The organism is Microbulbifer pacificus (genome assembly GCF_002959965.1).
Taxonomy (GTDB): domain Bacteria; phylum Pseudomonadota; class Gammaproteobacteria; order Pseudomonadales; family Cellvibrionaceae; genus Microbulbifer; species Microbulbifer pacificus_A.
Map to the genome: position 1 here is coordinate 2,213,530 of NZ_PREV01000026.1, position 56,471 is coordinate 2,270,000.

Here is a 56,471-nt window from a genome sequence, read left to right on the forward strand (position 1 = left end):
CGGTCACCTACGATCTCGTCTCCCTGCTGAGGGACTGCTACATCCGTTGGCCGCGGGAACAGGTGGAAAACTGGGCGCTTGCCTACGCCTCCTCCGCCATGGACGCCGGCATCATCCCGGAAGTCGATCCCAAAACCTTCCTGCGCTGGTTTGACTGGATCGGATTACAGCGCCACTTCAAAGTCCTCGGTCTTTTTCCGCGCCTGTACCTGCGCGATGGCAAGCACGGCTACCTGCCGGATCTGCCCCTGGTGATCCGCTATACCCTGGAAGTCAGTGAGCGATACCCGGAAACCCGGCCCTTCGCCGACTGGTTCCGCACCGAAATCCTGCCGCTGATCGAGCAGCAGGACTGGTACCGCGATTACCGCACCGCTGGCGAACGTCACCCCGCGGAAACCGAAGTCGTCCGATAAGACCAACATGACACACAAACTTACATCGGCCCCCACCGCCATGGTACTCGCCGCCGGATTTGGCAAGCGCATGCGCCCGCTCACCGACCGCATGCCCAAACCATTGATCCCGGTGCTCGGCAAGCCCCTGATCGAATACACCCTCGAGCGTCTCTCGGCGGCCGGTGTCGAGCGGGTTGTCATCAACCTCGCGCACCTCGGCGGCCAGATCCGCGACCATCTCGGCGGCGGCGAGCGCTTTGGGCTTGAAATTCGCTACTCCGAGGAAAGCGAACCGCTGGAAACTGCAGGCGGCATCACCAAGGCTCTGCCGTTGCTGGGGGAAGGGCCATTTCTGGTGGCCAACGGCGACGTCTGGTGCGACTTCGATTTTTCCAGCTGGCTTTGCAACCCGTTGCCGCAAAACTGCCCGGGGCGCCTGCTGATGGTGCCGAACCCACCGCATAATCCTGAAGGTGACTTTGGTATAGACAATGGCCTGCTCTCCGGCACCACCAAACCGCGCTACACCTTTGCCGGCATCAGCTACCTGAAACCGGAAATACTGACAGGCTACCCCAATGCGCGCGAGCGCTATGGCCTCGGCGAAGTCTTCGCCCACAACGAAGACCTGATGCAGGCGGAAGTGTATGAGGGCGACTGGTGTGATGTGGGTACCCCGGAAAGATTGAATAATCTGGAAGAAAGGCTGCGGGCTGAATAGCCTCAATCATCCACGAAGCACAGAAATTCAAATTGAAGGTCGGGTGCTGGGTGGCGCTTTTCAGGATCGTCGCAAACAGGATGTTTGCGCCGAAGCTCCCAGGGATGGGTTTACAGCGGTCCTGAAAAGCGCCACCCAGCGCCCGACCGCCACCGGACTCCACCAAAACGAGAAGCTCCGGAATCAGGCAAAAACCAAAGCACCGAGACGAGAACATGCCGGACTACAAAATTGCACCCTCCATCCTCTCCGCCGACTTCGCCCGATTGGGGGAAGAAGTCGACAACGTCCTCGCCGCTGGCGCCGATTGGGTGCACTTCGACGTAATGGACAACCACTACGTCCCCAACCTCACCATCGGCCCCATGGTCTGCAAGGCGCTCCGCAACCACGGCGTCACCGCCCCCATCGACGTCCACCTGATGGTCGAACCCGTCGACGACATGATCCGTATGTTCGCCGACGCCGGCGCCACCTACATCACCTTCCACCCGGAAGCCAGCCGACACGTCGACCGCTCCCTGCAGCTGATCCAGTCACTCGGCTGCAAAGCAGGCCTCGTATTCAATCCCGCCTCCAGCCTCGACGCGGCGAAATACGTACTGGATAAACTCGATATGATCCTGCTCATGTCCGTAAACCCCGGCTTCGGCGGCCAGAAATTCATCCCCGCCACCCTCGGCAAGCTCACCGAAGCGCGCAAACTCATAGACGACTCCGGCCTCGACATCCGCCTCGAAATCGATGGTGGCGTGACCAAGGACAATATCCGCGAAATCGCCAAGGCGGGTGCGGACAGCTTCGTCGCTGGTTCCGCGATCTTCAATGCCGCTGACTACGCCGAAGTGGTCAAGGCCATGCGGGCGGAACTGGCGCAGGTCTGAGGTTCTTGAGAAGTGGCGCCCCGGCGCCACTCTCCCTCATTCGGTCATTCGGTCACAAAGGACCGCAAAGGGCCACAACGGAGCAACAAAATCTGGTGCTTGCCGCCCCTACCAGAGATTTGTACACTTGCTCGCCGGAATACAGGGAAGCAACGCGAGGCTGCGACCCCAACGCTGCGAGAAAGTGACATTGAACTGCACTGCCCCCCACATCAACAGCTGGCGATGGCGCCACTGATCCGCTGAAGCCTGAAGACCAGGAGCTGGTCCGACGGGCGCCTTTCCCGCGGGTAGGATTCCACCAAAGATGCGCAATCCTGGCCCCGTACTACAAATCGAAGCATTGCATACACCGGAGTCACCATGACCCCCAGCGAATACGCCCAACTTGCGTCTGAAGGATTTAACCGCATACCTCTTGTCCGTCGTGTACTGGCCGACATCGAAACCCCGTTGACCACCTACATGAAGCTCGCCGCGCGCGATGGCGGTCGCTACAGCTACCTGTTCGAATCCGTGCAGGGCGGGGAAAAATGGGGGCGTTATTCCATCATCGGCCTGCCTGCGCGCACCGTGTTGCGCGCATCCGGGCACGAGGTCAGCATCGAGCGTGACGGCAAAGTCATAGAGCAGTTGCAGGTAAAAGACCCGCTGGCTTTTGTGGAGACGTTCAAAGAGCGCTATAAGGTCCCGGAAATTGAAGGTCTGCCACGCTTTAATGGCGGCCTCGTCGGCTACTTTGGCTACGATTGTGTCCGTTATGTGGAGCCAAAGCTCGCTGACAGCTGCCCACCGGACACTCTCGGTACCCCCGACATTCTGCTGATGGTCAGCGACGAACTGGTGGTATTCGATAATCTCGCCGGCGCGGTGATTTTTATCGTGCACGCCGATCCCGCTCAGGCGGGCGCGATGGAGCAGGCTCAGCGCCGTCTCGACGAACTGGTAGGACAACTGTCTCAGCCGCTCACCCGTGTCGACCCACTGGGGATCGATGGCGATCACACTGCGGAACAGGAATTTACCTCGCATTTCGGCGAAGAAAAATTCAAGCAGGGCGTACATCGGGTGAAGGAATATATCCTCGCCGGCGATGTGATGCAGGTGGTGCCGTCGCAGCGGTTGTCGGCGCCGTTCAACGTCCCGCCGCTGAATCTCTACCGTGCCCTGCGCAGTCTCAACCCCTCTCCCTATATGTATTTCCTTGATCTCGGTGACCACCAGGTAGTGGGCTCAAGTCCGGAGATTCTGGTACACCTGGAAGACGGTGACATGACCGTACGCCCGATTGCCGGCACCCGCCGTCGCGGCGCGACTGAAGAGCAGGATCGGGCGCTGGAGCGGGATCTGCTGGCGGACCCGAAGGAGATCGCCGAACATCTGATGTTGATTGACCTCGGGCGCAACGATGTGGGGCGTGTGGCCGAGACCGGCAGTGTGCGGGTCACGGAAAAAATGGTGGTGGAGCGCTACTCCCATGTGATGCACATCGTGTCCAACGTCACCGGCAGGATCAAGCCAGGACTCACCGGCATCGATGCTCTGCGCGCGGCACACCCAGCGGGAACGCTGTCCGGTGCGCCGAAGATCCGCGCCATGGAAATCATCGACGAACTGGAGCCGGAGAAACGCGGGGTCTACGGCGGCGCCGTGGGTTATCTCGCCTGGAACGGCAATATGGATACCGCGATTGCCATTCGCACCGCGGTGATCAAGGACGAAAAAATTTATGTGCAGGCCGGTGCCGGTCTGGTGGCGGATTCCGATCCGCAATCCGAGTGGGATGAGACCATGAACAAGGCGCGGGCACTGTTCCGCGCGGTGGCCATCGCCACCGGGCAATAATTTTTACTGTGTAACCATTGGATGCTGTTAAACCGATGAGCGAAATCTCAGTACAACAAAAGCGCAGTTTTACAGAGCAGTGCCGCCAGTTGGTGGATCTGCCGCTGTTCAATCAGATCATCATCGCTCTGATTGCGATCAATGCCGTGGTGGTGGGACTGGAAACATCCACCTGGGTGGTGGAGCGTTTCAGTGGCGTGCTGCACGGTATCAACCAGCTGATCCTTCTGGCCTTCATGGTGGAGGCGGCGATCAAGATTGCGGCCCACGGCAATCGCCCGTGGCGCTACTTCGCCAATGGCTGGAACTGTTTTGATTTCACCATCATCGTGCTGAGCCTGATTCCCGCCGCGGGGCCGATGGCGACCCTGGCGCGACTGGTCAGGGTGCTGCGGGTATTACGCCTGGTATCGGCGTTTCCGGAGCTGCGCCTGCTGGTGGATACCCTGCTGCGCAGTCTGCCCAGCATGTTCCATATCAGTCTGCTGATGGGAATCATCTTTTACATTTACGCGGTGGCCGGTTATTTCCTGTTTCATGAAATCGACCCCACCCACTGGCGCAGTCTGCCCATTGCGCTGCTGAGCCTGTTCCGTATCGTTACCTTCGAGGACTGGACGGACATCATGTACACCGCGATGGAGACCATGCCCTACGCCTGGGTGTACTTCATCAGCTTTGTGGTGATGGGCGCATTTGTGATGATCAACCTGTTCATTGGTGTGGTACTGAACAATCTGGAAGAGGCGAAGCTGCGGCGGCTGGATGAATTGCAGATGCCGCCGAGCCAGACCGAAATTCTGCGCGAGCTGCGCGCCACTCAGGAGTCCCTCGCGCGCTTGCAGAAGCGTCTGGGTGACCTCGGGGGCGGCACGTCGCAAGAAAAGGGAACTGAATCATGATCCTGATGATCGACAACTACGACTCCTTCACCTTCAACGTGGTGCAGTATCTGGCGGAGCTGGGTGCGGAGGTGGTGGTGAAGCGCAACGATGAGATCCGCGTTGCGGATATCGAAAAATTGCGTCCGGAAAAAATCGTGATTTCTCCCGGGCCCTGTACCCCCAATGAGGCGGGTATTTCCATGGATACCATCCGCACCTATGCCGGGAAGCTTCCAATTCTGGGTATCTGTCTCGGCCATCAGAGTATCGGTCAGGTGTTCGGTGGCCGCGTGGTGCGCGCGCGCCAGGTGATGCACGGCAAGACGTCGCCGATCGTGCACAACAATATCGGCGTGTTTCACGGGCTGTCCAATCCATTCGAGGCCACCCGCTATCATTCACTGGTGGTAGAGAAGGGCAGCCTGCCGGATTGTCTGGAGATCACCGCCTGGACGGAAACCGAAGACGGTGAGGTCGATGAGATCATGGGGCTGCGCCACCGCGAGCTGGCGGTGGAGGGCGTGCAGTTCCATCCGGAGTCGATCCTGACCCAGCATGGGCACGATATGTTGCGGAATTTTTTGGAGTCTTGAGGTTTTTTGGCGGCGCTTCGTAGGTGGATCGGTGGCGGCACTGTTGCCAGGATTCGTTTGCGAGACACGCCGTGAACCCATCCATGGGGGCTCTTCTAAAACATCCCTGTTTTAGAAGGTCTCGCAAACGGATCCCGGCATCAGCGCCTTCGTATCTGGCGCCGGAGAAATTGCGAACCCCGAGTACGAATACTTAGGGAAGGGGAGCAAAAAAATGAACATCCAACAGGTCATCGCCAAACTGGTGGACGGCGAACATCTGACCCGCGAGGAAATGCGGGATGCCATGGGCCAGATCATGCGCGGAGAGGCCGAGGACGCACAGATTGGTGCGTTTCTGGTTGCCCTGCGTATGGCCGGTGAGTCGGTGGAAGAAATCACCGGTGCCGTGGAAGTGATGCGTGAGCTCGCCACCAAGGTGGAGATCGATCACCACCACGCGGTAGATATCGTCGGTACCGGCGGCGATGGTGCCAATCTGTTCAATGTCTCCAGTGCGTCCAGTTTTGTCGCCGCTGCCGCCGGCGCGCGGGTGGCGAAGCACGGCAACCGCTCGGTTTCCTCGTCGTCCGGCGCTGCAGACCTGCTGGAAAAGGCCGGTATTTATCTGCCTCTTACCCCGGAACAGGTGGGCCGCTGCATCGACGGCGTGGGGGTGGGTTTCATGTTCGCGCCGAGCTACCACAGCGCCATGCGCCACGCGATCGGGCCGCGCAAGGCCTTGGGGCTGCGCACGATTTTCAATTTACTTGGACCACTCACCAACCCCGCCGGGGTCAAGCGCCAGGTGATTGGTGTCTATGATCCGCATTACACCCGTGTGCTCGCCGAAGTCTTGCAAAGCCTGGGTGCAGAGCACGCGATGGTATTGCACAGTGACGACGGCCTGGATGAGATCAGTATTGCCGCGGATACCCGCGGTTGGGAGCTGAAAAACGGGCAGCTGAAAAAATTTACCATTTCCCCGGAAGATTTCGGTATCGAGCGCCAGAACCTGGACGGCCTGTGTGTCGACGGGGCCGAGGCCTCGCTGGCGTTGATTCGCGACGCTCTGGGCAAGCGCGAAACTGCCGCCGGCGACAAGGCCGCGGATATCATCGCGATGAATGCCGGTATGGCCATCTACGTGAGCGGTGTGGCCGCGAGTCGCGCGGAAGGCGTGAGTATGGCTCAGGACGCTATCTACAGCGGGCTGGCCGGAGAGAAGATCAATGAGCTGGCCGCCTTTACCAGCGCATTCAAAGAGTGAAGTTATGGAAACGCCAACGATTCTGAAAACAATCGTCCAGCGCAAGTGGGAAGAAATTGCCGAGCGCAAGCAGCGGGTTTCGCAGGATGAAATGCAGCAGCGCGCTCTGCAGCAGCCGTCATGCCGTGGATTTGTGCGCGCGATCGAAAGCAAGATCGCCGCGGGTGAAGCGGCGGTGATTGCCGAGATCAAAAAGGCCTCTCCCAGCAAGGGCGTAATCCGTGAGGATTTCATCCCTGCCGAGATCGCCACCAGCTATGAGAAGGGCGGTGCCGCGTGCCTGTCGGTATTGACCGATGTGGATTACTTCCAGGGCTGCGATGAATACCTGCAGCAGGCGCGCAATGCGGTGCGTCTGCCGGTGATCCGCAAGGATTTCATCGTCGATCCGTATCAGGTGTATGAAGCCCGCGCCATTGGCGCCGACTGTATCCTGCTGATCGCCGCCTGCCTCGACGACACACAGCTCGCCGGTCTCAACGATCTGGCATTGGAGCTGGGCCTGGATGTGCTGGTGGAAGTGCACGATCGCGCAGAACTGGAGCGTGCGCTGAAGTTGCCGAACCGCCTGATCGGTATCAACAACCGCAACCTGCACACCTTCGAGGTACAACTCGAAACCACTTTCAAACTGCTGGAGTTGATTCCGGACGATCGCATTGTGGTGACGGAAAGTGGTATCCACACTACCGACGATGTGGCAGCAATGCGTGGTCACAATGTGGATGCGTTCCTGGTCGGGGAGGCGTTTATGCGCGAGCCGGAGCCGGGACGTCGACTGATGGAATTGTTCAACTGATCAGAGCAGGCCGGCCTTCTCAAATATAGTTACGGCCGGCTGCAGTTCTTTTTCATACTTGCGCCAGCGCTCCACTGCACTGCGATAGATGGGTTGCCGCACCTGTACGCTGCTGGCGGTGGACACCGCCGTATTGGCGCGATGAAACTCCAGGCACTCAGCTTCCCATGGCAACGCCAGAAATTTCATGATCGACTGTGCCTCCCGCTCGGGGTGCACGGTGAAATTTTCGTAGCTTACCGTATGAATCCGATCCGGAAATACGGTTTTCCAGTGTTCCATCAGGCGATGGTATTCAACGATATAGCGGGCCGTATCTCGCAGGTCGAAATTGTAGTGGTAGTAGGCAAACTGGAACGAGAATAACTGCCGGTAATTGCTCAGACAGGTGTCGAGGGGGTGGCGATTCAACTGAATGAACTTTGCTCCAGGCAGACATTGCGCAATAAGCCCCAGATAGAGAAAGTTCATCGGTAATTTGTCGATCCACCGCTGCGCCTTGGTGCCACTTGCCTGCAGCCGATCGCTGATATGTGTCAGATATTCCTCACCGATGGCTTGTCTGTCGGCCTTTTTCAGCCCCTCAAATACGCTGTCATCCAGCACAGATGGTGAACGGCTGGCGGAGGCGTGTTTTACCGCCAGTGGAAATTCCTGTAATTCTCCAAGGGAGTGTATCTGTGAATGGTTATGCAGTACCTGTTCGATCAATGTAGTACCGGAGCGTGGCATACCCAGTACAAATATGACCTCGTTACCCCGTTCATCCTGCGGTGCCGGATCCTGCGAGGAAAAGGCGCTTTTAACCTTGTTGAAGATGTTCTGGTCGCGTGCAAAGTCGTAACGAACTTTGTTTTTGTAGGTTTGTTTAGCGATTTCCAGTGTTCTGAACGCCCCCTGGAAATCCCTCTCTCGCTCTAATTCCCGGGATATGGCATGGGCGAGATAGAGCTGTTCCTCCGGTGCGTAGGCGCGAGTCTGGGATACTGTCCGCAGCTGTGGAAGCCGTCCTGTTTCCGAAAGATTCTTCTCCAGTTCGGAAAGGGCCCAGTGAGCGCGGGCAAAATCCGGACGCAGAGCAATCGCACGCTCATAGGCGGATCGCGCTGCATCCAGATTGCCGAGAAACTGCTCGGCACTGCCGAGATTAAACTGAAACTGCGGGCTTTCCGGTTGCTTTTCTACCGCTAACCGAAACGCGTTGGCGGCCTTGCCGTGATCTCCGGTTTTGCTGTAAACGACCCCGAACGTATCCAGTTGCAAGGCGGATTGCGGTCGCATCGACATTCCCTGATCGGCAGTGGTGCGTGCGTTGCTGACTTGATGAATCTGTATATGGCAGCGAGCTTTTTGCGACAGGTATTCCGTGTTGCTTGGTGCGAGTTCAAGTGCGTGATCCACAAACTCCAGGGCGCGACGGATATGGCCCATAGAGGCGCTCGCGATACTGGCAAAGAACCAGCCATCGGCACACCCGGGATTCACCTGTTGCAACTGGTCTGCGAGAACCGCAAGACGTTTCATGTCGCCGCGGTTCAGGGCTTGTACAGCGCGTTGCTGTATTTCATTACTGTCGGATGAATTTGAATATTGCATGGCAGAAAAATACAAAAGCCGGCCCGGAGAATCCAGACCGGCTTTTTGCACTATCGATTTTTTCGCGTGCCGTTAAAAGCGGTAGCTTACGCGCGCGCCGACTGTGCGTGGGTTACCGACATACTGGGCGTAGGAACGCAGGGTGAAATCACCGTACATGGTACCGGGCCCCTGGGTTTCGCTTTGCAGAACGTCGGAGCGACGGTTGGTACGGGTTCCGGTAATGTAGTACTTGTTCCACAGGTTATCGACAAAAGCCTGTACCTGCCAGTCCTCCTGTTCGAAGGTTGCGGAAAAATGGTGTATGGCATAACCGGGAATGGCTTCACCGCCACGATCTCCGGCGATGCGCTCACCGGAGTCTTCGTCGATCTCATACAGTGGGTCTTCCGGACCACCGGGCAAGTTATATACGTCACTGGAAAACGCCACGCCGTAATTCAGCAGCAGATCTCTGCCCAGTAACCGGGTGCTGTAATTCAGATTTAGTGCACCGGAGTGTTCGGCGTGGCCAGGAAGGCGCGCACCTTTTTCCACGGTATAGGACCCCACCAGGCCCTCGGCTTCTTCGGTCAACTCGGCATTGGTATAGGCGTAGCTGAAGCTCAGGTCCAGGTTGTCCTGGATGATCCACTGGCCTTGCAGCTCCGCGCCGCGGCTGAACGCATTTTTGCCGTTCACCAGGATCGGCAGGTTGCCGATGTCAGTGGTTGACGCCACCTGCAGATCGGTCCAGTCGATATAGTACAGGGCTGCGCTCAGGGATACGCGATCGCCCAGCAGTCCTTTGTAGCCAATTTCGTAGTTGTCGATCAGGTCCGGTGCAAAGAACAGTTCGTGCTCTTGCGCGCACAGCTCTTGATCGCTTTCTGCGATCTGCTCCGGGGTACATTCCGGCACGGCGTTGACACCGCCGATCCGATATCCCTGGGAGTAGGTGAAGTACACCATGCCACGCTCACTGATATCCCAGGATGAGTTCAGCTTGAACAGGTCTCCGCTGTCGTCCCCCATATTGCGGCCGAGATCCACGGATATTTCGTCGGGGCTGGCTCCTCCCCACACGGTGTCCGACAGAGGCAGACCATAGCCGCCCGTGATATCGGATTCATACTCGTAGGCGCGGTAGCCCGCAGTGACCGACCATGTGTCGGTAATCTGGTAACTGATTTCGCCGTAGAAGGCTGACTCCTTGCCGAAGTCATCGGTGAGCTCGATGTATTCCAGGCTGTCTGGACGTAACTGCTCGCCGCCAAAGTTGTCGACGGCAAACTGGTCAAACCCCGGGGTGAACTCCATGCTTACCGCGTCGAGCTGGTATTCCGTGGTGAAGTAACCGGCTACCCAGGAGACAGGGTCCTCGTTCTGGGACACCAGGCGCAGCTCGATCGTCTCGGATTCCCTTTGGGCTTCTTCGCGGGTGTAGGCGGAGAAACTGGGGAACTCTTCGTAACCGTACTCAAATCCCAGCAGCAGGTCGGTTTGGTCGCGCTGTCCTACTTCGTCGTACTCGGCCTCGCCGTAGACCAGGGTTGCCTCGGCGAAGCCGAGATCCGCACTCACTTCCAGGCTGGTGAGTTGGTTTTTGTAGTGGTTGGGTTCTTCGAAACGCGCGGCAGATTCGTAGGGGCCGGTACCGAATGCGAGCTGGTTGGCCTGCTGGCGCCCCTCTGCTTTGGTGTCCTGGTAGTAGTGCCACAAGTTGGCTTCCAGCCAGTCGGTGGCCGCCCAACGCAGGTTGATACGACCAGAGGTGATGTCCGCGCCGTTGGCGTCTTTCACCCGGCGTAAATTGGTCGCTACATCCTGGGGATCTGAAAAGTCTGGCTCGGGATTGGAGACGCCGGCCTCGCGTACCACGTAGTTGTAATCGATAAAGCCCGGATCGGAAATCTTGTCCAGGTTCATGCGCAGGGCCAGGGTGTCGCTGAAGCCCAAGTTCAATGTGGTGCCGTATTCGTGGCCGAAACTGTCACTCTCGGTATTGCTGCTGGTATTGCCGCGCAAGGTGACGCCGTACTCGCCGAACTCCGCCTTGCGGGGAATATAGCGGATGGCACCTCCCAGAGTACCCTGACCGTACAGTGTGCCTTGAGGGCCGATCAGTACCTCTACCCGCTCCAGGTCGACGGGGTTCAGATCTACGGTGACCGGCGTATCACCGAGGTAAGTGGCGACAGCGCTGCTGTCGAAACCGGGGCCCAGTCCCCCAGTGTTGAGGCCGCGCACTATGAGATCCGGTGCCGGATTGCGCGGGCCGCGATCGACCACGGTCAGTCCGGGGGTGTAGTAGGCGAGCTTGGCGATATCGTTCAGGCGCAAATCTTCGATCTTGTCGCCGTCTACCGCGGAGATATTGATGGGGGTATCCATCACGCTTTCTTCCCGGCGGGAAGCGGTAACCACGACTTCCTCAAATACCGGTTTACTTTGCGAATCTGTCTGTTGTGCGAGAGCAAACTGCGGGAGCGGCAGGGTGGCGCAGGACATGGCGAGTGCCAGGTGAGATTTTTTAAGCCGGAGATGGCGCTTGTTATCGTCTCTCATGTGTTCTTCCTAAGACTGTTATTCGTTTATATCGAGATGGCTGCAACCAACGTACCAGTGCCATAAAGAATATATTGCTAATTTTGGTCTTTAAGCAGCGTAAAATTCTCCATTTTGGCGCTATTTTGGTGCATTATGATGTTTTTTGTGCGATTTAGGGTCAATATTGGTGCAAAGACAGTGAAATATTCTGGACACCAGTCCGATAATTGTGCGCAGGGGGGGGCTCTGCCGGTCGGGGCGGGGGTGCTCCAAGCCCGCCCGAGTGGGTACTGGGCGTGGTTTGACTTGGGCGTGGCTTGACTAAGGCGCCGTGAATTATTGTCCTATGGCCTTTCCCGCTGTGAGCGCCAGGGAGGCGCAACCGTCGGGTTGGCGTAAAAGTGCTGGGGTGAATGGGCGCTGATATCGCCACTGGCGACGTCGGTGTAGGCGTAGTAGAGATTGCTGATATTGCGCACATACTGCGCAGGTTCCGCGCCGCGCACGTAACCGTAGCGTGCTTTGCTGAAGTACTTCGGTTCAGACAGCTTCAGCATGGCTTCCTCGACATTTCCGAACCAGACGTCCGGATTCAGCCCCAGCTCCTTGGCCAGTCGGCGGGCATCCAGCAAATGGCCGTAACCCGCGTTGTATGAGGCGAGGGTAAACCAGAGTTTTTCGATGGTCGGAAGTGTCGGTTCAAAGCGATCGCGCACCCAGTTCAGGTATTTGACGCCGGCCTGGATATTGCGGTTGGGATCGAACAGTGGGGGTGGATAACCCATCTCCTCCGCCGTGGCGGGCATTACCTGCATCAGTCCCTGAGCGCCGACTGGCGATACCGCCTTGGGATTGAAGTTGCTCTCCTGCCACATCTGCGCGACGACGAGACGCCAGTCAAACCCGTGTTCCAGCGAGGAGTCTTTTACGAGCTTGTCGTAGGGCGACAGATCCTCCCCAGGAATAACCCGCGCGGAAACTCTCTGGGTAAATCGCTTGTTGGGTTCGAAATAGGCGGCGACTTTTTGCTGGTACTGTTCCGTCTTGCGGTACTTGGCCAGGAATATATTGAGCTTTTTCAGAAGCTCCTGGTTCTGTGGCATCACCATCCAGCCCTGGGGTCTCGGATCGCTGACCAGCGTGCCGGGCAGAAGATCCGGTTGCAGTGATGCCGCCATCAGAACATCGTCGGAATCCACGATGGTGGCATCCAGCTCGCCTTGCGCGATCTTCGAGAGGATTTCCGCGATGGCCATTTCCGGAGGTGCTATTTCGACGGTTACATCGATACCACTGCGTTGTAGGGCTCGGCCCGTGGCAATGAACGGCGAGAATGCGCGCAGTGTCAGGGTGCGTCCCGCCAAATCCTGAATTTGTTGAATTTTGGGCTTGTGCCGATTGCTTACCGTCTGCTCCGGGGTTTCCCTATAGGAATTGGTGAAGGTAATACCCATGTCCCGACGTTCCTGGGTAATGTTTTTCAGTGCGCCGGCAAAATCCCCTCGCCCCGCTTTCAGCCAGTCGATCAATGTTTCGTTGTAGGGAACCACAATCACCTGCAGTTGCAGCCCGTGTTTATCGGCGAAGGATTTTGCCAGGTCGTAATCAAATCCCATCAGCACACCTTTCCATAGGTAGTAGACCGAAGGACGGTTGTACGTCAGAAAGCGGATAACACCGGATTGCTTGATTTGGTTCCAGTCGACGATGCGGTCTTCCGGGGGCTTTGCGAGGTTTTTGGTCAGAAAATTATTGAGCGTGGTGAGTAACTGCTTTGAATCCTTACGTACCGCCCAGGCAATGTTTTCGCTGTCGGAGACATCGGCGCCGGTGCGCACGTCATTGCGGTAGCTCTGCATGTTATTGGCGATGTAGTCATCCAGAATGGCGACGCGGTTGGGTTTTTCGTTGAGCAGATCCACCAGTGCTTCACGGTTTTCGTAAACCACCGCCTCCAGCGTGGAAAGATTGGCCTGCGGATATTCGGTGAGGAGGCGTTTTGCGGTGTCCACATAAGTGGAGCCGCTTTGGGCGATCAGTTCGACATCGCGGAGTTTTGCCGGATCGCTGATATCCGGCCCATTGATACCGGTGATGAGCTTGTGCCGCGCCTGCATCAACGGCACGCTAAAGTCGACCAGTTCGCGGCGGGCGGGTGTGTCGGTAAGTGTGTAGGCCGCCACATCCGCTTTCCCCGACTTGACCAGTTCGAGTGCCTCCTGAGGAGTACGGGCCTTGATCCACAAAGGCTCAAGCTTCAGCTTTTCCGCAAATTTATTGGCGAGTTCGAGACTGCGCAGGGTGACGATGCTGTCACGGGGCAGCATGTTTTCCGCGGGGCCGGTAAGGTTGACGAAGCGAATGGTGCCGTGTTTTTTGATCTCTGTGAGATCACCGGCTTCAACGTACTCTGCATCCGTCACCGACGTGCTCTTCGCCGGGGCACTTTTCTCCGGGGTGTTAGTGCCCGCTGCGATGTTAGCCGGCGTCTCATGCTTGCCGCATGCGGCGACAAATAACAGGGTCAGTAGTGCGATAAATGACGCACAGCGATAACGCTGAGCGGGTCCGTGACGATTCCGCATAGATCACCCCTCGGACATTCACCGGGGAAGCATAATGTCGCAGTGGGGATGTCACTATTTCGCGCCGCGCGGTCACGGTGTATGAGGCACAAAAAAGGCGATCCGAAGATCGCCTCAGTCACAAAGATCTCAGCGGTCAGCGGGTGCCGTAGACCACCATGGTTTTGCCTTTTACGGAGACCAGTCCCTGTTCCTCCAGAGTCTTCAGTACCCGGCCTACCATCTCGCGGGAGCAGCCGACGATACGGCCAATTTCCTGGCGGGTAATCTTGATCTGCATGCCCTCCGGGTGGGTCATGGCATCCGGCTCGTTGCACAGGTCGAGCAGGGTACGGGCCACGCGGCCGGTCACATCGAGGAACGCCAGATCACCCACCTTGCGGGTGGTATTGCGCAGGCGGCCGGCCATCTGGGTGGCGAGCGCAAACAGGAATTCCGGGTGCTGACGGCTCAGCTCCTGGAACTTGTTGTAGGAAATTTCCGCCACCTCACATTCGGTCTTGGTGCGCACCCAGGCGCTGCGGGTGTCCTGGTCAAACAGGCCCATTTCACCGAAGAAGTCGCCATCGTTCAGGTAGGCAACGATCATCTCGCGGCCTTCGTCATCCTCGATCAGCACCGTCACGGAACCGCGCATGATGAAATACAGGGATTCGCAGCGATCGCCGGCGTAAATGATGGTGCTTTTGGCCGGGTAGCGGCGGCGGTGGCAGTGGGCGAGGAAGTCTTCGATGTTGCCAGTAGACAGGGTATCTTCGGTAGCGACCGTCACGGATCTACTCCTTTTCTAGAATTTTTTTGTGCCTGATCCCGGGTAAAGAATGATTATCCCGCTAAAACACCGGTGCCAACAGGGGCTGGGCGCGGCAAAGCTCCGCAATGTGATCTGGACCACTTTTTGCGGAGAGCTTGGGTCGGGTAGTGTTTATAACGGTTGTTGACAGCGCTTACAACCGTCGTAAGTGAAGGCTTACTTATCGGCAAAGGGGAGAGGCAGCCGCTGACTGTCACTTCATGCTGCAGAAATGGGCGACGGTTGTGATAAGCTCCCGGCCCTCATCAAATCTGAAGGAGAGAGTTCCATGGCGGGCGGCGTTATGCAGGGTCGGGTGACCTGGGTAAATGGGCTGACATTCTTGGGTGAGGCCGGCAGCGGCAATGCCGTGGTGATGGAAGGTGGTCAGAAAAACAACGGCGTACGCCCGATGGAGATGATCCTGCTGGGGGTGGGTGGGTGCGCATCTTACGATGTGGTGAGTATCCTGGAGAAGGCCCGCCAGGACGTGATCGGCTGTCATGTGGAACTCAAGGGGCATCGTCCGGATGCGGTGCCGGCACCGTTCGAAAAGATCGAGATGGAGTTTGTGGTGCGCGGCCGCAACATCAAGGAGGCCCAGGTGGCGCGGGCGGTGGAACTGTCCGCGGAGAAGTATTGCTCCGCGTCCATCATGCTGGGCAGCGCGGGGGTGGAGATTGTGCACTCCTACCGGATTGAAGAAATCTGACGCCGCGCGTGATTGCTCCAGGCACATAAAGAAAACCCCGGGCCTCGCCGAGACCCGGGGTTTTCTTATTGCAGAGCGAGGAACCTTCAGACCCGGTAACTCGCTGAGGTCATTGCCTTCGACACCAGAGTCATCAGCCCTTTCACCGGCCCGGGGAAGCGCGCACCGCCGGCATCCAGCGCCGCATGCTGATGCCTGGCCTCATCCACCAGCATCTGCTCCACGACTGCGCGGCTTTTTTCATCCTGCGCGGGCAACTTTTGCAGATGGCTTTCCAGATGCTTGCACACCTGCTCCTCGGTGGCGGCGACGAAGCCGAGGCTGACCTTGTCACTGATCTTGCCGGCAGCCGCACCGATGCCGAAAGAGAGACCATACCAGAGGGGGTTGAGCAGGCTCGGACGGCTGTCCAGCTCCTGCAGGCGTTGTTCGCACCAGGCCAGGTGGTCAATCTCCTCATTCGCCGCGTGCTCCATCTCCGCCCGCACTTGCGGGAGCTTTGCGGTTAGCGCCTGCCCCTGATACAGGGCCTGGGCGCAGACTTCACCGCTGTGATTCACCCGCATCAGTCCCGCCGCGTGGCGGCGCTCGGCGTCCGATAGCTCGCTTTCATCCACCGCTTTCGACGGCGACGGGCGCGCGTGGCAGGGGGAGCCGGGGCTCAGGGTGCGCAGGGCGCGGTCCGCCTGCAGCAACAGGCGATCGAGTCCGGTCAGTTGGCGATGGCTGCTCACTGATATGCTCCTGGGCAAGTTTTACGCTTTCTCGGCTTCTTCCCGCTCTACCGCGCGGTAACCGATGTCCTTGCGGTAGAAAGCGCCCTCCCAGTAGATCTTGCGCGCGCATTCATAGGCGTTGGCCTGGGCTTCCGCCACGGTGTCACCGAGGGCGGTGGCGCAGAGTACACGGCCGCCACTGGTAACGACGCGCTCGCCATCGAGGGCTGTACCGGCGTGGAAGACCTTGGCGTTTTTACTATCGGCCTTGTCGAGGCCGGAAATGGCGTCGCCCTTGCGATAGCTGCCGGGGTAGCCATGGGCCGCCAGTACCACGCCCAGTGCCGGGCGGGTGTCCCACTCGGCGGTGACCTGATCCAGGCGTTTTTCCACCGCGGCCATACACAGCTCAACCAGGTCGGACTTGAGGCGCATCATGATCGGCTGGGTTTCCGGGTCGCCGAAGCGGCAGTTGTACTCGATGACCTTGGGCGTGCCCTCTTCATTGATCATCAGGCCGGCGTAGAGGAAGCCGGTGTAGGGCATGCCTTCGGAAGCCAGGCCTTTGACGGTGGGTTCGATGACTTCCTTCATCACACGCTGATAGACGTCCGGAGTCACTACCGGTGCCGGGGAGTAAGCACCCATGCCACCGGTATTGGGGCCGGTGTCGCCATCGCCGACGCGTTTGTGATCCTGGCTGGTGGCCATGGGCAGGATATGTTCGCCGTCGACCATGACGATGAAACTGGCTTCTTCGCCGGTGAGGAATTCTTCGATGACCACCCGGCAGCCGGCATTGCCGAAGGCGTTGCCGGAGAGCATGTCGCGCACGGCCAGCTCGGCCTGCTCGACGCTTTCCGCGACGATGACGCCTTTACCGGCGGCGAGGCCGTCGGCTTTGACGACGATGGGGGCGCCTTGTTCGCGGATGTAGGCGATCGCCGGCTCGACTTCGGTGAAGTTTTTGTAGGCAGCGGTAGGGATGGCGTGACGCTCGAGGAATTCTTTGGTGAAGGCTTTGGAGCCTTCGAGCTGGGCGGCGGCTTTTTCGGGGCCGAAGATGTTGTGGCCACGGGCGTTGAAGAAGTCGACGATGCCGTCCACCAGCGGGGCTTCGGGGCCGACGATGGTGAGGGTGATGCCTTTTTCTTCGACGAAGTCGGACAGGGCGGAGAAGTTGTCGGTGCCGATGTTGACGTTCTGGAGTTTGGGTTCGCGGGCGGTGCCGGCGTTGCCCGGCGCGACGAAGACGGTGTCTACGGCGGGGTTTTGTGCGGCCTTCCAGGCCAGTGCGTGTTCGCGGCCACCAGAGCCGATTACCAGGATATTCATTCTTGAGTTTCCCCATGCCTGTGTTTTAGGTGGGCTAGTTTAGCATCGCGCGCAGTATTGCTGTGCGGTAACCGGGGAAGCGGGCAAATTAAGAGTGCTTCGTAAGCCGGTCCAGTGGCGATCCTGTGGCTGGTGCCCCTTCCCGAGACACGCCGTGAACCCATCCATGGGGGCTCGGCTGCGGCCATCCAGGCCGCAGACGGTCTCGGGAAGGGGCACCAGCCACAGGACCTTCCCGTATAGCGCGCGAATATTAAATCGCTATGTCAGTGACAGATCAGTGACGGAAGTGACGCATACCAGTGAAAACCATCGCCATGCCGTGCTCGTCAGCAGCGGCGATGACTTCTTCGTCGCGCATGGAGCCACCGGGCTGGATCACGGCGCTGATGCCTACCTTGGCGGCGTTGTCGATGCCGTCGCGGAAGGGGAAGAAGGCGTCAGAGGCCATAACGGCGCCTTTCACTTCGAGGCCGGCGTGTTCGGCTTTGATGGCGGCGATGCGGGCGGAGTTTACGCGGCTCATCTGGCCGGCGCCGACACCGATGGTGCGGCCGTCTTTGGCGTAGATGATGGCGTTGGATTTGACCATCTTGGCGACTTTCCAGGCGAATAGCAGTTCGTCCAGTTGCTCGTCAGAGGGCTGTACCTTGGTGACGACTTTCAGGTCTTCTTTCGCGACCATGCCGTTGTCTTTTTCCTGGATCAGCAGGCCGCCGGTGACGCGCTTGTAGTCGAAGGCGGCGGGGCGATTGCTGTCCCATTCGCCGCATTCCAGAAGGCGTACGTTCTGCTTGGCGGAGACGGCTTTGGCCGCACCTTCGGATACCTTCGGTGCGATGATGACTTCGGAGAACTGCTTGTCGACGATCAGCTGGGCGGTTTCGGCGTCCAGTTCGCGGTTGAAGGCGATGATGCCGCCAAACGCAGATTCCGGGTCGGTGGCGAAGGCGAGTTCGTAGGCGGTTTTGATGTTGCCGGCTACGGCCACACCGCAGGGGTTGGCGTGCTTGACGATGACGCAGGCGGGTTCGTCGAACAGTTTGACGGTTTCCAGCGCGGCGTCTGTGTCGGCGACGTTATTGAAGGAGAGTTCCTTGCCCTGCAGCTGGGTGGCGGTGGATACAGACGCTTCTTCAGCATCGGCTTCCACATAGAAGGCGGCTTTCTGGTGCGGGTTCTCACCGTAGCGCATGTCCTGGGCTTTTTCGAACTGGACGTTGAAGGTATTGGGGAACTCGCGGGCTTCGTTACTGGTGTTACGCGCACCGAAGTGGTTGGCGATCATACCGTCATATTGCGCGGTATGTTCAAACGCCTGCACCATCAGGTCGTAGCGGGTTTCGTACCCCAGCGCGCCGTCGTTGGCTTTCATCTCTTCGATCACGGTGTCGTAGCTGTGGGCGTTGACCACGATGGCCACGTCTTTGTGGTTCTTGGCGGCAGAACGGACCATGGTGGGGCCGCCGATGTCGATGTTCTCGATGGCGGTGGGCAGGTCGCAGTTGGGGTCGGCGACGGTGGCCTTGAAGGGGTACAGGTTGACCACGACCATATCGATCGGCTTGATGCCATGTTCGGTCATTACTGCGTCATCTTTGCCGCGGCGCCCCAGGATGCCGCCGTGCACTTTCGGGTGCAGAGTCTTCACGCGGCCATCCATCATTTCCGGAAAGCCGGTGTAGTCGGAGACTTCCACCACCGGAATGCCGGCTTCGCCGAGCTGGCGGAAGGTACCGCCGGTGGAGAGAATCTCCACACCCATCGAGGAAAGTTCACGGGCAAATTCCACAATGCCGGTTTTGTCGGAAACGCTGATCAGCGCGCGGCGAACGGCCACCTTGTCAGTCATATCGCATCGTCCATCTGAAGTAAAAAAAGAGCAGTTGCGGCACATGGATGTGCCGCCGCAGCCTAAGCCGCGCGAGCCCCCGGAATGCCAGCAGATTCACACATCTGCACCAGCATTTCGGGGGCGACGATGAAATGGATCAGGGCCGAAGGCGCCGCGTTGAAGCGGCCGGACCGAGCCATTTCATCATAGGTAGAAAGTAGCGAGGGGGGATGGGTCTGACCCATCCCCCCTCGTCGAATTTTTACCGCTTTGGGCGTCACTGTCCGCAGCGGCTGGCCGCCTTACAGCAGACCGTAGCGCTTGAGCTTCTTGCGCAGGGTTCCCCGGTTGAGGCCCAGCAGCTGTGCGGCGCGGGTCTGGTTGTGGCGGGTGTGCTTCATCACCACTTCCAGCATCGGTGCTTCAATCTCGGACAGCACCATATCGTAAACTTCGGTCACCATCTGACCGTCCAGGTGACGGAAGTAATTTTCCATCGCCTGTTCAACCGCGTCGCGTAGTGCCTGCGGTTGCTGCAATTGAACCTGGCCCCCAGCGGATACCACATCGCTGGTATCCGGAATCAGTGCTTCGTTATTCATGCCGCTTTTGCCCCTCTAGTTATTCGGCGTTCAAACCACTCACGAACGCTGGCATGTTGTGCTTCTGCGCAATCGAGTTGGTTAAAGGTCTTGCGAAAGTCCTCGCTGTCCGCGAGTGTTTTCAAGTACCAGCCCACATGTTTGCGGGCGATACGTACCCCCATAACCGCACCGTAGAAACGGTGTAGCTCACTCAGGTGAGTGATTAATATATCCCTGACTTCATCCAGTGAGGGCTCCGGCAGCCGCTCCCCCGTTGCGAGGTAGTGGGCGATCTCCCGAAATATCCATGGACGTCCCTGAGCCGCCCGGCCAATCATGACCGCAGCAGCACCGGTGTAGTCCAACACCTTGCGGGCCTTCTCCGCGCCGGTGATGTCGCCGTTGGCAAAGACGGGAATCTTTACCGCCGACACAACCTCGGCAATGGTATCGAATTCGGCCTGGCCGTGGTAGCCACAGGCGCGGGTGCGACCGTGAACTGCCAGGGCGGAGATACCGAGATCTTCGGCCATTTTGGCCACCGTCACGCCGTTGCGGGAATCCGGGCACCAGCCAGTGCGAATTTTCAGCGTCACTGGGACTGAGACGGATGAAACCACCGCTTCCAGAATATCGGCGACCAGTTTTTCGTCGCGCAGTAGGGCAGACCCCGCTGCTTTCTTACACACCTTCTTCGCCGGGCAGCCCATGTTGATGTCGATGATCTGTGCGCCGCGCCGGACATTTTCCCGCGCCGCATTCGCCATCATCTCCGGGTCGCCACCGGCGATCTGTACCGAAATCGGGCCGCTCTCACCCGCGTGGTCCAGACGTGTCCGCGATTTGCGGCTGTCCCACAGGCTGGTGTCGGAGGTGACCATTTCGGAAACCACCAGGCCGGCGCCGAGCTCGCGGCACAGGTTGCGGAAGGGGCGATCGGTAACGCCGGCCATGGGCGCCAGGATGACTGGCACACCGATGTTATAAGGGCCTATGGCGAAGCTGCTTGGCAATTCCGTGGGCAACTCGCCCTCCCGCGGGTCTGGTCTCGGTCGGTGTTAAAGAGCGGCCTATGATAGCGGCTGGCAGGCCACTGGAAAAGCGAAAAAGCGCTCAAATTGTTCGATGGCTGGCCGTTTAGGGCGAACTTTGTGCAACATTTTGTCGCAATCAACGCCAGTGACTAATTACTGAGGCGCAATGCGCAGCTCGTAGTTCACCGCTTCGCTGCCTGGGTCGACAATCTCCAGCGCAATATGCACCGGGTTGCCGGTGGGCATGAGCCTGCGCCCGGACAGTTCTCCTTTGAGATACTCCTCCGGGGCGAAGCGGCGGCTGGCCACCGGCGCATTTTTAAGGTCGGTGAAGCGCAGCTGCAGGCTGGGGAAGGGCTGGTCAAAGGGGGCCCGGTTCAGCAACACCGCTTCCACGGCCAGGGCGTTGGCAATCTGCGGGTGGCTGCGCACTACCAGGTTAGACGTGTGTATCGCGGCAATGTCCACCTGCGGTGGCAGTGTGCAGTCGAGCGCAGGGCAGACAGCGGCATATAGCTGACGCCAAGGGTCACGTTTGCTTAGGGTGTCGAAGCGGAAATAGGCGGTCTGAGCCACCAGCCCCAGAGCCAGCAGCAGCGCGCCCAGTGCCCACAGCCAGTTTGGAACACGGCGGTGGCGTCTGGGTTGCCAGGTGACGTCAATCGGGGCCGGGCCGATGGCAGAGATCAGCTGATCTCTTGGCAGTAGTGGTGCCTGGTCCACCTGGCGCGAGTCCAGTCTGTCGTTTGCTTCTGGCCTGGGGCTTCTGCGGGCGCCGCTGCCGGCGAGACGCCGCATGTCTTCGTCGGTGAATTCGTCGACGGAAGCGTCGGGCCATTTGGCGGATTCTGCCGGTGCGTCCGTGTGCTCCTGCAGCCGATCTCCGGCGGCCAGGTCTTCCTCGCGCTTTCCGGATTCTTCCCGGTGGCGGCGTCCGCCAGCTTGGCGGCTGCCGATGCCGGCGGACTCCTCGCGGGCAATCTCCGCCGCCCACGGGTCGTCGATGCCACTCAATTCATCGAGTTCAGATTCCAGTTCCCGGCGCAGGTCGAGCTCATGTTGCGCATCGTCGCGATGGAGTTCCTGCCACTGCTGTTCACCGAAGGCGTCGTCGATAAGAGGTGTGTGACGGGGCTGGTCGCGCTCCTCGGTGCTTTTCTGCTGGCCTTTGCCTGTTCGGGACTTCGGGAGCTCGTCATCACTGTGGTCTTCGCCATCCAGTTCGATGTCGTCATGGATCAGGAAATCGTCGTCTTCCAGAAGCTCGTCGATGGCTTTGCGGCTCGCGGGCTGCGGGTCATCCTCGTTGAACACGATGTTTTCGTCCGCGCGGAACACCTGCAGGCAGGAGCCGCAGCGCACCGCGCCGCGGGCGGCACGTAATTGCTGCTCGGTAACGTGAAACGAGGTGCTGCAGTGGGGGCAGCGTGTGACCAGTTGCGACATGGTATTCGACGTTTATTGCTTTGGCGGGGGAGTTTATCAGTCCCGCGCCCCGGGGCGTAGTGCGCTTACCTGATCCGCGTTCCGCTCAGGCGCACCCACTCCTCCTTCTCAGCATCCGCATCAAAGTCGATCCACTGGCTGTAGGCGGACTTCACCCGCTCCGCCTGGCTGGCGAGAATGCCGGAGAGGCAGATACGGCCGCCCGCTTTCGTGCGCTCAATCAGCTGTGGCGCCAGCTCGACCAGGGGGCCGGCAAGGATGTTGGCGAGCATGATGTCGGCGCTGGCCTCACTGGCGGGAGGGGTTTTCTCGGGCAGATAGACCGGGAAGCGCTCGGGGTCGATGCCATTGCGCATGGCATTGTCGCGGCTGGCGATCAGTGCCTGTGGGTCGATATCGGTGCCGAGCGCGCTGTCGGCGCCAAGTAGCAGGGTTGCGATACCGAGGATGCCCGAGCCGCAGCCATAGTCGATGGCAGTCTTGCCTTGCACCGGTTCGCCGGCGAGCCACTGCAGGCACAGGAAGGTGGTGGGATGAGTACCGGTGCCGAAGGCGAGGCCCGGGTCGAGCATGATGTTGACGGCTTGCGGCGCCGGCGGTTCGCACCAGCTGGGACAGATCCACAGGTTGTCGCCGCACTGGATGGGCTTGTAGTGGCTCATCCACTCCCGCTCCCAGTCCTTGTCTTCGAGCTGCTCCCAGCGGGCACCGGTGAACAGTTCGCACAGGTACGAGGAGACCTTGGCCTCGGTGACGCCAGTATCGACTTCGGCATCGAACAGGCCTGTGACCAGGGTCTGGTCCCACAGCGGTGTCTCGCCGAGCCCCGGTTCGAGGATGGGCTGGTCGGCGTTGTCTTCCAGGGTTACCGAGACGGCGCCGGCGAACAGCAGGGCATTCTCGATTTTTTCCGCCTGATCGCGGGTGGTGTTTACACGTAATTGGAGCCAGGGCATTTCTTCGGTTCCGGCATTGTTTGGATGGTGGTTCTTGGTGAGTCCGTGGCGGTTCTGCTGCCGGTAAGGCGTTGCGAGACACGCCGTGAACCCATCCCTGGGGGCTCTTCTAAAACATCCCTGTTTTAGAAGGTCTCGCAACGCCTTACCGGCAGCGAAGCCTTCGAGTCACAGTTCAGTACATTCTGGGAATGAAAATCAGCTAACAGGGTAGGAGGCGTGAAGAGAAAGGAAAAGTGCCGGGTATCCGCTTTTGAAAGCGTCGGCAACAGGGATGTTGCCGACGCAGCGTACAGGGATGTATTCACAGCGGTTTCAAAAGCGGATACCCGGTGCTTTGCCGCCACCGGGCCCGCTCCAACCGGAATACCTCCGGGCGGTAACTTGAAACGCAGGGGTTATTCCATGCCGAGCTTTTTCTCAAGGTAGTGGATATTCACCCCACCGCGCGCAAACGCCTCATCCCGCACCAGCTCTTCCTGCAATGGAATGTTGGTCTTGATTCCAGTGATGATCATCTCGCTCAGCGCCACGCGCATACGGGCCAGCGCGGTTTCGCGGTCCTCGGCGTAGGTGATGATCTTGGCGATCATGGAATCGTAGTTCGGCGGCACCGTGTAACCGGAATAGAGGTGAGAATCCACCCGTACACCCAGGCCGCCCGGCGCGTGGAAGGATTCCACTTTACCCGGACTCGGGAAGAACGTCTTCGGGTCCTCGGCATTGATTCGGCACTCGAAGGCGTGGCCGCGGATCACGATGTCCTCCTGCTTGAACGACAGCTTCTCGCCCGCGCAGACGCGAATCTGCTCTTTGATGAGGTCAACGCCAGTCACCATCTCGGACACCGGGTGCTCCACCTGGATACGGGTGTTCATTTCGATGAAATAGAAACGCTCATCCTCGTACAGGAACTCAAACGTGCCTGCGCCGCGGTAGCCGATGTCGATACAGGCCTGCACACAGGCTTCCTGTACATCTTTGCGCACCTTGTCCGGAATACCGGGTGCCGGCGCCTCTTCCAGAACTTTCTGGTGGCGGCGTTGCAGGGAGCAGTCGCGGTCGCCGAAGTGCACCGCATTGCCCTGGCCGTCGGACATCACCTGGATTTCCACGTGGCGGGGGTTCTGCAGGAACTTCTCCATATAGACCGTGCTGTCGCCGAAGGCTGCAGCGGCCTCGGATTTGGTCACCGAAATGGAGTTCAGCAGTGAGCCCTCGCTGTGCACCACACGCATACCGCGACCACCGCCGCCGGCTGCGGCCTTGATGATCACCGGGAAGCCGATCTTGCGCGCGATTTCCAGGCACTTCTCACCGTTTTCGGGCAGGGGGCCGTCGGAGCCCGGCACAGTGGGAACACCGGCTTTCTTCATTGCCGCAATCGCCGATACCTTGTCGCCCATCAGGCGAATGGTGTCGGCGTCCGGGCCAATAAAGGTGAAGCCACTCTTCTGCACCTGCTCGGCAAAGTTGGCATTTTCCGCCAGGAAGCCGTAGCCCGGGTGCACCGCCATCGCATCGGTGATCTCCATCGCCGCGATAATAGCGGGGATGTTCAGGTAGCTCTGGGGCGACGGATTGGGGCCGATGCACACGGCCTCGTCCGCCAGGCGAACGTGCTTGAGGTCGCGGTCGATCTGCGAGTGCACCGCCACCGTGGCAATGCCCATCTCTTTGCACGCGCGCAACACGCGCAGCGCGATCTCGCCGCGGTTGGCAATCAGGATTTTTTCAAACATGCGTACTCACCCCGCTCAGGAAATGATCACGAGCGGCTGGTCGTACTCTACCGGTTGGCCGTCTTCCACCAGGATGGCTTCGATGGTGCCGGCCTTGTCGGCCTCGATCTGGTTCATCATCTTCATCGCTTCCACGATGCAGATTACGTCGCCGGCCTTCACCTGCTGGCCGACTTTTACAAAGGGGTCGGCGCCGGGGCTGGAGGCCGCGTAGAAGGTGCCGACCATCGGCGATTTCACCGGGTGGCCGGTCAGCGCGGGCACGGATTCGGCCTTGGCCTCCACCGGGGCGGCGGCCGGAGCCGGCGCGGCTGCCGGGGCGGCGGGCGCGGCCATCGGCATTTGCATCATTTGCGGCATCTGGAAAGAGGCGCCGCTCACGCCGCGGCTGATGCGCACGGACTCCTCGCCCTCTTTAATTTCCAGTTCGCCGATATCGGACTCTTCGAGCAGCTCGATCAGTTTCTTGATTTTGCGGATATCCATAACTTGTCACTCTCGATCTTGTGTAGCCATGCTCACGGGCGCGCAGCCCGCGAATGAAAAATTCGGTTAAATTCGTTTCAGCGCCGCTTGCAGAGCCAAAGTGTAGCTATCTGCACCGAACCCGCAGATAACGCCCTGTGCGAGATCCGACAGATAGGAATGGTGGCGGAAGGCTTCGCGGGCGTGCGGATTGGAGAGGTGGACCTCGATAAACGGAATGGCAACGCCCGCCAGGGCATCGCGCAGGGCGACACTGGTGTGGGTAAAGGCGGCGGGGTTGATGACGATGAAGTCCACTTTCTCGGCATAAGCGCGATGAATGCGCTCCACCAGCTCCGCTTCGCTGTTGCTCTGCAGGCAGTCGAACGTGCAGCCGGCATCGGCGCACTGGGCGCGGGCCGCCTCGTTGATCTCGTCCAGGGTGGTGGAGCCATAAATCTGGGGCTCGCGGGTGCCCAGCAGGTTCAGATTGGGGCCGTGTAACAGCAGCAGTGTGGCCATTCTGTGCCTCGCTCTTTGTCTCGCCTCGCTATTGGAGAGGGCGCGCGATTTGGTGACTAAAATCTGCAAAAAGTCATACAACTTGCCGCTAAACGGCGGTAAGCAGCGGATTTGCCGAAATTGGGCGCGAGTTTGCCGCAAAAGTGACCCTCTGTCCATGCCCCAGTTCGGGAAATAGAGACGTTGCGCGCAGTTCGGCGAAATTCACGTCCGTTTTGCCGCAAAGTTGTAGTGAGAGTGGCCTGTTCGCCGGTGCGATTGGCCACATAGGCGGATTCAGTGGACGCCGGGTGATGGTGTGGAGTTGACGACTGCTTCGCGACCGGAGGCTGTGCGCATGGCCATAAGCAGGCCGTCGCGGGAGAGAATTTGCGGCAAAATCTGTGGCTCGCCGCCACCGGCGGGGAACAGCAGGTACAGCGGTACACTGGAGCGACCGTAGCGCGTAAGCAGCTCGGTGATCTGCGGATCCTGATTGGTCCAGTCACCTTTGAGAGCGACAATGCCGAGATCGCCCACCGCCGTACGCACTGCGTCGCTGGACAACACCACCTTCTCATTGGCGAGGCAGGTGATACACCAGGCTGCGGTCATGTTAACCAGTACCGGTTGCCCCTGATCACGGGCCGCGTCCAGAGCGGCCGGTGAGTAGGGCTGCCAGTAGTCGCTGGCGCCGCTCGACGGCAGTTGCTGTTCATTTTCCAGTTGTGGCAGCACCCAGGCGGCGCCGATCACTGCCGTGATGGCGCAGCTTGCACGCAGCCAGCGTATTTTACCCGCGCTGTCTGCCGGTCTCGGCCAGAGCCAGAGGGCAAAGGCCAGTGCCACCGCGCCCATCAGCACCAGCGCCACGCCGTCGCTGCCGGCCTGGCGGCCCAGTACCCACAGCAGCCACACTGCGGTGAGGTACATGGGGAAGGCGAGGAACTGCTTCAGGGTTTCCATCCACGCGCCCGGCCGTGGCAGTCTCTGTGCCAGCGCGGGAATGTAGGTGAGCAGCAGAAAGGGAGCGGCCATGCCGGCACCGAGCGCGGCGAAGACAGACAGCGCAACAATGGCCGGTTGGGTCACGGCGAACCCCAGCGCCGAGCCCATCAGCGGTGCGGTACAGGGACTCGCGACCACCGTTGCCAGTGCCCCGGTGGAAAAGGAGCCACCAAGGCCGCCGCTTCGTCCGCTGTCGGCGCCGAGCCCCATCAGGCGCCCGCCAAACTCGGTAACGCCCGACAGGCTGAGGCCCATGGCGAAAAACAGATATACCAGTGCTGCCACGACGACCGGTGATTGCAGCTGGAAGCCCCAGCCCACCGCTTCCCCGGCACTGCGCAAGCCGAGCATGATGGCCGCGATCAACACGAAGGTCGCGATAACTCCCGCCGTATACGCCCAGCCATGCAGTCGCTGATGAGCGCCCGCGTGGGTAATGGCCAGTGCCTTGATGGACAGCACCGGGAACACGCAGGGCATCAGGTTCAGCAGCAGGCCGCCACCGAACGCCAGGGCCAGCGCGAGCAGCAGACCGGTGGATGTGCCGGCGGTGGTCAGCGGTCCGCCACCGGCGGCGCTGGCGGTGGTGCCGGGACCAGCGCTCGCGCCGTCATTTGGGGTTGCGGTTTTGCTGGCGAAATCCAGTGTAAAGTTGCGAACCTGCGGCGGATAGCACAGGCCGGCGTCGGCGCAGCCCTGGTAGTGCACCTGAAGCTGCGCTTGTCCACCGGCCGCGAGACTTGCTGCCTCCGCCAGTGGAATTTCCAGCTGCCAGCGGTAGACCTCGGTTTCTTTTTCGAAATAGTCATCCCAGATGACCTCTCCCTGTTCCAGATCCAGCGGCAGCGTGGATTTTTCGCCATCGACAATCAGCAGAACCTTGAGTTTGTCGCGGTACAGGTAGTATTCAGGTGCAATCTGGAACAGTGCGCTGGTACCGGCGTCAGTGAACAGGAAGTCCAGCTGGTACGCCTGGTCTACGGGCAGGAAGTCTTGCTGGCCGGAATTCGCGCTGGCAAAGGGCGAGGATGATGGCGAGGACAGGCCATTGTTCGCACTGGCGGGAGGGGCGGCGAGCGACACTCCCACGAGCAGCAGTGCGCAGAGCAGGATCAGCCGCGGACTGGCGGGCAGCGCGGGAAGAAATTTTTTTCGCAAGCCGGAAGTGTTCGCAGTCATTGGCAACAAAATTCTTTATAGTCAGGCAAGTTTGGACTGGTTTTGCGGCCCCTCGTTCCCTGGCGCCTCCAGCGGGTCGTCGCAACGGCGGGAATACTGGCTCGGCCACCCGCTGGCGTCGACGGCAGCGAAGGCGCAGTATAGCGGTGCCACCGGTACAAAAAAACAACAGTCGGCCGCAGCCGACCCGCAGCGTGAAGGTAGACCTCCGAAAAGTGAATCCGATCGCAAATTTCTCAAGTAATTACATCCCTGCCGCAGGGACCGACGGCGGATGCCGGTGTGTCACGAGGGCGCGGTGTGCTGCGTGGGTATCCGCGGCCCTGTCGCTGGCGCTGATCGCCGGCTGTGCCACGCCACCACCAAAGCCCGCCCCCGCGGCGCCGGTCCCCGAACCTGTGCGCCCGGCGGGGCCGAGTCCGGAGGAAGTTCGCCAGCGCACCGTGCGTCATTTCCTGCAGCGCGCCGAGCAGGCTCAGCGCGAGGGTTTCATCACCATGCCGGCGGGCGCCAGTGCCTACGATTTCTATCTGCAGGTGCAGCAACTGGACCCCGGTAATACTCAGGCCGTGGCGGGCATCCAGACTCTGGTGATGCAGCTGGTGGAGCAGGCCCGGGATGCGTTGCGGCAGCGCTCCTTCGGGCGCGCCAGCAGTCTGCTCAATACCGCGGATCAAATTGCACCCGGCAACCCGCTCTCGCAGGAGGTGCGCGGCCAGTTACAGCGGGAGCAGCGCCGTGCGGAGCAGGACATCGCTCTCGAAGGGCCGGGCGCGCAGACCATGGCGTTGCCGGCGGAACCATTGGCGGCGCGCTCCGACGCCATGATACAGATGCTGAAAAGTGTGGCTGAACGCATCCGTGACCACGAGCTGCGGGTCATTATTGTTGCTCGCAGCGATGCCGAAGGGCGATGGATATACAGCCAGCTGCGCGAAGCGGTACCCGGTTACCGGGTGCGCGGTGACATAAAGCTCGGCAATCCTCCGCGCTTACTGTTACAAAAGAGCCAGTGAGTTCCCGCAGCTTGATGAGTGAAAGCCGACCGGAAAATCGAGTGAAAAGGCGAGCGGCAAGACGAATAAATGAGGGGATGATGAACAGAAACTCCGTGAAACGAAAATGTGCGGCCGCGAAGAGAGTTTGGCCGTGGCTGCTCGGCGCTCTGTTCTGTGTCTTGGGCAGCGCGGGTATCGCTGCTGATCGGGGCGGGGATATTGAAATTAGCGGCTATGCTCGCGAAATGCCCCCCGGGGCGCCAATGGGCGCGGCCTATCTGACCCTGCGTGAACTTTCCGGGCGCGAGCGGGTGCTCGAGCGGGTGGAGTTGCCCGAGTATCCCAAGGGAGGGGTCGAACTGCATACCTCGGAAGAAGTGGCGGGGGTGAGTCGCATGCGTGCGTTAAAAAAAATGACGTTGCCGGGTCGTGGCACCATTGAAATGCGCCCCGGTGCCGCCCATTTGATGATCCGCGGGGTTGCACTGACGGCTGGGCAGCCCCTGTTTCTGCGCCTGGTATTTGCCGACGGTTCCACCCGCGAGGTCACACTGCCGGTGCGCGGACTTGCGGAGGGCGGTGATGCGCCCGCAGCCGTTCAAGAGGAAAACCACCATCACGAACACCATCACGGCTGATCGTGACGGATACAAAACATCGAAAACATGAACCATTTATGGAGTAGGGGAGAGTCTTTATGAAAAAGCTGGCCGCAGTACTGGTTACAGGTTTTGCCACTATGCTCGGCGCCTGTGCCCACAGTCCGGTACAGGTGGTGGTGAAACCGCAGGTGCAGGTCGCTCCGGACAATATCGGCTCCGGTTACACCGTATACGCCCGCGGCGTAAATCAGTTGAGCGGTGGAGGGCTTGGTTCCCTGGGTGGCATTTATGCCGATTCTTCCAATGTGACCCTGGGTAACGATATTGAGCAGGCGATGGCGACCGCGTTGTACCAGGGCCTGGAGGCATGGTCTTTCCGCGGTGTGCAGAGCGGCGGTGATGTACAGGTGGTGGCCAACCTGACCAATCTCAGCTACGACAGCCCCAACAAGCTTTACACGACCAAGGTGGATTCCGGAGCCACGATCCAGTTGCAGGTATCGGTGAAAGGTGCGACCTTTTACGGTAACTACAGTACCAGTGGCAAGGACCGCAACCTCATCAAGCCGAGCCGCGATGAGGTGGAGGCCAATCTCAATCAGCTGTTGAGTACTACGCTGCAGCGCGCCTTCGAGGATGAAAAGCTGAAGTCCTTCCTGCGTCAGCACCTGTAAGTCATTATTATTTTCGGTATCAAGAGCCTGCGCCTCCTAATGTGCAATCAAGGGTGCAATACAGTTACGCGGTCCCGATGCAGGGCCGCTTTGGTAAAAACCGGGCGCCGCTGCCGGTTGAATTGGGATTCCATTGACTGAGTTCACACCGAAAAATGCCACCTACCATGGTCTGCTGAAGGAGGTGGATGCGTTGTACGGCGGCTCGCTGAGTCCGGCGGCTGCGGAGCTGGCGCTGGGGGAGGTGGCCGACGGTGTGGTGGTCACTGACCGCCATGGTCGTATCCGCTACAGCAACCCCCTGGTCAGCGAACTGTGCGGCAATCTGGTGGGATTATTGCCGGGGCAACTGCTTGCCGGCAGTCTGCCGCTTGTCGATGACGGCGGAGCACCGCTGGATTTGAATCTGAGCAATGGGGAGGCGGCAGGTAATATCCCCAGTCGCCGGGAACTGCGTGGCAATATCCACCGGGAAGACGGCGAGTTGCTGGAGGTCAACGTTGTTATCCACAGCCTGCGCGAGGGCGTAAACCTCGAGGGCTATGTGCTGGTGCTGCGACCTACTTCGGAAGCTCGTCGCATTTCATCCCGGCTCAGCTGGCAGAGCAGTCACGATGCCCTGACTCACCTCCCCAATCGCCAGACCTTCGAGCACACCCTGCAGCAACTGCTGGGAACCGATGCCGGCTCCCGGCAGCACCATATCCTCCTGTATCTTGATGTTTACCAGTTCAAAGTGGTCAATGACACCCTGGGTTACAACGCTGGGGACGCGCTGTTGATTGCGTTGGCGAAAATTCTCACCCGCTGCCTGGGTAAGGGTGACCTGCTCGGTCGCGTAGGTAGTGACGAATTTGCGCTGCTGTTGAGAGACTGCACCCTGGAGGAGGCGAAGCGTATTGTCACCCGTTTGCGCGAAGCGGTGAACGGCTTTGTGTTCCAGTGGGAGGACAGCGAGACTCGTCCGGCATTGTCGATTGGTGCGGTGAGTGTCGATGCCCATGCGCCGCCCGCCAGCCAGCTGTTGGCGTCGGCCAATGATGCCTGTAGTGCGGCGCGGGATCAGGGACGCAACCGGGTGAAGTTTTTCGGGGATTCGCGCAAGGCGTTGGAGAAGCGCCGCGAGAGTACCTGGCTTGCGGAGATTCACGCGGCGATCCGCGAGGATCGGCTGTTGCTGTATCGCCAGCCGGTGGTAGCGCTGCAGGAAAAGAACCGGGTGCATCACTATGAAGTGCTGGTGCGTATGCAGGGGCGCGATGGCGATGTGATTTCGCCGGGCCTGTTCCTGCCGGCGGCGGAGCGTTACGGGATCATCGATGATGTGGATCGCTGGGTGATTCGCAATATTTTCCGCTATATGGCGCTGGAGCAGAGCAGTGGCGCGGCGGGTTTCCATTATGCGATCAATATTTCGGGGATCAGCCTCGGGGACGAGTATTTTGCGGACTTCGTTCTGCAGGAGCTGACGGAGGCGGGAGTGGCGCCGTCGCGAGTGCAGTTTGAGATTACGGAGACGAGTGCGATCAATAATCTGGATCGGGCGCTGGTGTTCATTCACAAGTTGCGCGCGGCGGGCTGCAGTTTCGCGCTGGATGATTTTGGTCGTGGCGCATCCTCTCTGGCCTATCTGCGTCAGTTGCCGGTGGATTACCTGAAGATCGACGGGTCCTTTGTGCGCAACATGCTGGAAGATGAGATCGACAGTGCGATGGTGAGTACGGTGGATCACCTGGCAAAGCGCATGGGGATCAGCACCATTGCGGAGTTTGCCGAGACCCCGGAGCTGCTGGAGAAGCTGCGCTTGATGGGCGTGGATTATGCTCAGGGGTTTGGTATTGCGGCGGCGGCCTGTCTGCCTGAGATCAGTGGGCCTCGCCCTTCATCAACCGTGAACTGAATCTGTTGGTGGTTTTTTTGCTGGCCCGGTGGCGGTAGAGCACTGGGCATCGATTTTCGAAACCGCTGTGAATACATCCCTGTACGCTGCGTCGGCAACATCCCTGTTGCCGACGCTTTCGAAAACCGATCCCCAGCCCCCTACCTTCGCGTCAAAGTTTTTTACTTCGTCGCCTAATTTGCGTCGGATTTATATATTTACCGCCGACGCCAGCAGCTCCCGGTGCTGCTCCGGGCGCAACCTCGGCCCGTACTGGCTCACCACCTGCGCAGCAGCGCGACAGGCGAGTTCGCCGGCTTCCGTGAATCCCATTCCCCGATTGATTCCGTACAGGAACGCACCCGCGAACATGTCGCCGGCGCCGTTGGTGTCGATGGCGTTGACCTTGGGCGCGGCGACACGGTATTCCTGTTCGCCGTCCCACAGCAGCGCGCCGTCGGCGCCGAGGGTGATGGCGAAAGCGCGGCTGTGGTTGCGCAGGGTCTGGGCGGCCTGGTCGAGGGAGTCGGTCTGGCAGAATTTGAGGGCTTCGTCGCGGTTGCAGAACAGCAGGTCGACGCACTCGCCGATCATTTCTTTGAGGCCGTCGTGGAACAGTTGCACCATCATGGGGTCGGATAGGCTCAAGGCGGTTTTTACGCCGTTGGCTTCGGCCTGCTGGCGCAGTTCAATGGCAGCGGCGCGGCCGGTGGGGGAGGATACGAGGTAGCCTTCGAGGTAGATCCAGCGGGACTGGGCGAGGGCGTCGGTGTCGATCTCCGCTATTGAGAGTTCCGCACTGATACCCAGATAGGTGTTCATGCTGCGCTCGGCGTCGGGAGTGATGAGGACCAGGCATTTTCCGGTGGTACCGACGTCGGCGTTATGCAGGGCTTTGGGATAGTCGACACCGGCGGCGGCGAGGTTGTCGCGATAGAAGTCGCCGTTATCGTCGGCGGCGACTTTGCAGGAATAAAAGGTGCTGAGACCGAAGTAGCTGGCGGCAATGACGGTGTTGGCGCCGGAACCGCCGCAGGCGTGGCTGGCGGTGACCATATGGTTTTTGAGGTCGTTCACCAGCTGTTGTTGGCGCGCGTCGTCCACCAGTGTCATGACTCCCTTGTCGACACCGAGAGACGCGAGGTCGCTGTCGGTGACTTCAATTTCCGTATCGAGAAGGGCGGCGCCGATGCCGTAGAGGTCGTACTGGTGCATAGGGGTTCCATGGCGTTACTGGTCTGTTGCTGTGTCCGGCCCGCTCTGCGGACGCTCGCCGCATTATGGCGGCGGATGGGGGCAGTGCAAGTGCAGCGAGGCCCATGGTTTGTGACCGGCCGGATTTGACTTGTGCCCGGTCGACCTTATAAATGCCGGCTATAACAGCCTTGGCTGCGTCCGGTCTGCGTGGCACCCACCTATAGTGAATTTAACGTTAAGAGTTTATCTGAAGCGATATGGCATCAAACAAGCGCCGTTCTAACGGGAAACGCCAAAATCATTCTTCCGGCTGGCTGCGTCGCTGGATCAAGCGGCTGGCGCTGCTGGCTCTGCTCGGGGTACTGGTGCTGGCCGGGTATATGGTGTGGCTGGACGTACAGTTGCGCGAGCGACTCGACAGCCGCCAGTACCAGTTGCCGGCGCGGGTGTTCGCGCGCCCGTTGATCCTGCGGGAAGGCATGGTGATGCGTCCGGACGAACTGGAGTCTGAATTTGCGGCGCTCAAGTATAAAAAAGTGTCGTCGGTGACGGAGCCTGGCCAGTGGCAGCGCGACGGTATGGAATACCTGGTGTGGCGCCGCGACTTCATTCATGCGGACGGGCGCGAGCCCGCGGCCAGGGTGCAGTTCCGCCTGCGCAACGACGAGCTGTCCGGTTTGCGCGATGAGAGCGGCGCAGGGATCAAGGAGTTCCGCCTGGATGCCGCGCCCATCGGGACCCTGCTCGGTGGCGGCGATGACCGCAACCCGGTGCGGATCGAGGAGATTCCGCCACTGCTCGGCGCCACGCTCATTGCGGTGGAAGACCAGGATTTCGTACACCACTTCGGGGTCTCGCCCCGCGGTATTGCGCGCGCCATGGTGGCGAACGTCAAGGCCGGCGGTGTGGTGCAGGGTGGATCGACTATCACCCAGCAGCTGGTAAAAAACATATTCTTCGATCACAAACCGAGTCTGTGGCGCAAGTTCAACGAAGCGCTGATGGCGGTCCTGATGGAGATCCACTACGACAAGGCCTACATCCTGCAGGAGTACATCAATGAGGTGTGGCTGGGGCAGCAGGGCAGCCGTGCGATTTACGGCTTTGGTCTCGCCTCTGAATTCTATTTCCAGAAACCCCTGAGCCAGTTGGAACCGCACCAGATTGCGCTGCTGGTGGGGCTCGCAAAGGGCGCCTCCTATTACAACCCCTGGCGCAATCCGAAACGCGCGTTGGAGCGCCGCAATACCGTGCTGGATGTGATGCTCGAGCAGGAGCTGATCACCCAGGAGCAGCACGATCGTCTGATCAAAAAGCCGCTGGAGGTAGCCTCCGCCGGCGATACCGCGCAGAACCCGTATCCCGCGTTTACCGAGCGTCTGCTTGAAGAACTGCGTCCCTACTACTCCGTGGAGGAACTGCGCACCGCGGGGCTGAGGGTATACACCAGCCTGTCACCGTCGATTCAGGATCTGGCGGAAAAGGCGGTGAGCCAGGGCGTGGCTCAGTTGGAAAAAGACCGCGGTATCCAGAAGGATTCCCTGCAGGCCGCCACCGTGATCCTGGAAAACCACACCGGCAATGTACTGGCGATGGTGGGGGATCGCCGCCCCCATTACCCGGGCTTCAACCGCGCTCTGGAAGCGCGCCGCCAGATCGGTTCGCTGGTGAAACCGGCGGTGTACCTCACCGCACTGGAGCGGGCGCATCAGTACAATCTTGGCACCCTGATCGATGATGCACCGATCCGCGAGGTGCAGGAGGACGGCCAGGTGTGGATGCCGTCGAACTTCGGCAACCGCAGCCACGGGCTGGTGCCGCTGTATGTGGCGCTGTCTCGCTCCTACAACCTCGCCACCGCACGCCTGGGGCTCGACCTCGGTATAGAAAATGTGCGGCAGACCATGCGCAGACTTGGTGTGCAGGCCAACCTGCCGCGAGTGCCGTCCCTGTTTCTCGGTACGGCGGAGCTGACGCCGTTCGAGGTGGCGGGGATGTACCAGACGCTTGCCAATGGCGGTGAGCATGTGGAGCCGCGCACTCTGCTGGCGGTGTCCGACGCCGACGGCAAACAGGTGCAGCGCTTCCGCTCCAAGTCCAATCGCGGGGTGGAGGAGGTGCCGGTGTACCTGTTGCGCTACGGCCTTGAGCAGGTGATGCGCGAGGGCACCGCCAAGAGCGCCTATCGGCGACTGCCCAACAGCGTGCCGTTTGCCGGCAAGACTGGTACCACCAACGACTACCGCGACAGCTGGTTTGCCGGTTTCAGTCCCGGAGTAACCGCCGTTGTATGGCTTGGACGCGACGACAACCAGCGTACCAGCCTCACCGGCGCCACCGGTGCCCTTGCGGTGTGGACCGACATCATGCGCAAACTGCCCCATCGTCACGGACGCATTCAGGCCCCGCGCGGGGTGGAGTGGAAGCCGCTGAATGACAAGGGGGAGTACATGGATCCGAAGCACTGTCAGGGTGGGCGCGAGCTGCCGATCTCCAACGAGAGCCGGCTGCAGACCGATCCCCGTTGCCAGAGCCGCGGCTGGTTCCGCAACTGGTTCGATCGCGAAGACAAGGAAGTGGCACCGCGGGAGGACATGACGCCGGGCTGGGGTATTGACCCGGAACAACAGCGACGGGAAGAGCAGCAGCGCCAGCTGCGTGAGCAGCTGGAGCAGGAGCAGTGGCAGGACGAGCAGAGCATTCCACAGGAGCCGCCACCGGAATACCGCGAAGAGCCGCAGCCAATTCCCCAGACCGAGACGGAGCGACTGCGTCGTCTGGAAGAGTCTGGTCGCCTTCAGGAAGAGCGGTACCTCGAAGAGGAGCGCCGCGCTGAAGAGGAGCGCCGCGCTGAAGAGGAGCGGCGTCTGCAGGAAGAGCGCCTGCGCAGGGAGGAAGAGCGACGCCGCGAAGACGACCGCCGCCGCGGAGCGCCGGTAGAGGAAGCTCAGCCCTGGCCTCCGCAGCCGAGTGACCAGTGGCCGTAAACATCGACTTTTTTTGCGCCTTATCGGGTTCCGATGACGGCAACGCCGCCAAAGTGGGACGCCGGCGGCAACGGGATTGATCATTATCGACGGCACAACCAACGATGATGAGATGTTTCCATGCACGAGTATCCAAGGCGCCGGTCAGCGGCGCGCTGGCTGGCGATTCTGACCATGTTCGCCGCGCCATTTGCGGCGGTGGCCGACACCTCCACAACCCCTCCCTCCGGTTACCTGAAGGCCAGTGGCAAAGACATTGTCGACGGCAGCGGGCGCCCGGTAATCCTGCGTGGCATGGGACTCGGCGGCTGGATGCTGCAGGAGGGCTATATGCTCGGCCTCGGCAATCTCGGCCAACAGCATGTGATCCGTCGCGAAATCGAGGCTCTGATCGGCGCTGAAAGAGCCGAGGCGTTCTACACCGCCTGGCGCGCCAACCACGTGCGCGAAGACGATATCCGCGCGCTGGCGGAGTGGGGTTACAACTCCGTGCGTCTGCCCATGCACTTCAACCTGTTTACCTTGCCCGTGGACGAGGAGCCCGTGCCCGGTGAGCACACCTGGCTGGAAACCGGCTTCGCGCTCACCGACCAATTGCTCGCCTGGTGCAAAAAATATGGCCTCTACCTGATCCTCGATCTCCACGCCGCCCCAGGCGGTCAGGGCAATGACTTCGCCATTTCCGATCGCGACCCCGCCAGCCCTTCCCTGTGGGATAGCGACGCCAACCGCGTCAAGACCATTGCGCTTTGGAAGAAAGTGGCCGCGCGTTACAAAGACGAACCGATGATTGGCGGCTACGACCTGATCAATGAGCCCAACTGGGGTTTTGCCGACAGGGACGACAAGCACGGCTGTGCAGAGACCGACAACCGCCCGCTGCGCCAGCTGCAGATGGACATCACCGCCGCCATCCGCGAGGTGGACCGCCGTCATATGGTGATCGTCGAGGGCAACTGCTGGGGCAATAATTACGCCGGTGTGCTGCCGCCCTGGGACGACAACCTGGTGCTCAGCTTCCACAAATACTGGAACAACAACGACCGCGACAGCATTGCCGGCGTGCTCGAATTACGCGAGCGCTATGACGTGCCGGTGTGGCTGGGGGAATCCGGTGAGAACTCCAACGCCTGGTTTGCCGACGCCATCGAACTGGTGGAGGGCGCGGGCATCGGCTGGAATTTCTGGCCGTTGAAAAAACTGGGCTTCAACAACCCGCTGGAAGTGCGCCCAAACCCCGGGTTCCAGGCACTGGTACGCTACTGGAAAGGTGAGGGGCCGAGACCGTCTCCGCAGGCTGCGCACCAGGCGCTGATGCAGCTGGCCCGGCACGATATCCGCTTCGAAAACGCCGTGGTCCACCGCGATGTAGTGGATGCAATGCTGCGCCAGCCCCACGATGCGGTGGCCCGCCCGTTTACTGCGCACTCACTTACCGCGGCGGGTCTCGCGATCGGTGCGGTGGATTACGACCTCGGGCGTCCGGGCACGGCCTATGGCGATGACGATATTGCCAATTATCACGTCAGCACCGGCGGTGAGCGCACACCGTGGAACCGCGGCCGTCACTATCGCAACGACGGGGTGGATATCGCCACCGGCGCTGACGGCACACCCCTGGTGGAGCTGGATCAGGGGGAGTGGCTGCAATACACCGTCGCGGTGCGCGAGCCGGGCACATACCAATTGCAGCTGCATGTCGAGGAAGGCGCGGGTGCCCCATCGCTGACCCTTTCCCTGAACGGCGGTGCACCGATAGAGCTGCTGCCTGACGACGGTCCGGTGCGATACGCGGCGCCTGTCGATCTGGAGCCCGGCAATCAGGTGCTGAAGGTGCGAGCACAGCGCGGTACCGCGAGGCTGGCAGGGCTGCGTCTGTCGGCGCTGCCGCGGTAGTGCCTGCGCAGCGATCGCGGTAAAAGCGCGCGGTGTAATCCCGTGTAATGGCAGCGGGCTAAATTTCGCGACAAAAGCGCGTTAGTATGAACGCCCGTCTGCCACTCAAATTACCCTGGGGCGCTTGTCTTGATTGCATCGCTACTGACACCGACCACCATTCTGCTGGTGGTGACGACCGCAGTCAGCCTGGTTGCCCTGTATCTCTCGCCGCGCCTTCTGGAAGAATGTGCCTTCCGCCCCTACCGTGTATGGCGCGGTGAGAACCGCGACTCCATTTACCTGGCCGGCTTTGTCCACGCGAACTTGCTGCACCTTGCGGTGAACATGTGGTGCCTGTGGCTGTTCGGCAAAGAACTGGCCGCCCGCATCGGTGGTACGCTGTTCGTTCTGCTCTACGCGCTGGCGCTGGTGTTGAGCCACATTCCCACCCTGTTCAAGGAGCATGAGAATCCGAACTACGCCAGTGTCGGCGCTTCCGGTGCCATTTCCGCGGTGGTGTTTGCCTATATCGTCTACTACCCGCAGTCGGAACTGTACCTGCTGTTTCTGCCGATTCCGCTACCGGCCTGGCTGTTCGGGGTCCTGTACCTGATTTACAGCGTGTACGCGAGCCGCGATAAACACTCCCGCATCAACCACGACGCCCATTTCTGGGGGGCGGTGACCGGGCTTGTGTTCGTGCTGTTTACCGATCCGGCGGCCTGGGCGCGGCTGTTGTGATGCGATGATGTGACGGGCTGAATTTTCCAACCACGACATAACAACACTTAGGGGGAATCTATGATCTTTTCACGCTTTGCCGGTATCGCCGGCCTGATACTGGCGCTGTCGCCACTGGGCGGCACCGCACAGGCACTCGAGGAAGTGGCTGAGCCGGCACTTACCGAAGAGCAGCAGCAATATATGGCCTGGGCCCAGCAGACCTGGGATGGAATGGAGCAGCACACCGGCACGGTAGAACTCCCGGGAGGGGTTGCCAGCCTCGAGGTGCCGGAATCGTTTTACTACCTCAATCCCGAGGACAGCAAAGTGGTCCTGGAGGACGTCTGGGGCAACCCGGAGAGCGAACTGACCCTGGGCATGTTGTTTCCCGCGGGCACCACGCCGTTTGATGGCGATTCCTGGGGCGTCACCATTGAATACAGCGAAGAGGGCTATATTCGCGATGACGATGCGGCGGAAATCGATTACGACGACCTGCTGCGGGATATGAAAGCGTCCACCCGTGAGGAGAGTGAGTACCGGGTGGAAAATGGCTACGAGTCCATCAGTTTGGTCGGATGGGCGGAGCAGCCCTATTACGACGCCGAACAGAAAAAGCTCTATTGGGCCAAGGAGCTGGCGTTCGGCGACCTGGAAACCAATACCCTGAACTACAACATCCGTGTACTGGGCCGCAAAGGTGTACTGGTGCTGAATTTCATCGCCGGTATGCCGGAACTGGAGGCCATCAAACAGAGCCGCGAGGCCGTGCTGTCCATGGCGAGCTTTAACCCGGGCTACCGCTATGAAGAGTTCGACCCGGAAATCGACAAAGTGGCCGCCTACGGTCTCGGCGCTCTGGTGACCGGCAAGGTGCTGGCAAAGACCGGTGCGCTCGCCGGGTTGCTGCTGCTGTTCAAGAAGTTCTGGGTGGCGATTCCCCTCGCCATTGGTGCCTTGCTGAAGCTGTTCCGTCGCCGCGGCAAAAACGATCCGCGATAACACCGGCGCGACTTGCATGCGGGGTCCTCGCCGCCGCCCATCGTACAAGCTGGGTGTGTGGTCCCGGTTTCCCGATCCCGCCGGCATTGGGGCATAATCCTTTCCGGATTGCGGGGGTATGATTGACCCCCGATCGGGAAACGGGTGAGTCGGGCAGGCCCCATGCAATACCGCTTTTACAATTTCACTCTGGACACCGTGCAGTTGTATCTCACGGCTGACGGTGCCCCTGTGGAAGCGGATGCACGCCAGTTGCAGTTGTTGCGTCTGTTGATTGACGTCTACCCCGAGCCCTGCAGTCAGCAGCACCTGCTGCAGGTGCTGTGGCCCGGCACGGTGGTGTCGCACTGGTCCGCGGGGCGGCTGGTGTCCGATACCCGCAGGCTGTTTCGCGACCAGGGCTATGAAGGCCCACTGATCCAGACGCTGCATGGCCGCGGTTACCGCCTGGCGCCAGAGCTGATGGAACAGTTGCGCGAAGTGCCCTCGCCGGTTGGGTCTTCATCCGCGCCTCCGGTCCCCTCCATCGCGGCGGATAGCGTGGTTGTGCAACCCGCTACGGCCGGGACGCCGTCGGATTTCGCGCCTGCTACTTCTCCCGCCAGTTTCTGGCGCCTGTGTGGCGTCCTGGGTTTGCTGTTGCTCGTCACTGCCGCCACGGTGTATTTCATTACTGCGCGCCGGATTCCCGATGAAGGCGTCCCTCTCGTGATCGGCGAGGCGGCGGATGTGCGTGGTCGGATCCTGTGGGTGGACGACAACCCGGACAACAACCGGGCGGAGCGCCAGCAGTTCGAGTCGCGCGGCATTGCGGTTTACATTGTCACCAATACCGAGGATGCACTGACACTGTTGTCCATGTACCGCTATCAGGCGGTGATCTCTGATATGGGGCGCGGCGATGAACCGCTCGCCGGTTTCAAGTTGATGGAGCGTGTGCGCGCGCGCCGTGACGAGACCCCGTACTTCCTCTATACCATCATGCCCTCAGATGCCCAGCGTCATCTGGTTCAGCAGCGCGGAGGCAACGGCGTGGCGGTTACCCCGGAAGAGCTTTTCAGCCTGGTTATGCCGCTGTTCGCCGAAGATTCCGGCGCGCCTGCCGCGCGCTGACCAGTCCGACAATCATTACCTGACGGCCCTCCAGTCCCCGGATTTCGGGGCTTCAAAAACATTCACAAGCTTTCAAAGACGTTGCTGGCGCCGAGCCGGTACCTTTTCCCTGTCGCCAACTGCGGTGGTCGGCCCGATCGGGGCGACGCGGGGGCATCGCAGCGATGGCGCTTCCACATCATTCACTGTGAGCAGGAACATCGGAGAAGCCGGAGGTAGAGATGTTGGGGACAGGGTTGGCAGGGTTGGTGATCTATCGCCATGCAGAGGGGACTGTGCAGAAACCGGCGGCGACCTCAGTGGAGTGGCGCATGCAGACGATGATGGACGTGCCCGCCGCCAATGGCCCGGCGCACCGGAAGGTGTGCAGTGAGGCCGCGCCGGCAGTACCGCACCCGGCCCCGGAACCCATTCAGTTCAGCGTGCGGGAACTGGAAATCCTGGCGCGGATTGCCGCCGGAGCCACCAGTGTGGAGATCGCCGAGGCGTTGCACATTTCCGTGCACACGGTGAAGAACCACCGCAAGAATATTCTGCGTAAGTCTGGCTGCCGCAATTCCGGGCAGCTGATCACCCGCTGTACCGCTCTGGGCCTGGTCTGATTGCGCCGGCTCCGCTGTGTCTCAGCCCTGTAACAGGCGTGCGGCGTCTTCGGCGAAATAGGTCAGCACGCCATCCGCTCCCGCGCGCTTGAACGCCAGCAGGGATTCCAGAATCACTGCCTCCCGATTCAGCCAGCCATTGGCAAACGCTGCGCAGTGCATGGCGTACTCACCGCTCACCTGATAGGCGAAAGTGGGTGCCTTCAGCTCGTCCTTCACCCGCCGCACTACGTCCAGATAAGGCATACCCGGTTTCACCATGATCATGTCCGCGCCTTCCGCCAGATCCAGTGCGCACTCGTGCAGCGCCTCATTGCTGTTGGCGGGATCCATCTGGTAACTGAACTTGTTGGCGCCTTTCAGGTTGCCGGCGGAACCCACCGCGTCGCGAAACGGCCCGTAGTAGCTGGAGGCGTACTTGGCGGCGTAGGACATGATCTGAGTGTTCACATGGCCCTCGCGCTCGAGTGCCGCGCGAATGGCACCGATACGCCCGTCCATCATGTCCGAGGGTGCCACCACGTCGGCGCCGGCCTGGGCGTGGGACAGTGCCTGCTGTACCAGCACTTCCACGGTATCGTCGTTGACGATGTAACCCGCGTCGTTCATCAGCCCGTCCTGACCATGGCTGGTGAAGGGATCGAGCGCTACATCGGTGATGACGCCGAGTTCCGGTGCGGCGTCCTTGAGGGCCCGTACCGCACGCTGGGCGAGGCCGTCCACCGCGTAGGCGGCGTGGGCATCTTCAGATTTGTGTGCCGCGTCTACCACCGGGAACAGTGCGACGGCGGGTATGCCCAGCTGCACCAGCGTTTTTGCCTTGGCGGTGAGCAGGTCCACGGTCATACGCTCCACCCCCGGCATGGACGCCACCTGCTGGGTCTCGCCGCGGCCCTCGATCACGAACAGTGGCAGGATCAGGTCGTCGGCAGTGAGGTGGTTTTCCCGCACCAGGCGGCGGGAGAATTCGCTGGCACGCAGGCGGCGTGGGCGGGAGTGAGGGTAGGGGCCGCGGTTGGGGCTGAAACTCATATTGTGGGCACTCCTTATGGGCATTCCGGGGAATGGATGGGTGCGGCGCAATACGCGTTTCGCCGCAGCTCGGATGGCGGGCATGATAGCAAACCCTGCGGGTGCGGCTTCAGTCCCGTATGCTCCGAAAATGGGCTACCAGCACACGCCCGGCGGCGGCGATGTGGTGTTCCAGCAGCGCGCAGGCTTTCTCAGATTCCCTCTGCTGCAGCAATTCCAGAAGCTGGTAATGCTCCCGCTGGCTGGTGGTCTGGTAGTCCAGATGACGGTTCTGGTAGCCGATATAGCGTTCGCACTGGCGCTGTAGTTGTTCCACGGTATTGAACAGGGTAGGACGGGCGGCGGCGCGGTAGAGACAGGTGTGGAACAGCCAGTTGAGGCGGCCGATTTCCGCCGCATCCAGTGCCGACGGCCCCTCCAGTTCGTCGAGGATATCCCGCGCGCGCCCGAGTTGCTCGCCATTGAGGTTGGGTGCCGCGAGCTTCAGCAGCAGAGGCTCCAGGCGCATGCGCATCAGGTATAGATCTTCCGCTTCCTGCGGATCGAACAGCGGCACCGCCACGCCGCGCTTGCCGTGGCCGGTTAGCCAGCCCTCACTTTTCAGGCGCGCCAGCGCGTCCCTTACCGGGATGCGGCTTACACCATAGTGCTGAGCAATTTCACTCTGTTTCAGCGGCGTGCCCGGGGCAAAGTGCCCGCGTTGCAGGTCCGCTTTCAGCTGTCGGTACACGTCCATCAGCGCCTCCCGAACAGCCAGTGGCAGGCAAGACCGCCGAGCAGCCCCCAGAATGCCGCGCCGATGCCGTAGAAGCTTACCCCGGATGCGGTAATCAACAGGGTGATCAATGCCGCCTCACGGCGGTCGGGGTCGGCAGTGGCGCCCGCCAGGCTCGAGCCGATGACGCCGATCAGGGCGAGTCCGGCCACACCGGCAATCATCGCCTGGGGCAGTGCGGCGAACAGTGCCACGACACTGGCGCCGAACAGCCCCGCGAGTATATAGAACACGCCGGCGGAGATTCCTGCGGTATAGCGACGCGCTGGATCCGGATGTGCCTCCGGGCCGGTGCAGATGGCCGCGGATATCGCGGCGAGATTGAGTGCAAAGCCACCGAAAGGGGCCAGCACCAGAGACATCAGGCCGGTGCCGCCGATCAGCGGCGAAACCGGTACGCGGGCATAGCCACTGGCGCGCAGGATGGCGACACCGGGAAGATTCTGTGACGTCATGGTGACGATAAACAGCGGCAGTCCCACACCCAGCAGCACCGACAGATCAAACTCCGGGGAAACCCAAGTCAGCCGTCCCAGTGACCACTCCAGTTGTTCCGCGTGAATGTCACCCATCAACCAGCTGGTTGTAAATCCCGCGGCCAGTACCAGCAGAATACCGTAGCGGGGCAACCATTTACGCCCGACGAGATAGGTTGCCAGCATCGCACCCACCAACAGCGGATTCGCCTGCAGTGAAGTAAAAACCGACAGCCCGAACTGCAACAGAATGCCCGCCAGCATGGCGCTGGCAATGGGCAGCGGCACCCGCGCCGCAACGCGTTCGAAGGCGCCGGAAAGCCCGAGGAGCAGAGTCAGCAGCGCACTGAACAGGAAGGCGCCCACCGCCTCCGACAACGAAACCCCATTCAGGCTGGTAATCAGCAGCGCCGCACCGGGGGTGGACCAGGCACTGACGACCGGCGCTCGGTAGTACCAGGAAAAGCCGATACAGGTGAGACCCATGCCGAGGCCGAGGGCGCCGATCCAGGAGACCATCTGTGCCTCGCTGGCGCCAGCCGCCGCCGCGGCCTGCAGCACGATCGCTACGGAGCTGGTAAAGCCCACCAACACGGCGGCAAATCCGGCGCTGATGGCGGACAGGGTGGTGTCGGCTCTGAGGGAGCGCTGGGCTAGCTGCTCCATAAAATGTATACCTTGTTAAAAATGTATACATTCTATGGTTGGATGGCTCAGGAAGGCAAATCCGTCGTGCAATCAGGAGAGCCTGGCAAATACCCGACGCGCCGCAGCGATGGTGTTGTCGATGTCTTCATCGCTGTGGGCGGCGGACATGAAGCCTGCTTCGTAGGAGGCTGGCGCCAGATAGACACCTTCCTCAAGCATGCCGTGGAAGAAGCGGTTGAAGCGCTCTGTGTCACAGGCCATTACCTGCTGGTAATTGGTGACCTGCTCCGCATCGGTAAAGAAGAAACCGAACATGCTGCCCACCTTGTTGGCGGTCAGTGGAATCCCGGCTTCCCTGGCAGCGGCGAGCACGCCATCTACAAGGCGATCGGTCTTGGCGGTAAGTTCGTCGTACAGGCCCGGCTCCTGGATCAGCTGCAGGGTTTCCAGGCCCGCCACCATGGCCATCGGGTTACCGGACAGGGTTCCAGCCTGATACACCGGACCGAGCGGTGCGATCTTTTCCATGATCTCGCGTTTGCCGCCGAAGGCGCCTACCGGCATGCCGCCGCCGATGACCTTGCCGAGGGTGGTGATGTCCGCCTCGATGCCGTAGTAACCCTGGGCGCCGGTGAGGCTGACACGGAAACCGGTCATGACCTCATCCAGAATCAATACTGCGCCTGACTGGTCGCACACTTCGCGCAGGGCTTCGAGGAAGCCCGGCACCGGCGGGATGCAGTTCATATTGCCCGCTACCGGCTCGACGATGATGCAGGCAATCTGGTCGCCGATCTCGGCGAAGCATTTCTTCACGCCCTCGATATCGTTGTAGGTGAGGGTGATGGTGTGGTCCGCCAGCGCCGCCGGCACGCCGGGGGAGGAGGGCACACCCATGGTGAGTGCGCCGGAACCGGCTTTGACCAGCAGGGAGTCGGAGTGGCCGTGGTAGCAGCCTTCGAATTTGACGATCTTGTCGCGGCCAGTGTGGCCGCGGGCCAGGCGGATGGCGCTCATGGTGGCCTCGGTGCCAGAGTTGACGAAGCGCACCAGCTCCATATTTGGCCACAGGCGGCAGAGTTCCTCCGCCAGCTCGGTTTCAAGCTCCGTCGGTGCACCGAAGCTGAGACCGGATTGCGCCTGCTCCACCACCGCCTCGATTACGTCCGGATGGGCGTGGCCAAGCACCATGGGGCCCCAGGACTGCACATAGTCGATGTACTGCTTTTCGTCGGCGTCATACAGGTAGGCGCCCTCGGCGCGCTCGATGAAAATCGGGGTGCCGCCCACCGCGCGGAAGGCGCGCACCGGCGAGTTGACGCCGCCGGGGATGAATTTCTGGGCTTCGGCAAAGAGGGATTCGGATTTGCTCATAAGGATTCGGAAACCGATTGGGAATTGGTGAGAGTGAGGGGGAATTCCGCAGTGGAAAGTGCGCGTATTATCCGCGCCGCCGCCGGTGCTCGCAAACACGGCGGCCCGACGGCAGTCTCATCGCTATTGGTGTGGCGATCAGGCTTTCAGTTTTTGCAGGTCCAGAACAACCGGTTGGGTACCGGGCGGCCCATTCCCAGGCGGCGGCTGTCGGCGATGGCGCTCCAGGTGAACTGCTGGCTGCGGTTCACCGCTTCCAGGATATTGAGCCCGTGGGCGATATGGCAGGCGATGGCCGTGGTGAGTGTGCCGCATACGCCGTAGGCCGCCGGTGGCAGACGCTGCCAGCGGAACTCCCGTACCAGCCCGCGCACATCGTAAAGGCGGTTTTCCAGGAGTTGATCGCAAGCCGGGACGCCGGTGAGCAGCAGGTAGTGACAACCGCTTTCCAGCAATTCCTGGGCCTGGGCATCGTGCACATCCGCTTCGCCTGCCATGGCGCGGGCTTCCCGGCGGTTCGGCGCCACCAGGGTGGCGAGGGGCAGCAGCAGGTCGCACATGGCTTTCCACAGCGGTGGCGCCAGCAGGCTTTCCTTGTTGGCGAGGGTGGCATCGGGGTCGATGACAATCGGAATATCGGGATAGTCGCGCAGCACGCTGTGCAATGCGTGTACGTTTTCCACCGATCCGAGGTAACCGACCTTGATGGCTGCTACCGGCATGTCTTCGAGCACCGCGCGTGCCTGCTCTACCAGCAGGCTCTCGTCGACCGGCGCCACACCCGCCAGCTCGCGGGTGTCGCCGACGGTAATGGCGGTGACCACGGATGCGCAGTGGCAGCCGAGGCTGGCGGCGGTCTCGGTGTCCGCGGCGATACCGGCGCTGCCGCTGGGATCGTGGTGGGTGACGGTGAGGACGATGGGCTGGCGTGTATCCATGGTGCTTCAGGCTTGCGGCAAGTGTTGTAAGTCTAGCGCCCTTCCCTTAACTGGCGCTGCCGGAGCGTGGACTGCCGTGCCCTGATCTCCATAGGGGGCATCAGCAGGTGCCCATCAGAACGGACGGACTACTGCCAGGATGACGATGGCGACCAACGCCAGTACCGGCAGCTCATTGAATATCCGGAAAAAACGCCCGCTCTTGGTGACGCTGCCCGCGGCAAATTTCTTCACGTAGCTGCCACAGATATGGTGGTAACCGATCAGCAGAACCACGATGGTGAGCTTGGCGTGCAGCCAGCCGGCGGACTTGTAGTAGTCGGGATTGAAGCTGATCAACCAGCCGCCAAAGACGATGGTGGCGATCATGGACGGCGTGGCGATGCCGCGGTACAGGCGTCGCTCCATGATGGAGAAGCGGTCCCTGCTCAGCGCGTCGGTGGAGTCCACATGGTAGACGAACAGTCGCGGCAGATAGAACAGCGCCGCAAACCAGCAGACCATGGACACAATGTGGAAAGCTTTCACCCAAAGCATGGAGGCTCCTTAGCCGGTAGTGGAACCGGGTTTTAATTTGTATATGGTCTTTATGCCAGCGTTGCCCGGGGCGAGTTACTGGCGGTAATAATGTTCGATATGTTGTGGCAGGATGATACCCGCCACCTCGCTGTCCAGTACACCCAGGCTGCCCTGGTCGTAGTCCCGGCCGATAAACAGGGCGCCCGCACCGCGCCTTTCCAGTTGCTGCTGGGCCTCAAGCAGGGTCGCTCGCCAGCTGAGCGGCGCCAGTTGCAGGCGTTCCCCGGGCAGGCGCAGCAGGTCGATTTTGTCTTCGCGGTAGTCTCCCTGCTCGTCGGTGTCGTTGTCTTTTTTCGGTCTCTGCAGAAAGTTCGCCAGATCCGCGGTGCGCAGCGCCTGTGGCGTCTCATCCCCGCCCACCAGGAGCCAGGCGGGTTGTTGCTCGATAAGTCTCTCCGCCTGGGTGCGGTCCAGCAGTTGCGGTGTAACGGTTACCGCGCGCTCCATAACGCTGGCGACCCCGACCCGGCTCAGCATTTGCGCGCGCCAGCTGGGGGTGCCGCTTTTTCCCAGAGCCCGCAGGGACTCCTGGTAAATGCCCTCGGTGTTGAACATCTGTCGACTCACCAGGCATGCCACGACGATGGTCATCATGCCCGGGAACAGGACATTGGGGTTGTAGGTAAGTTCGAGAATCGCCAGCAAGGCGGCGAGCGGTGCATTCAGCAGGGCGGCCATCATCGCCGCCATACCCACCATGGCGTACAGGCCGGGACTGGCGGTAGCGGCACCCAGCCAGTGATTGGCCAGGTGCCCTGCAGCGCCGCCGATACAGGCACCGAGAATGAGGCTGGGGCCGATTACGCCACCGGGGATCCCGAGGCCTGTGGCGAGCGCGGTGGCGATGAGTTTCGCCAGCACAATGGCGGCCAGCGCGGCAATACCCAGTTGGCCGAGCATGGCCAGCTCCATGGTGTCGTAGCCCGTACCGAGGATTTCCGGTATCCACAGGGCGAGAAACCCAGTGGTAGTTCCCGCCAGTAAAAAGCGCAGCAGCGGTGAGTGCTTTTGCTGCAGTGGCACCAGATAGCGCTGACTGATGATGAACAGCGCCGCCAGTGCACCGATGACCAGGGCGCAGACAAACAGAATGGGCAGTTCGGCAAGGGATTCCAGCTGCGAGGCGGGCACACTGAACGCCGCTTGATGACCGAAGGCCAGGCGAGTGGCGGCACTGCCGCTGACAGCGGCGATCATTACCGGCAGGAAGCCGGCGATCGTGTACTCCAGCATCACCACTTCCATGGCGAAGATCACGCCGGCAAGCGGTGTATTGAAAGACGCGGCTATAGCCGCGGCCACGCCACAGGCGAGCAGGGTGCGAACGGAATTGTTTGGCAGGCGCAGACGATGGGCCACCCAGCTGCCGGTGGCGGCCCCGAGATGCACCGAAGGCCCCTCGCGGCCGATGGACTGGCCGCTTAACAGCGCCAGTGAACCGGCAAAAAACTGCAGCGCAGCGTTTTTTATCGGCATCTTTCCCTGGTGATTGTGCAAACGATCCAGCACGTGCACGACGCCAGTGGGGCGTCCGGACGGTGCCACCCAGTGGAATATCAGCCCCAGCAGGAGAGCGCCGGCCACGGGCAGGCCGAAGCGCCATCCGTCCGGCAGGGATTCAAAATCGTCCAGTCTCGGCAGGTAGAAGATTGCCGGCCCTTCGCTTAACTGGCGAAACGCAATGACGACCAGCCCAGCGCAGATGCCGATGACCAGAGCCAGCAGCACCAGCAGGGAGAGCGCCTGTTGCGACGACAGCTGTAGCTGAAGTCGCTCAAGCAGCCGGCGGTGCCGGCGTGATTGCGGTGTGTTGAACCGTAGGGAAGAGTCTGGTTGCTTGCGGCGCCGCACGGCGAGTCCTTTGTTGTGATTGGCAACCAAGTGGTTGGCATATGGTAAAGTGCACGGCTCAGTATACAGGGGTAACCGCCCGCCAGCAGGCGTCGGTGTCGACCTCTCAGGGACAGTGATCAGCGAGGAGCAGAAGTGAGCGTCATCAAAGCGGCAATCGTAGGTGGAACAGGTTATACCGGCGTGGAATTGTTGCGTCTGTTGTCCGGCCATTCCGGGGTGGAGGTCACCGCGATTACCTCCCGTGCGGAAGCCGGGACGCCGGTGGCGGAACTCTTTCCCAGTCTGCGCGGTCACTACGATCTGAGGTTCACCGCGCCGGAGCTCGATGAGCTGGCTCAATGCGATGTGGTGTTTTTCGCCACACCCCACGGTGTCGCTCAGGCCCAGGTGCCGGAGCTGGTGGCGCGGGGTGTACGGGTTATCGATTTGTCGGCGGACTTCCGCCTGCAGGACATTCCCGTATGGGAAACATGGTACGGTCAACAGCATGCCTGCCCGGAACTCGCCGCACAGGCAGTGTACGGTCTGCCGGAAGTGAACCGCACACGGATTGCCAGCGCGCAGCTGATCGCGTGCCCGGGTTGCTATCCCACCTCCATCCAGCTCGGCTTCCTGCCACTGCTGGAGGCGGGGCTGGTAGCGCCCACTGGCCTGATTGCGAACGCGGCCAGCGGTGCCAGTGGCGCCGGGCGCCAGGGCAAAACGGACCTGCTGTTTGCCGAGAATAACGACAATTTTCGTGCCTACGGAGCCTCCGGGCACCGCCATCTGCCGGAAATTGAGCAGGGCCTGAGCCGCGCTGCCGGTGGTCCGGTGGAGCTGACCTTCGTGCCGCACCTGTTGCCGATGGTGCGCGGGATTCACGCCACCCTGTACGCGACACTGAAAAATCCAAGGGCGGCGGAATCCACGCAGGAGTCTCTGCAGCAGCTGTTCGAGCAGCGCTACCAGGCGGAGCCTTTTGTGGATGTGATGCCGGCGGGCAGTCATCCGCAGACCCGCAGCGTACGCGGTACCAACATGTGCCGGCTGGCAGTGTTGAGGCCCCAGGGGCGGGACACGGTGGTGGTATTGTCGGTCATCGACAACCTGGCCAAGGGGGCTTCCGCGCAGGCCGTCCAGAACATGAATATCATGTTTGGTTTAAATGAGAACCAGGGGCTAGAGAGCCCGGCATTGCTGCCTTAGAATCGGGGCAATTACACGACAACAAATCACTCGACACGCAGGCGATATTATCCAGACCCATGGCGCGTAAAGTTAAAGGCAGCAAACAGTACCGTATGAAGGTGGTGCCCCACAGGCCCATCCTGCACGGCGTTTTTTCTGTACTGGGAGTGACCCTGCTGGTGCTCTCTACCAGTGCTGGTGCCTTTTTTGCGGGTCAGTACCAGCTGAGCAAGAACCTGGACGAGAAGAGCCGCGCCCATGCCCGGTCCCTGGAGGAGGTGGAGCGCCTGCGTGCGGAAATCGAAGCCCTGCGGGTGCGTGCGGCCACTGCGGAACAATCGGTCACCATCGGCGAGCAGGCCAGCGAGTCAGTGCGCGCGGAACTGGTGGCCAAGGACAACCAGATTGCCGAGCTGCGCCAGGAGATCTCCTTTTATCGCGGCATCATGGCGCCCTCCGAGGGCAGTGATGGTGTCTCCATCGGACGCTTCAGCATTTCCGAGGCGGGTGACCGTCGTTATCAGTACAAACTGCTGGTGCAGCAATCTGCCGCCAGCCACCAGATGGTAACCGGCGCAGTGCAGTTCACCATTGTCGGCCAGGTGGATGGCGAGGCGCGTCGCTATGCACTGGCGGACCTGTCGCCACAGGTGGAAAGCGAGTCCATTCCGCTCCGTTTCAAGTATTTCCAGAATATCGAGGGAGAGCTGCAGTTGCCGGAAGGTTTTGTGCCGGAAGGTGTGGAACTGTCGCTCAAATCCAGTAAGCGCAATGGTTTCAATATTGACCAGCGCTATGGCTGGCTGGTGCAGCAGAGCTGAACTGCTGAAGCTGACGGCGCGGCAGCGCATCACTGGAGTTACCAGGCTCCGCTCCATTCATGAGGTTTTGGTTGAATCATGTTGAAAAAGAAAGAGAAAACTATGGCGAACTCCGGTGGCAACAATACGACTCTGATTGCCCGTCACACCGAAGTGACCGGCGACCTGCATTTCCGAGGCAACCTGGTAATTGAAGGCCGGGTCAACGGCAATATCAGCGCTCACAGCGATAGCGAAGCCCGCCTGCAGATCGTTGACGGGGGAGTCATCGAGGGTGAAATCCGTGTTCCCAATGTGGTGGTCAACGGCAATGTGAAAGGCGATGTGCATGCCAGTGGTCACCTGGAACTGGCTTCCAAAGCCATCGTTGAAGGCAATGTGCACTACAAGCTGATCGAGATGGTAAAGGGGGCCCAGGTCAATGGCTCTCTGGTTTCCAATGTGGAAATCGACACGGCGAGCGAGCCGCGTATGCTGGGTTACACCACCGAAGCGAGTGTCGAAGCGGAGTAATTTGCGGCCATTGGTGAAACCCGGCGAAATTGGCAATACTTGACCCGTTTGCTGGGTTTTACCCATAATGCGCCCGCGCCACCCCGTTCCGCGGTGGGCAGCCCCATCAGGGGTTGTGAACCTTTCTCGAGAGTTACCTATGTCTGAAGCGGTTTCCTTTTCTCCCGACCCGGTCCAGGTGACCGAAAAGGCTGTGGCCAAGGTCAAGGGATTGCTGGAAGAGGAAGGCAATCCAGATCTGAAGCTGCGGGTTTTTGTGACCGGTGGCGGCTGTTCCGGTTTCCAGTATGGCTTTACCTTTGACGAGCTGGTCGCGGAAGATGATGCCGTGATCGAGAAAGATGGCATCCAGGTGCTGGTTGATGCCATGAGTTATCCGTATCTGGTCGGGGCCAGTGTGGACTATGAAGAGGGGCTGTCCGGCTCTCGCTTTGTGGTGCAGAACCCAAACGCTTCTTCGACCTGCGGCTGTGGTTCGTCCTTCTCCATCTGAAATCAGGTCTGCCAGATCAAGTACGCCTGGAAAGTGTTCTTCCGGGCGCTTCTCTTCCCTCTGTTCCTGAGTAATTGCAATCAGGCGGGGAATATTCCTCCCAGAATCGTCTCCCTTTCGGCACCGGTGACAGCCGGGCAGTTACCATTGAGACCCCGCATGGTCTGGCGCGCCAGCCAGGCAAAACCCGCACCTTCTACCCAGTCCGCGTCGATGCCATATTGATCCGTAGCCGCCACTGACCAGGTCGGCAGTCGACGGCGCAGTCGCTCCATCAGATCCTGGTTGCGGGCGCCTCCACCACATACCAGTAATTCCCCTCCTTTGGCAAATTCGCGCACACCCTCAGCAACAGACGCCGCAGTGACTTCCGCCAGGGTGGCCTGGACATCCGCCGGCGCCAGCTCCATGCCCGCGCAGGCCAGCTCCAGCCAGCTCGGGTTGAATGCTTCGCGACCGGTGCTTTTGGGGGCTGGTGCGGTAAAGAACGGGTCAGCCATCAGGCGGCTGAGTAATTCAGGATGTACGCTGCCACTTGCGGCCCATGCACCGTCAGCGTCATAGGGCGCCCCCCGGTGCAGTTTGATCCAGTAATCCAGCAGGGCATTGCCAGGGCCGGTATCGTAGCCGCGCACGCCTCCACCTGCAGCCAGCTCGGTAATGTTGGCCATGCCGCCGATGTTCACCACTGCGCGGTCGCGGTCAGTGCGGAATACGGCGTTGTGGAACGCGGGCATCAGCGGGGCCCCCTGACCTCCCAGAGCCATATCCCGGCGGCGGAAGTCGGCCACCGTTGTGATGCCGGTCAGTGCGGCAATGGTGTTGGGGTCACCTAGCTGGAGCGAGAAGGGAATGGAAACGCTACCCGGGGGGCGGTGGCGCACGGTTTGCCCATGGCTGCCGATGGCAGTGACTGCGCTGGGGTCAACCCCCGCCTCCTGCAGTACAGCGAGCGCCGCGGTGGCAAACTCCTGCCCGAGCTGGCGGTCCAGCTGGCCTGCCCTGTCCAGTTCTGATGGACCGGGCGCGCAAAGAGCGAGTATCGCTTCGCGCATTTCCGCAGTGATGGGGTGTCCGAGCGCGGCCCGGGTCTGGCACCGCAGGCTGCCATCCGTGCCGGAGAACTCCACCAGCACCGCATCTATGGAGTCGATGCTGGTGCCGGACATCAGACCGATATAGAGATCCGCCATTCAGTTTACGGAGTCCTTTGTGTCTTTGCTTTTGCCGTCTTCGTTTTTGGCCAGAGCCGGCTGCTCATAGCGCTCGAGCTGCGCCATCAGCGGCTGGGTCTGGGCCTGGAAACGGGCCATTTCCGACGAGGCGATCGCCTTAGCCTTCGGCAACTGACGCACAATGGTGGCCGGGTTGCGGTGGTGGCCGTCTACCAGAAATTCATAGTGCAGGTGAGGGCCGGTGGCGTAGCCCGTGGAACCTACGGTGCCGATGACCTGACGCTGTTTCACCCGCTGCCCCTGTTTTACGCTGCGCTTGTGGAGGTGCAGGTAGCGGGTAACATAGCGCTCGCCATGTTGAACGAAGACATAGTTGCCGTTGGCTTTGCTGTAGCCGGACTTGATGACCTTTCCGTCACCCGCAGCGTAGACCGGGGTTCCGGTGGGGGCCGCATAGTCAGTGCCGTTGTGTGGGCGGTGGGTTTTGAATATGGGGTGCAGGCGGCGCGGATTGAAATGCGAGCTGATTCGGCCGATATCCACAGGTGTGCGGATGAAGGCCTTGCGCATGCTCCTGCCTTCCGGCGTATAGTAGTTGGTATCGCCATTGGCGTCGGTGTAGCGCACCGCGCTGAAGGTCTTCCCCTGATTGGTAAACGTCACGGCCTGAATGGCACCGTTGCCGATCTTTTCTCCGTCCAGGAATTCCTCGTCAAATACGACGCTGAAGCTGTCGCCCTTGCGGATGTCCAGTGCGAAATCGATATCCGAGCCGAAGATATCGGCCATTTCCATAATCAGGTTGTTGCTGAGTCCCGCCTTGCTGCCGTCGACAAACAGGGAGCTTTCGATTTCACCCTGCCGGAAAGCGGTATAGCGTTCCGCTTCGCGCTGATGCAGGGCGTATTTGTATTCGTCGGAGCTGTCGCGGCTGAATTCCACCTTGCTCAGGCGGTCGCGGTGTAGCTCAAGACTCTGCAGGCTGCCCTTGTCGTCGATCTGGAAGGTCAGGTTTTCACCCGGCACCAGTTTGGCGAGCTGCTTGGCCTCCTTGCCGCTGGAGAGCAGTTGGTACATCTCCGCGTTGCTGAGGCCGGCGCGCTGGAACAGGTCGGACAGGGTGTCTCCATTGCGCACGGTTTCCTGCACGATACGCAGCCCTTCCATCACGCTCTGCGGCGCACTGTCTTGCGGCGCTGTCGGTGCGGGCGCTTCCGCCGTCTCTTCTGGCAGGCTCAGGGACACTTCCAGCGCGGTGCGCTTGGCTTCCACGTCGGGTGGGGATACGAAGAGGGTCAGCGCCAGCGCGAAGCTTGCGGCACCGGCCACCAGTGCGTGGGTTCTCGGGAAGTATTTGCCCAGGGCGCCCAGCAGGCGTGGATTTTTGCGGTGATTTTGCATGGCTTTATACGGTGGTGCTGACGTTCATTGTTATGTGGCTCCGGCATTCATGCCTAAAAAACGAACACAAAGGGGGCTTTATAACAAAATTCCCGCCGTGGTTCACGGGGTAATTGACCTGTCTGTCCATGATTCGGTTCCTCTGTCTCGCCGGTGTTTTTTGCCAACATCTCCGGGAGCTGGAGATCGTTCGCCAGCGCCTGGCCGCGCTTGTATTTGCTGCTGGATTCGGTACATTTGCAGCCCAATTTTTCGCCGTCGGAACCAGATGCCGAGGCTGTTGAGCACAAATGAACTTACCGTAAGGGGATACAATGGCCGGAGTGGATGCGACACTGCTGGAAGATCTCACGCGCCGCGGACTGGTTAATCAGGCCACCGGTGACGGCGAACTGGAACAGCACTTGGCAGAAGCGAGTCGCACACTCTATTGCGGCTTTGATCCCACTGCGGATTCCCTTCACATAGGGAGTCTAGTCCCCCTGCTGACGCTGAAGAGGTTTCAGGCGGCAGGTCACAAGCCAATCGCACTGGTTGGCGGGGCAACCGGCCTTATTGGCGACCCTTCCTTCAAAGCGCAGGAGCGTTCACTCAATACCCCGGAAGTGGTGGCTGGCTGGGTAGAGAAAATCAAGTGTCAGGTCAGTGCGTTTGTCGATTTTGACAGTGGCGAAAACAGCGCCGTAGTAGCCAATAACCTGGATTGGACCAAGGACCTGAATGTGCTCGACTTCCTGCGGGATGTTGGCAAACACTTCTCGGTCAACAATATGGTGAACAAAGAGTCCGTCAAGCAGCGGATTCAGCGTGAAGGAGAGGGAATCTCCTTCACCGAGTTTGCCTATATCCTGCTGCAGTCGATGGATTTTTCCGAACTCTATAAGCGCCATAACTGTACGCTTCAGATCGGTGGGTCGGACCAATGGGGCAATATTACCGGCGGCGTGGACCTGACGCGTCGGCAGCATCGCGGCAAGGTGTTCGGTCTTACCCTGCCTCTTGTGACCAAATCGGACGGCACTAAATTCGGCAAGACCGAAAGTGGCACTGTCTGGCTCGATCCTGAGCGCACTTCCCCTTATGCCTTCTATCAGTTCTGGTTGAATACGGCTGACGCGGATGTATACAAATTTCTGCGCTACTTCACTTTCCTCAGCGTGGATGCCATCGACGAGCTCG

The 56,471-nt window shown here is 60.5% G+C and carries 50 protein-coding genes (2 of these 50 only partly in view); 24 read left to right on the forward strand and 26 right to left on the reverse strand.

Annotated elements, in window-relative coordinates; translation table 11 throughout:
- From C3938_RS09690 to trpC, 8 genes are all read left to right on the forward strand, one after another.
- Positions 1–416, forward strand: partial view of an aminoglycoside phosphotransferase family protein gene (locus C3938_RS09690; protein ID WP_105102931.1) — the 3' portion only. The gene continues 694 nt to the left of window position 1, outside the view; only the last 416 of its 1,110 coding nucleotides appear in the window; its start codon lies beyond the left edge, outside the window; the stop codon is at positions 414–416.
- 7 nt (positions 417–423) lie between these two features.
- Positions 424–1,119, forward strand: a complete 696-nt coding sequence (gene murU, locus C3938_RS09695; RefSeq protein ID WP_233998750.1) for an N-acetylmuramate alpha-1-phosphate uridylyltransferase MurU — start codon at positions 424–426, stop codon at positions 1,117–1,119.
- Positions 1,120–1,334: 215 nt separating this feature from the next.
- The gene (gene rpe / locus C3938_RS09700; RefSeq protein ID WP_105102932.1) at positions 1,335–2,003 is read left to right on the forward strand and encodes a ribulose-phosphate 3-epimerase; all 669 of its coding nucleotides are present in this window, start codon (positions 1,335–1,337) and stop codon (positions 2,001–2,003) included.
- Between the two features lie 363 nt (positions 2,004–2,366).
- A complete protein-coding gene (trpE, locus tag C3938_RS09705) occupies positions 2,367–3,848 on the forward strand; it encodes an anthranilate synthase component I (protein ID WP_105102933.1) in 1,482 nt (493 codons plus the stop codon).
- Positions 3,849–3,883: 35 nt separating this feature from the next.
- On the forward strand, positions 3,884–4,750 hold the full coding sequence (locus tag C3938_RS09710; RefSeq protein ID WP_105102934.1) for an ion transporter: 867 nt from the start codon (positions 3,884–3,886) through the stop codon (positions 4,748–4,750).
- Positions 4,747–5,325, forward strand: a complete 579-nt coding sequence (locus tag C3938_RS09715; protein ID WP_105102935.1) for an anthranilate synthase component II — start codon at positions 4,747–4,749, stop codon at positions 5,323–5,325. Before C3938_RS09710 ends, C3938_RS09715 begins: the two co-directional genes overlap by 4 nt.
- Before the next feature lie 214 nt (positions 5,326–5,539).
- A complete protein-coding gene (trpD, locus tag C3938_RS09720; protein WP_105102936.1) occupies positions 5,540–6,574 on the forward strand; it encodes an anthranilate phosphoribosyltransferase in 1,035 nt (344 codons plus the stop codon).
- Between the two features lie 4 nt (positions 6,575–6,578).
- Positions 6,579–7,373, forward strand: a complete 795-nt coding sequence (gene trpC, locus C3938_RS09725) for an indole-3-glycerol phosphate synthase TrpC (protein ID WP_105102937.1) — start codon at positions 6,579–6,581, stop codon at positions 7,371–7,373.
- On the opposite strand, the gene C3938_RS09730 is transcribed toward trpC, so the two are convergent.
- From C3938_RS09730 to crp, 4 genes are all read right to left on the reverse strand, one after another.
- Positions 7,374–8,897: a tetratricopeptide repeat-containing sulfotransferase family protein gene (locus C3938_RS09730; RefSeq protein ID WP_158681628.1), complete on the reverse strand. Its 1,524-nt coding sequence runs from the start codon at positions 8,895–8,897 to the stop codon at positions 7,374–7,376. It lies immediately after the preceding gene.
- A gap of 144 nt (positions 8,898–9,041) precedes the next feature.
- Complete coding sequence (locus C3938_RS09735; RefSeq protein WP_105102939.1) at positions 9,042–11,516, reverse strand: TonB-dependent receptor; 2,475 nt, start codon at positions 11,514–11,516, stop codon at positions 9,042–9,044.
- 326 nt (positions 11,517–11,842) lie between these two features.
- Positions 11,843–14,083 carry a transporter substrate-binding domain-containing protein gene (locus C3938_RS09740; protein WP_105102940.1) on the reverse strand — a complete coding sequence of 747 codons (2,241 nt, stop codon included), beginning with the start codon at positions 14,081–14,083 and terminating at the stop codon, positions 11,843–11,845.
- A 136-nt stretch (positions 14,084–14,219) separates the two neighbouring features.
- Complete coding sequence (gene crp, locus C3938_RS09745; RefSeq protein ID WP_105102941.1) at positions 14,220–14,855, reverse strand: cAMP-activated global transcriptional regulator CRP; 636 nt, start codon at positions 14,853–14,855, stop codon at positions 14,220–14,222.
- Between the two features lie 325 nt (positions 14,856–15,180).
- Here crp and C3938_RS09750 point away from each other — a divergent pair, with 325 nt between their 5' ends.
- Positions 15,181–15,588 carry an OsmC family protein gene (locus C3938_RS09750; protein WP_105103317.1) on the forward strand — a complete coding sequence of 136 codons (408 nt, stop codon included), beginning with the start codon at positions 15,181–15,183 and terminating at the stop codon, positions 15,586–15,588.
- 86 nt (positions 15,589–15,674) lie between these two features.
- Here C3938_RS09750 and coq7 read toward each other — a convergent pair whose 3' ends face one another.
- The 12 genes from coq7 to C3938_RS18075 all read right to left on the reverse strand — a co-directional run bounded on the left by coq7 (position 15,675) and on the right by C3938_RS18075 (position 28,830).
- A complete protein-coding gene (gene coq7 / locus C3938_RS09755) occupies positions 15,675–16,322 on the reverse strand; it encodes a 2-polyprenyl-3-methyl-6-methoxy-1,4-benzoquinone monooxygenase (RefSeq protein ID WP_105102942.1) in 648 nt (215 codons plus the stop codon).
- A gap of 21 nt (positions 16,323–16,343) precedes the next feature.
- Positions 16,344–17,639, reverse strand: a complete 1,296-nt coding sequence (gene purD, locus C3938_RS09760) for a phosphoribosylamine--glycine ligase (protein ID WP_105102943.1) — start codon at positions 17,637–17,639, stop codon at positions 16,344–16,346.
- Between the two features lie 277 nt (positions 17,640–17,916).
- Entirely contained in the window at positions 17,917–19,491 is a 1,575-nt protein-coding gene (purH, locus tag C3938_RS09765; RefSeq protein ID WP_199775519.1) for a bifunctional phosphoribosylaminoimidazolecarboxamide formyltransferase/IMP cyclohydrolase, read from the reverse strand.
- 284 nt (positions 19,492–19,775) lie between these two features.
- Positions 19,776–20,075 (reverse strand): DNA-binding transcriptional regulator Fis, encoded by a 300-nt coding sequence (fis, locus tag C3938_RS09770; RefSeq protein ID WP_105102945.1) that lies wholly within the window; start codon positions 20,073–20,075, stop codon positions 19,776–19,778.
- The gene (dusB, locus tag C3938_RS09775; protein ID WP_105102946.1) at positions 20,072–21,082 is read right to left on the reverse strand and encodes a tRNA dihydrouridine synthase DusB; all 1,011 of its coding nucleotides are present in this window, start codon (positions 21,080–21,082) and stop codon (positions 20,072–20,074) included. The genes fis and dusB overlap by 4 nt, the downstream gene beginning before the upstream one ends.
- Before the next feature lie 162 nt (positions 21,083–21,244).
- Positions 21,245–22,537, reverse strand: a complete 1,293-nt coding sequence (locus tag C3938_RS09780) for a DUF3426 domain-containing protein (protein ID WP_105102947.1) — start codon at positions 22,535–22,537, stop codon at positions 21,245–21,247.
- 65 nt (positions 22,538–22,602) lie between these two features.
- Positions 22,603–23,493, reverse strand: coding sequence for a 50S ribosomal protein L11 methyltransferase (gene prmA, locus C3938_RS09785; protein ID WP_105102948.1), 891 nt, complete (start codon positions 23,491–23,493; stop codon positions 22,603–22,605).
- Positions 23,494–23,891: 398 nt separating this feature from the next.
- The gene (gene accC, locus C3938_RS09790) at positions 23,892–25,235 is read right to left on the reverse strand and encodes an acetyl-CoA carboxylase biotin carboxylase subunit (RefSeq protein ID WP_105102949.1); all 1,344 of its coding nucleotides are present in this window, start codon (positions 25,233–25,235) and stop codon (positions 23,892–23,894) included.
- A 15-nt stretch (positions 25,236–25,250) separates the two neighbouring features.
- Positions 25,251–25,721: an acetyl-CoA carboxylase biotin carboxyl carrier protein gene (gene accB / locus C3938_RS09795; protein WP_105102950.1), complete on the reverse strand. Its 471-nt coding sequence runs from the start codon at positions 25,719–25,721 to the stop codon at positions 25,251–25,253.
- Positions 25,722–25,787: 66 nt separating this feature from the next.
- Positions 25,788–26,222 (reverse strand): type II 3-dehydroquinate dehydratase, encoded by a 435-nt coding sequence (gene aroQ / locus C3938_RS09800; protein ID WP_105102951.1) that lies wholly within the window; start codon positions 26,220–26,222, stop codon positions 25,788–25,790.
- 276 nt (positions 26,223–26,498) lie between these two features.
- Positions 26,499–28,388 carry a protein-disulfide reductase DsbD family protein gene (locus tag C3938_RS09805; protein ID WP_105102952.1) on the reverse strand — a complete coding sequence of 630 codons (1,890 nt, stop codon included), beginning with the start codon at positions 28,386–28,388 and terminating at the stop codon, positions 26,499–26,501.
- A gap of 244 nt (positions 28,389–28,632) precedes the next feature.
- Positions 28,633–28,830, reverse strand: a complete 198-nt coding sequence (locus tag C3938_RS18075) for a hypothetical protein (protein WP_199775520.1) — start codon at positions 28,828–28,830, stop codon at positions 28,633–28,635.
- Position 28,831: 1 nt separating this feature from the next.
- Here C3938_RS18075 and C3938_RS09810 point away from each other — a divergent pair, with 1 nt between their 5' ends.
- The 4 genes from C3938_RS09810 to C3938_RS09825 all read left to right on the forward strand — a co-directional run bounded on the left by C3938_RS09810 (position 28,832) and on the right by C3938_RS09825 (position 32,562).
- A complete protein-coding gene (locus C3938_RS09810) occupies positions 28,832–29,404 on the forward strand; it encodes a hypothetical protein (RefSeq protein WP_199775521.1) in 573 nt (190 codons plus the stop codon).
- Between the two features lie 95 nt (positions 29,405–29,499).
- A complete protein-coding gene (locus C3938_RS09815; protein WP_158681629.1) occupies positions 29,500–30,024 on the forward strand; it encodes a copper chaperone PCu(A)C in 525 nt (174 codons plus the stop codon).
- 59 nt (positions 30,025–30,083) lie between these two features.
- A complete protein-coding gene (locus tag C3938_RS09820) occupies positions 30,084–30,662 on the forward strand; it encodes a YajG family lipoprotein (protein ID WP_105102954.1) in 579 nt (192 codons plus the stop codon).
- 133 nt (positions 30,663–30,795) lie between these two features.
- On the forward strand, positions 30,796–32,562 hold the full coding sequence (locus tag C3938_RS09825) for an EAL domain-containing protein (RefSeq protein WP_105102955.1): 1,767 nt from the start codon (positions 30,796–30,798) through the stop codon (positions 32,560–32,562).
- Positions 32,563–32,751: 189 nt separating this feature from the next.
- Here C3938_RS09825 and C3938_RS09830 read toward each other — a convergent pair whose 3' ends face one another.
- Positions 32,752–33,756, reverse strand: coding sequence for an adenosine kinase (locus tag C3938_RS09830; RefSeq protein WP_105102956.1), 1,005 nt, complete (start codon positions 33,754–33,756; stop codon positions 32,752–32,754).
- Between the two features lie 239 nt (positions 33,757–33,995).
- Between C3938_RS09830 and mrcB the strand changes: the two genes are divergently transcribed.
- The 6 genes from mrcB (at position 33,996) to C3938_RS09860 (ending at position 42,043) form a co-directional block, all read left to right on the forward strand.
- Positions 33,996–36,725, forward strand: a complete 2,730-nt coding sequence (gene mrcB, locus C3938_RS09835; protein ID WP_105102957.1) for a penicillin-binding protein 1B — start codon at positions 33,996–33,998, stop codon at positions 36,723–36,725.
- Between the two features lie 120 nt (positions 36,726–36,845).
- Positions 36,846–38,621, forward strand: a complete 1,776-nt coding sequence (locus C3938_RS09840) for a cellulase family glycosylhydrolase (protein ID WP_233998752.1) — start codon at positions 36,846–36,848, stop codon at positions 38,619–38,621.
- 129 nt (positions 38,622–38,750) lie between these two features.
- The gene (locus C3938_RS09845) at positions 38,751–39,344 is read left to right on the forward strand and encodes a rhomboid family intramembrane serine protease (RefSeq protein WP_105102958.1); all 594 of its coding nucleotides are present in this window, start codon (positions 38,751–38,753) and stop codon (positions 39,342–39,344) included.
- 60 nt (positions 39,345–39,404) lie between these two features.
- The gene (locus C3938_RS09850; protein WP_199775522.1) at positions 39,405–40,328 is read left to right on the forward strand and encodes a DUF2167 domain-containing protein; all 924 of its coding nucleotides are present in this window, start codon (positions 39,405–39,407) and stop codon (positions 40,326–40,328) included.
- Between the two features lie 162 nt (positions 40,329–40,490).
- Entirely contained in the window at positions 40,491–41,441 is a 951-nt protein-coding gene (locus C3938_RS09855) for a response regulator (RefSeq protein ID WP_105102959.1), read from the forward strand.
- Between the two features lie 311 nt (positions 41,442–41,752).
- Positions 41,753–42,043, forward strand: a complete 291-nt coding sequence (locus C3938_RS09860; RefSeq protein WP_199775523.1) for a response regulator transcription factor — start codon at positions 41,753–41,755, stop codon at positions 42,041–42,043.
- 21 nt (positions 42,044–42,064) lie between these two features.
- Here C3938_RS09860 and hemB read toward each other — a convergent pair whose 3' ends face one another.
- The 7 genes from hemB to C3938_RS09895 all read right to left on the reverse strand — a co-directional run bounded on the left by hemB (position 42,065) and on the right by C3938_RS09895 (position 49,716).
- Entirely contained in the window at positions 42,065–43,075 is a 1,011-nt protein-coding gene (gene hemB / locus C3938_RS09865) for a porphobilinogen synthase (RefSeq protein WP_105102961.1), read from the reverse strand.
- 109 nt (positions 43,076–43,184) lie between these two features.
- Complete coding sequence (locus C3938_RS09870; protein WP_105102962.1) at positions 43,185–43,811, reverse strand: GntR family transcriptional regulator; 627 nt, start codon at positions 43,809–43,811, stop codon at positions 43,185–43,187.
- Positions 43,811–44,992 carry a benzoate/H(+) symporter BenE family transporter gene (locus C3938_RS09875; protein WP_105102963.1) on the reverse strand — a complete coding sequence of 394 codons (1,182 nt, stop codon included), beginning with the start codon at positions 44,990–44,992 and terminating at the stop codon, positions 43,811–43,813. Before C3938_RS09875 ends, C3938_RS09870 begins: the two co-directional genes overlap by 1 nt.
- Positions 44,993–45,064: 72 nt before the next feature.
- Positions 45,065–46,348, reverse strand: a complete 1,284-nt coding sequence (gene hemL / locus C3938_RS09880) for a glutamate-1-semialdehyde 2,1-aminomutase (RefSeq protein ID WP_105102964.1) — start codon at positions 46,346–46,348, stop codon at positions 45,065–45,067.
- 146 nt (positions 46,349–46,494) lie between these two features.
- On the reverse strand, positions 46,495–47,286 hold the full coding sequence (gene thiD, locus C3938_RS09885) for a bifunctional hydroxymethylpyrimidine kinase/phosphomethylpyrimidine kinase (protein ID WP_105102965.1): 792 nt from the start codon (positions 47,284–47,286) through the stop codon (positions 46,495–46,497).
- Positions 47,287–47,400: 114 nt separating this feature from the next.
- A complete protein-coding gene (gene hemJ, locus C3938_RS09890) occupies positions 47,401–47,823 on the reverse strand; it encodes a protoporphyrinogen oxidase HemJ (protein ID WP_105102966.1) in 423 nt (140 codons plus the stop codon).
- A 75-nt stretch (positions 47,824–47,898) separates the two neighbouring features.
- Positions 47,899–49,716 carry a chloride channel protein gene (locus tag C3938_RS09895; RefSeq protein WP_233998754.1) on the reverse strand — a complete coding sequence of 606 codons (1,818 nt, stop codon included), beginning with the start codon at positions 49,714–49,716 and terminating at the stop codon, positions 47,899–47,901.
- A gap of 135 nt (positions 49,717–49,851) precedes the next feature.
- On the opposite strand from C3938_RS09895, the gene argC reads away from it, so the two are divergent.
- The 4 genes from argC to erpA all read left to right on the forward strand — a co-directional run bounded on the left by argC (position 49,852) and on the right by erpA (position 52,716).
- The gene (gene argC / locus C3938_RS09900; RefSeq protein ID WP_105102967.1) at positions 49,852–50,907 is read left to right on the forward strand and encodes an N-acetyl-gamma-glutamyl-phosphate reductase; all 1,056 of its coding nucleotides are present in this window, start codon (positions 49,852–49,854) and stop codon (positions 50,905–50,907) included.
- A 59-nt stretch (positions 50,908–50,966) separates the two neighbouring features.
- Positions 50,967–51,710 carry a DUF6776 family protein gene (locus C3938_RS09905; protein WP_105102968.1) on the forward strand — a complete coding sequence of 248 codons (744 nt, stop codon included), beginning with the start codon at positions 50,967–50,969 and terminating at the stop codon, positions 51,708–51,710.
- 102 nt (positions 51,711–51,812) lie between these two features.
- The gene (locus C3938_RS09910; RefSeq protein ID WP_199775524.1) at positions 51,813–52,223 is read left to right on the forward strand and encodes a bactofilin family protein; all 411 of its coding nucleotides are present in this window, start codon (positions 51,813–51,815) and stop codon (positions 52,221–52,223) included.
- Positions 52,224–52,362: 139 nt separating this feature from the next.
- A complete protein-coding gene (gene erpA / locus C3938_RS09915) occupies positions 52,363–52,716 on the forward strand; it encodes an iron-sulfur cluster insertion protein ErpA (protein ID WP_105102970.1) in 354 nt (117 codons plus the stop codon).
- A gap of 80 nt (positions 52,717–52,796) precedes the next feature.
- Here the strand turns inward: erpA and C3938_RS09920 are convergent, their stop codons facing one another.
- On the reverse strand, positions 52,797–53,909 hold the full coding sequence (locus C3938_RS09920; protein ID WP_105102971.1) for an anhydro-N-acetylmuramic acid kinase: 1,113 nt from the start codon (positions 53,907–53,909) through the stop codon (positions 52,797–52,799).
- The gene (locus tag C3938_RS09925; RefSeq protein ID WP_105102972.1) at positions 53,910–55,292 is read right to left on the reverse strand and encodes a peptidoglycan DD-metalloendopeptidase family protein; all 1,383 of its coding nucleotides are present in this window, start codon (positions 55,290–55,292) and stop codon (positions 53,910–53,912) included. It lies immediately after the preceding gene.
- A gap of 314 nt (positions 55,293–55,606) precedes the next feature.
- Between C3938_RS09925 and tyrS the strand changes: the two genes are divergently transcribed.
- Positions 55,607–56,471 carry the 5' portion of a tyrosine--tRNA ligase gene (tyrS, locus tag C3938_RS09930; protein ID WP_105102973.1) on the forward strand. The gene runs 446 nt beyond the window's last position, so 865 of the gene's 1,311 nt are visible here — the first part of the coding sequence; it begins with the start codon at positions 55,607–55,609; its stop codon lies beyond the right edge, outside the window.

Coding starts and splice junctions, on each gene's coding strand:
- hemJ (WP_105102966.1), bottom strand. CDS start 47,823: ATGCTTTGGGTGAAAGCTTTCCACATTGTGTCCATGGTCTGCTGGTTT.
- C3938_RS09905 (WP_105102968.1), top strand. CDS start 50,967: ATGGCGCGTAAAGTTAAAGGCAGCAAACAGTACCGTATGAAGGTGGTG.
- trpE (WP_105102933.1), top strand. CDS start 2,367: ATGACCCCCAGCGAATACGCCCAACTTGCGTCTGAAGGATTTAACCGC.
- C3938_RS09750 (WP_105103317.1), top strand. CDS start 15,181: ATGCAGGGTCGGGTGACCTGGGTAAATGGGCTGACATTCTTGGGTGAG.
- C3938_RS09830 (WP_105102956.1), bottom strand. CDS start 33,756: ATGCACCAGTACGACCTCTACGGCATCGGCGCCGCCCTTCTCGATACG.
- prmA (WP_105102948.1), bottom strand. CDS start 23,493: ATGCCCTGGCTCCAATTACGTGTAAACACCACCCGCGATCAGGCGGAA.
- accC (WP_105102949.1), bottom strand. CDS start 25,235: ATGTTTGAAAAAATCCTGATTGCCAACCGCGGCGAGATCGCGCTGCGC.
- C3938_RS09735 (WP_105102939.1), bottom strand. CDS start 11,516: ATGAGAGACGATAACAAGCGCCATCTCCGGCTTAAAAAATCTCACCTG.
- C3938_RS09925 (WP_105102972.1), bottom strand. CDS start 55,292: ATGCAAAATCACCGCAAAAATCCACGCCTGCTGGGCGCCCTGGGCAAA.
- C3938_RS09805 (WP_105102952.1), bottom strand. CDS start 28,388: ATGACTGCGAACACTTCCGGCTTGCGAAAAAAATTTCTTCCCGCGCTG.
- rpe (WP_105102932.1), top strand. CDS start 1,335: ATGCCGGACTACAAAATTGCACCCTCCATCCTCTCCGCCGACTTCGCC.
- C3938_RS09920 (WP_105102971.1), bottom strand. CDS start 53,909: ATGGCGGATCTCTATATCGGTCTGATGTCCGGCACCAGCATCGACTCC.
- C3938_RS09870 (WP_105102962.1), bottom strand. CDS start 43,811: ATGGACGTGTACCGACAGCTGAAAGCGGACCTGCAACGCGGGCACTTT.
- C3938_RS09855 (WP_105102959.1), top strand. CDS start 40,491: ATGCAATACCGCTTTTACAATTTCACTCTGGACACCGTGCAGTTGTAT.
- C3938_RS09740 (WP_105102940.1), bottom strand. CDS start 14,083: ATGCGGAATCGTCACGGACCCGCTCAGCGTTATCGCTGTGCGTCATTT.
- purH (WP_199775519.1), bottom strand. CDS start 19,491: ATGACTGACAAGGTGGCCGTTCGCCGCGCGCTGATCAGCGTTTCCGAC.
- C3938_RS09840 (WP_233998752.1), top strand. CDS start 36,846: ATGCACGAGTATCCAAGGCGCCGGTCAGCGGCGCGCTGGCTGGCGATT.
- aroQ (WP_105102951.1), bottom strand. CDS start 26,222: ATGGCCACACTGCTGCTGTTACACGGCCCCAATCTGAACCTGCTGGGC.
- hemB (WP_105102961.1), bottom strand. CDS start 43,075: ATGAGTTTCAGCCCCAACCGCGGCCCCTACCCTCACTCCCGCCCACGC.
- C3938_RS09780 (WP_105102947.1), bottom strand. CDS start 22,537: ATGTCGCAACTGGTCACACGCTGCCCCCACTGCAGCACCTCGTTTCAC.
- C3938_RS09710 (WP_105102934.1), top strand. CDS start 3,884: ATGAGCGAAATCTCAGTACAACAAAAGCGCAGTTTTACAGAGCAGTGC.
- C3938_RS09850 (WP_199775522.1), top strand. CDS start 39,405: ATGATCTTTTCACGCTTTGCCGGTATCGCCGGCCTGATACTGGCGCTG.
- fis (WP_105102945.1), bottom strand. CDS start 20,075: ATGAATAACGAAGCACTGATTCCGGATACCAGCGATGTGGTATCCGCT.
- mrcB (WP_105102957.1), top strand. CDS start 33,996: ATGGCATCAAACAAGCGCCGTTCTAACGGGAAACGCCAAAATCATTCT.
- C3938_RS09730 (WP_158681628.1), bottom strand. CDS start 8,897: ATGAAACGTCTTGCGGTTCTCGCAGACCAGTTGCAACAGGTGAATCCC.
- C3938_RS09820 (WP_105102954.1), top strand. CDS start 30,084: ATGAAAAAGCTGGCCGCAGTACTGGTTACAGGTTTTGCCACTATGCTC.
- purD (WP_105102943.1), bottom strand. CDS start 17,639: ATGAATATCCTGGTAATCGGCTCTGGTGGCCGCGAACACGCACTGGCC.
- C3938_RS09910 (WP_199775524.1), top strand. CDS start 51,813: ATGGCGAACTCCGGTGGCAACAATACGACTCTGATTGCCCGTCACACC.
- murU (WP_233998750.1), top strand. CDS start 424: ATGACACACAAACTTACATCGGCCCCCACCGCCATGGTACTCGCCGCC.
- C3938_RS09860 (WP_199775523.1), top strand. CDS start 41,753: ATGCAGACGATGATGGACGTGCCCGCCGCCAATGGCCCGGCGCACCGG.
- hemL (WP_105102964.1), bottom strand. CDS start 46,348: ATGAGCAAATCCGAATCCCTCTTTGCCGAAGCCCAGAAATTCATCCCC.
- trpC (WP_105102937.1), top strand. CDS start 6,579: ATGGAAACGCCAACGATTCTGAAAACAATCGTCCAGCGCAAGTGGGAA.
- trpD (WP_105102936.1), top strand. CDS start 5,540: ATGAACATCCAACAGGTCATCGCCAAACTGGTGGACGGCGAACATCTG.
- C3938_RS09715 (WP_105102935.1), top strand. CDS start 4,747: ATGATCCTGATGATCGACAACTACGACTCCTTCACCTTCAACGTGGTG.
- erpA (WP_105102970.1), top strand. CDS start 52,363: ATGTCTGAAGCGGTTTCCTTTTCTCCCGACCCGGTCCAGGTGACCGAA.
- accB (WP_105102950.1), bottom strand. CDS start 25,721: ATGGATATCCGCAAAATCAAGAAACTGATCGAGCTGCTCGAAGAGTCC.
- thiD (WP_105102965.1), bottom strand. CDS start 47,286: ATGGATACACGCCAGCCCATCGTCCTCACCGTCACCCACCACGATCCC.
- C3938_RS09875 (WP_105102963.1), bottom strand. CDS start 44,992: ATGGAGCAGCTAGCCCAGCGCTCCCTCAGAGCCGACACCACCCTGTCC.